Source organism: Pedobacter heparinus DSM 2366, from assembly GCF_000023825.1.
GTDB lineage: Bacteria > Bacteroidota > Bacteroidia > Sphingobacteriales > Sphingobacteriaceae > Pedobacter > Pedobacter heparinus.
Map to the genome: position 1 here is coordinate 4,094,680 of NC_013061.1, position 57,671 is coordinate 4,152,350.

General features: G+C 41.1%; 48 protein-coding genes (1 of these 48 running past the window's edge). 19 read left to right on the plus strand and 29 right to left on the minus strand.

Going from position 1 to position 57,671, the window contains the following annotated elements:
- The 11 genes from PHEP_RS17125 to hemA all read right to left on the minus strand — a co-directional run.
- A protein-coding gene (locus PHEP_RS17125; RefSeq protein WP_015809243.1) for an ABC transporter ATP-binding protein crosses the window boundary here: on the minus strand, nucleotides 1-531 show its 5' portion. Its footprint begins 462 nt before the window's first position; only the first 531 of its 993 coding nucleotides appear in the window; the start codon lies at nucleotides 529-531; the stop codon falls past the left edge of the window.
- Nucleotides 532-548: 17 nt separating this feature from the next.
- Nucleotides 549-1,238: an outer membrane beta-barrel protein gene (locus tag PHEP_RS17130; protein ID WP_015809244.1), complete on the minus strand. Its 690-nt coding sequence runs from the start codon at nucleotides 1,236-1,238 to the stop codon at nucleotides 549-551.
- Between the two features lie 65 nt (nucleotides 1,239-1,303).
- Complete coding sequence (hemJ, locus tag PHEP_RS17135; RefSeq protein WP_015809245.1) at nucleotides 1,304-1,852, minus strand: protoporphyrinogen oxidase HemJ; 549 nt, start codon at nucleotides 1,850-1,852, stop codon at nucleotides 1,304-1,306.
- A gap of 7 nt (nucleotides 1,853-1,859) precedes the next feature.
- Nucleotides 1,860-2,882 (minus strand): uroporphyrinogen decarboxylase, encoded by a 1,023-nt coding sequence (hemE, locus tag PHEP_RS17140; protein WP_015809246.1) that lies wholly within the window; start codon nucleotides 2,880-2,882, stop codon nucleotides 1,860-1,862.
- Nucleotides 2,883-2,907: 25 nt separating this feature from the next.
- Nucleotides 2,908-3,423 (minus strand): hypothetical protein, encoded by a 516-nt coding sequence (locus PHEP_RS17145; protein ID WP_015809247.1) that lies wholly within the window; start codon nucleotides 3,421-3,423, stop codon nucleotides 2,908-2,910.
- Nucleotides 3,423-4,127 carry a response regulator transcription factor gene (locus PHEP_RS17150; protein ID WP_015809248.1) on the minus strand — a complete coding sequence of 235 codons (705 nt, stop codon included), beginning with the start codon at nucleotides 4,125-4,127 and terminating at the stop codon, nucleotides 3,423-3,425. The genes PHEP_RS17145 and PHEP_RS17150 overlap by 1 nt, the downstream gene beginning before the upstream one ends.
- A gap of 2 nt (nucleotides 4,128-4,129) precedes the next feature.
- Nucleotides 4,130-4,996 (minus strand): sensor histidine kinase, encoded by an 867-nt coding sequence (locus PHEP_RS17155; protein WP_036674225.1) that lies wholly within the window; start codon nucleotides 4,994-4,996, stop codon nucleotides 4,130-4,132.
- A gap of 32 nt (nucleotides 4,997-5,028) precedes the next feature.
- Nucleotides 5,029-6,402 carry a glutamate-1-semialdehyde 2,1-aminomutase gene (gene hemL / locus PHEP_RS17160; RefSeq protein WP_015809250.1) on the minus strand — a complete coding sequence of 458 codons (1,374 nt, stop codon included), beginning with the start codon at nucleotides 6,400-6,402 and terminating at the stop codon, nucleotides 5,029-5,031.
- Nucleotides 6,403-6,422: 20 nt separating this feature from the next.
- On the minus strand, nucleotides 6,423-7,391 hold the full coding sequence (hemB, locus tag PHEP_RS17165; RefSeq protein ID WP_015809251.1) for a porphobilinogen synthase: 969 nt from the start codon (nucleotides 7,389-7,391) through the stop codon (nucleotides 6,423-6,425).
- A 7-nt stretch (nucleotides 7,392-7,398) separates the two neighbouring features.
- Nucleotides 7,399-8,979, minus strand: coding sequence for a hydroxymethylbilane synthase (gene hemC, locus PHEP_RS17170; RefSeq protein ID WP_015809252.1), 1,581 nt, complete (start codon nucleotides 8,977-8,979; stop codon nucleotides 7,399-7,401).
- A gap of 24 nt (nucleotides 8,980-9,003) precedes the next feature.
- Entirely contained in the window at nucleotides 9,004-10,233 is a 1,230-nt protein-coding gene (gene hemA, locus PHEP_RS17175; RefSeq protein ID WP_015809253.1) for a glutamyl-tRNA reductase, read from the minus strand.
- A gap of 171 nt (nucleotides 10,234-10,404) precedes the next feature.
- Here hemA and PHEP_RS17180 point away from each other — a divergent pair, with 171 nt between their 5' ends.
- Complete coding sequence (locus PHEP_RS17180) at nucleotides 10,405-11,226, plus strand: alpha/beta hydrolase family protein (RefSeq protein ID WP_015809254.1); 822 nt, start codon at nucleotides 10,405-10,407, stop codon at nucleotides 11,224-11,226.
- Here PHEP_RS17180 and PHEP_RS17185 read toward each other — a convergent pair.
- The 8 genes from PHEP_RS17185 to PHEP_RS17220 form a co-directional block, all read right to left on the minus strand.
- Nucleotides 11,216-12,478, minus strand: a complete 1,263-nt coding sequence (locus PHEP_RS17185) for an MFS transporter (protein ID WP_015809255.1) — start codon at nucleotides 12,476-12,478, stop codon at nucleotides 11,216-11,218. The two genes, PHEP_RS17180 and PHEP_RS17185, sit on opposite strands and share 11 nt — an antisense overlap.
- 46 nt (nucleotides 12,479-12,524) lie before the next feature.
- On the minus strand, nucleotides 12,525-12,749 hold the full coding sequence (locus PHEP_RS17190; protein ID WP_015809256.1) for a hypothetical protein: 225 nt from the start codon (nucleotides 12,747-12,749) through the stop codon (nucleotides 12,525-12,527).
- A 35-nt stretch (nucleotides 12,750-12,784) separates the two neighbouring features.
- Nucleotides 12,785-13,375: a TetR/AcrR family transcriptional regulator gene (locus tag PHEP_RS17195; RefSeq protein WP_015809257.1), complete on the minus strand. Its 591-nt coding sequence runs from the start codon at nucleotides 13,373-13,375 to the stop codon at nucleotides 12,785-12,787.
- A gap of 208 nt (nucleotides 13,376-13,583) precedes the next feature.
- Nucleotides 13,584-15,518 carry a (E)-4-hydroxy-3-methylbut-2-enyl-diphosphate synthase gene (ispG, locus tag PHEP_RS17200; protein ID WP_015809258.1) on the minus strand — a complete coding sequence of 645 codons (1,935 nt, stop codon included), beginning with the start codon at nucleotides 15,516-15,518 and terminating at the stop codon, nucleotides 13,584-13,586.
- Between the two features lie 61 nt (nucleotides 15,519-15,579).
- Complete coding sequence (locus PHEP_RS17205) at nucleotides 15,580-16,197, minus strand: RDD family protein (protein WP_015809259.1); 618 nt, start codon at nucleotides 16,195-16,197, stop codon at nucleotides 15,580-15,582.
- Nucleotides 16,198-17,133: a LiaF transmembrane domain-containing protein gene (locus tag PHEP_RS17210; protein ID WP_015809260.1), complete on the minus strand. Its 936-nt coding sequence runs from the start codon at nucleotides 17,131-17,133 to the stop codon at nucleotides 16,198-16,200.
- Nucleotides 17,134-17,135: 2 nt separating this feature from the next.
- Entirely contained in the window at nucleotides 17,136-17,870 is a 735-nt protein-coding gene (locus PHEP_RS21740) for a PspC domain-containing protein (RefSeq protein WP_015809261.1), read from the minus strand.
- Nucleotides 17,871-17,892: 22 nt separating this feature from the next.
- Nucleotides 17,893-18,582 carry an SDR family oxidoreductase gene (locus PHEP_RS17220; protein ID WP_015809262.1) on the minus strand — a complete coding sequence of 230 codons (690 nt, stop codon included), beginning with the start codon at nucleotides 18,580-18,582 and terminating at the stop codon, nucleotides 17,893-17,895.
- Between the two features lie 162 nt (nucleotides 18,583-18,744).
- Between PHEP_RS17220 and PHEP_RS17225 the strand changes: the two genes are divergently transcribed.
- The 4 genes from PHEP_RS17225 (at nucleotide 18,745) to PHEP_RS17240 (ending at nucleotide 22,287) form a co-directional block, all read left to right on the plus strand.
- The gene (locus PHEP_RS17225; protein ID WP_015809263.1) at nucleotides 18,745-19,479 is read left to right on the plus strand and encodes an MlaE family ABC transporter permease; all 735 of its coding nucleotides are present in this window, start codon (nucleotides 18,745-18,747) and stop codon (nucleotides 19,477-19,479) included.
- Nucleotides 19,476-20,228: an ABC transporter ATP-binding protein gene (locus PHEP_RS17230; protein ID WP_015809264.1), complete on the plus strand. Its 753-nt coding sequence runs from the start codon at nucleotides 19,476-19,478 to the stop codon at nucleotides 20,226-20,228. The genes PHEP_RS17225 and PHEP_RS17230 overlap by 4 nt, the downstream gene beginning before the upstream one ends.
- A 16-nt stretch (nucleotides 20,229-20,244) precedes the next feature.
- Complete coding sequence (locus PHEP_RS17235; RefSeq protein WP_015809265.1) at nucleotides 20,245-21,126, plus strand: RsmD family RNA methyltransferase; 882 nt, start codon at nucleotides 20,245-20,247, stop codon at nucleotides 21,124-21,126.
- 105 nt (nucleotides 21,127-21,231) lie between these two features.
- Nucleotides 21,232-22,287 carry a hypothetical protein gene (locus tag PHEP_RS17240; protein ID WP_015809266.1) on the plus strand — a complete coding sequence of 352 codons (1,056 nt, stop codon included), beginning with the start codon at nucleotides 21,232-21,234 and terminating at the stop codon, nucleotides 22,285-22,287.
- Nucleotides 22,288-22,335: 48 nt separating this feature from the next.
- On the opposite strand, the gene PHEP_RS17245 is transcribed toward PHEP_RS17240, so the two are convergent.
- The 3 genes from PHEP_RS17245 to PHEP_RS17255 all read right to left on the minus strand — a co-directional run bounded on the left by PHEP_RS17245 (nucleotide 22,336) and on the right by PHEP_RS17255 (nucleotide 24,997).
- Nucleotides 22,336-23,991, minus strand: a complete 1,656-nt coding sequence (locus tag PHEP_RS17245) for a hypothetical protein (protein WP_015809267.1) — start codon at nucleotides 23,989-23,991, stop codon at nucleotides 22,336-22,338.
- Between the two features lie 95 nt (nucleotides 23,992-24,086).
- Nucleotides 24,087-24,437, minus strand: a complete 351-nt coding sequence (locus PHEP_RS17250) for a VOC family protein (RefSeq protein ID WP_015809268.1) — start codon at nucleotides 24,435-24,437, stop codon at nucleotides 24,087-24,089.
- A gap of 74 nt (nucleotides 24,438-24,511) precedes the next feature.
- Nucleotides 24,512-24,997, minus strand: coding sequence for a DUF6702 family protein (locus PHEP_RS17255; protein WP_015809269.1), 486 nt, complete (start codon nucleotides 24,995-24,997; stop codon nucleotides 24,512-24,514).
- Between the two features lie 63 nt (nucleotides 24,998-25,060).
- On the opposite strand from PHEP_RS17255, the gene PHEP_RS17260 reads away from it, so the two are divergent.
- Nucleotides 25,061-25,648 (plus strand): HupE/UreJ family protein, encoded by a 588-nt coding sequence (locus PHEP_RS17260; protein ID WP_015809270.1) that lies wholly within the window; start codon nucleotides 25,061-25,063, stop codon nucleotides 25,646-25,648.
- A gap of 23 nt (nucleotides 25,649-25,671) precedes the next feature.
- The gene (locus PHEP_RS17265) at nucleotides 25,672-28,008 is read left to right on the plus strand and encodes a M1 family metallopeptidase (protein ID WP_015809271.1); all 2,337 of its coding nucleotides are present in this window, start codon (nucleotides 25,672-25,674) and stop codon (nucleotides 28,006-28,008) included.
- A gap of 2 nt (nucleotides 28,009-28,010) precedes the next feature.
- Here the strand turns inward: PHEP_RS17265 and PHEP_RS17270 are convergent, their stop codons facing one another.
- A complete protein-coding gene (locus tag PHEP_RS17270) occupies nucleotides 28,011-30,944 on the minus strand; it encodes a DNA gyrase/topoisomerase IV subunit A (protein ID WP_015809272.1) in 2,934 nt (977 codons plus the stop codon).
- A gap of 255 nt (nucleotides 30,945-31,199) precedes the next feature.
- Between PHEP_RS17270 and PHEP_RS17275 the strand changes: the two genes are divergently transcribed.
- From PHEP_RS17275 to PHEP_RS17285, 3 genes are read left to right on the plus strand one after another with little or no spacing between them, the layout of a single operon-like run.
- Nucleotides 31,200-36,338 carry a translocation/assembly module TamB domain-containing protein gene (locus PHEP_RS17275; protein WP_015809273.1) on the plus strand — a complete coding sequence of 1,713 codons (5,139 nt, stop codon included), beginning with the start codon at nucleotides 31,200-31,202 and terminating at the stop codon, nucleotides 36,336-36,338.
- Nucleotides 36,322-38,646, plus strand: coding sequence for a translocation and assembly module lipoprotein TamL (tamL, locus tag PHEP_RS17280; protein ID WP_015809274.1), 2,325 nt, complete (start codon nucleotides 36,322-36,324; stop codon nucleotides 38,644-38,646). Before PHEP_RS17275 ends, tamL begins: the two co-directional genes overlap by 17 nt.
- Nucleotides 38,647-38,653: 7 nt before the next feature.
- A complete protein-coding gene (locus PHEP_RS17285; RefSeq protein ID WP_015809275.1) occupies nucleotides 38,654-39,628 on the plus strand; it encodes a YihY/virulence factor BrkB family protein in 975 nt (324 codons plus the stop codon).
- Here PHEP_RS17285 and PHEP_RS21745 read toward each other — a convergent pair whose 3' ends face one another.
- A complete protein-coding gene (locus PHEP_RS21745) occupies nucleotides 39,629-41,641 on the minus strand; it encodes an ATP-binding protein (RefSeq protein ID WP_049772278.1) in 2,013 nt (670 codons plus the stop codon).
- A gap of 231 nt (nucleotides 41,642-41,872) precedes the next feature.
- On the minus strand, nucleotides 41,873-43,774 hold the full coding sequence (locus tag PHEP_RS17295; protein WP_015809277.1) for a DNA topoisomerase IV subunit B: 1,902 nt from the start codon (nucleotides 43,772-43,774) through the stop codon (nucleotides 41,873-41,875).
- Between the two features lie 239 nt (nucleotides 43,775-44,013).
- Here PHEP_RS17295 and PHEP_RS17300 point away from each other — a divergent pair, with 239 nt between their 5' ends.
- The 4 genes from PHEP_RS17300 to PHEP_RS17320 all read left to right on the plus strand — a co-directional run bounded on the left by PHEP_RS17300 (nucleotide 44,014) and on the right by PHEP_RS17320 (nucleotide 48,706).
- The gene (locus PHEP_RS17300; RefSeq protein WP_015809278.1) at nucleotides 44,014-45,327 is read left to right on the plus strand and encodes a DEAD/DEAH box helicase; all 1,314 of its coding nucleotides are present in this window, start codon (nucleotides 44,014-44,016) and stop codon (nucleotides 45,325-45,327) included.
- Between the two features lie 54 nt (nucleotides 45,328-45,381).
- Nucleotides 45,382-45,996: an HAD family hydrolase gene (locus PHEP_RS17305; protein WP_015809279.1), complete on the plus strand. Its 615-nt coding sequence runs from the start codon at nucleotides 45,382-45,384 to the stop codon at nucleotides 45,994-45,996.
- An 8-nt stretch (nucleotides 45,997-46,004) separates the two neighbouring features.
- Nucleotides 46,005-47,042, plus strand: coding sequence for a class I fructose-bisphosphate aldolase (locus tag PHEP_RS17310; RefSeq protein ID WP_238326493.1), 1,038 nt, complete (start codon nucleotides 46,005-46,007; stop codon nucleotides 47,040-47,042).
- A 458-nt stretch (nucleotides 47,043-47,500) separates the two neighbouring features.
- A complete protein-coding gene (locus PHEP_RS17320) occupies nucleotides 47,501-48,706 on the plus strand; it encodes an MFS transporter (RefSeq protein WP_015809281.1) in 1,206 nt (401 codons plus the stop codon).
- Nucleotides 48,707-48,759: 53 nt separating this feature from the next.
- Here the strand turns inward: PHEP_RS17320 and PHEP_RS17325 are convergent, their stop codons facing one another.
- Complete coding sequence (locus PHEP_RS17325; protein WP_036674233.1) at nucleotides 48,760-49,620, minus strand: OmpA/MotB family protein; 861 nt, start codon at nucleotides 49,618-49,620, stop codon at nucleotides 48,760-48,762.
- A gap of 163 nt (nucleotides 49,621-49,783) precedes the next feature.
- Between PHEP_RS17325 and PHEP_RS17330 the strand changes: the two genes are divergently transcribed.
- Both PHEP_RS17330 and PHEP_RS17335 read left to right on the plus strand, forming a co-directional pair.
- Nucleotides 49,784-50,281, plus strand: coding sequence for a BON domain-containing protein (locus tag PHEP_RS17330; protein ID WP_015809283.1), 498 nt, complete (start codon nucleotides 49,784-49,786; stop codon nucleotides 50,279-50,281).
- A 17-nt stretch (nucleotides 50,282-50,298) separates the two neighbouring features.
- Nucleotides 50,299-50,721 carry an SH3 domain-containing protein gene (locus tag PHEP_RS17335; RefSeq protein ID WP_015809284.1) on the plus strand — a complete coding sequence of 141 codons (423 nt, stop codon included), beginning with the start codon at nucleotides 50,299-50,301 and terminating at the stop codon, nucleotides 50,719-50,721.
- 65 nt (nucleotides 50,722-50,786) lie between these two features.
- On the opposite strand, the gene PHEP_RS17340 is transcribed toward PHEP_RS17335, so the two are convergent.
- The 3 genes from PHEP_RS17340 to PHEP_RS17350 all read right to left on the minus strand — a co-directional run bounded on the left by PHEP_RS17340 (nucleotide 50,787) and on the right by PHEP_RS17350 (nucleotide 52,696).
- Nucleotides 50,787-51,521, minus strand: a complete 735-nt coding sequence (locus tag PHEP_RS17340) for an acyl-CoA desaturase (protein ID WP_015809285.1) — start codon at nucleotides 51,519-51,521, stop codon at nucleotides 50,787-50,789.
- Between the two features lie 18 nt (nucleotides 51,522-51,539).
- Nucleotides 51,540-52,037: a cupin domain-containing protein gene (locus PHEP_RS17345; protein ID WP_015809286.1), complete on the minus strand. Its 498-nt coding sequence runs from the start codon at nucleotides 52,035-52,037 to the stop codon at nucleotides 51,540-51,542.
- A 68-nt stretch (nucleotides 52,038-52,105) separates the two neighbouring features.
- A complete protein-coding gene (locus PHEP_RS17350; RefSeq protein ID WP_143715769.1) occupies nucleotides 52,106-52,696 on the minus strand; it encodes a hypothetical protein in 591 nt (196 codons plus the stop codon).
- A gap of 261 nt (nucleotides 52,697-52,957) precedes the next feature.
- Between PHEP_RS17350 and PHEP_RS22375 the strand changes: the two genes are divergently transcribed.
- From PHEP_RS22375 to PHEP_RS17360, 3 genes are read left to right on the plus strand one after another with little or no spacing between them, the layout of a single operon-like run.
- A complete protein-coding gene (locus PHEP_RS22375) occupies nucleotides 52,958-53,236 on the plus strand; it encodes a carboxypeptidase-like regulatory domain-containing protein (protein WP_238326494.1) in 279 nt (92 codons plus the stop codon).
- On the plus strand, nucleotides 53,178-56,027 hold the full coding sequence (locus PHEP_RS17355; protein WP_238326512.1) for a SusC/RagA family TonB-linked outer membrane protein: 2,850 nt from the start codon (nucleotides 53,178-53,180) through the stop codon (nucleotides 56,025-56,027). Before PHEP_RS22375 ends, PHEP_RS17355 begins: the two co-directional genes overlap by 59 nt.
- A gap of 21 nt (nucleotides 56,028-56,048) precedes the next feature.
- Nucleotides 56,049-57,629: a SusD/RagB family nutrient-binding outer membrane lipoprotein gene (locus tag PHEP_RS17360; RefSeq protein ID WP_015809288.1), complete on the plus strand. Its 1,581-nt coding sequence runs from the start codon at nucleotides 56,049-56,051 to the stop codon at nucleotides 57,627-57,629.
- Nucleotides 57,630-57,671: the final 42 nt, after the last annotated feature.

The following is a 57,671-nucleotide window of genomic DNA, read 5'->3' on the forward strand; positions in this document are numbered from 1 at the left end:
CTGGTTTTTAAGCAAAGCATCAACCTGACTAAAAGGTTCATCCAGTAACAAAACTGAAGTATCGCTTACCATGGCTTTAGCAATGGCCACGCGCTGCTGCTCGCCGCCACTCAATTGGGTAATCTTTTTATCTTTCAGATGTTCAATGTGCAGATGCTGCAACATTTCCATAGTTTTGGCTTGTTTGGCCTGCACATCGGTATTGGACAGCATGGACGCTACATTGTCATAAACCTTAGCATATATATTCAATGAAAAATCCTGGGTAACCATTTTCATCTCCTTATGGCCCGGGATGAGTTGTTCATCAGGTCCCAGGATACGCTTTCCTTTGAAAGAAACTTCTCCTCCATCTACCTTTAGCAAACCATAGATGCACTTCAACAGTGTAGATTTTCCACTGCCGCTTTCACCCAGAATGGCTACAACATTTCCTTTTTTAACCTCAAAACTAATGTTACTGATACCGCCCGCTTGTTCGGTTTGATATTGTTTACTAAGATTTTTAACACTAATGATTTGCTCTTCCACGGGATAAAGATATTGTATTAATTTAACCCCAGTGTTATTCCGAATGACATATTCTTTAACCCTTTTTGTGGTGCACTATCAAACATATCGCTAAAATAATATTTAGTAAAAATTCCAAGTGCCCCATAACCTACGCGCAATGATCCGCCCAAACGCACTTTTTCGAAATTATAATCGTCCCTGAATTTCTGTTTACCGTTCTCTTTACTTATTTGTTTTACTTTTCCATTGAGCAGGAAGCCTATATCCGGTCCGACAACAAAATAGAACCTTTTACCACGGTCATTCTCATTGGTACGGAACTGGAAACCCATTGGTATATGGGCATAAAAACTGGAAAATCTGTTTTTAGAAAATTCGATACCCGTTTCCGGATCATATTCCAATGTAGGGGTGTTTCTTCTTATCGTAATGTCCCTTTTTAGTCGGATCATGTTCCAGTCTACCCCAGCAGCCAGATATATTTTAAAATTTGAATTGAACCGGTATCCGTAGTCCAGCACATCAAAAGAGAAGGTACTGGTTTTAAATGCCTTATAGTCCAGAAAATCATTTGCCGGTGACAGGCTAAAGCTTCCGTTGTCAATAAGCCTGCTGAAACCAAGATCAATACGTGTAAGTGTAATACCACCCACAAAACGGCCCTTCGGGTTGGCTAATGTTTTGACACTATCCTGTTGCGCAAATAAATTTAATGAGGTGGCCATAATAAGGCTGCTAATTAAAACTGCGGTTGAGCATAGACGTTTCATACTATAAAGATAGATTAATTTTAGGAATCGTGTTTTTTCCGGTAATGTTTATACCATTTTACTGCAGCCATGATAACCACAGCAAAAATGATCAGACCAATGAGGCCGTATATCCAGTCTACAGCATTTTTTAAGATCACTGTAAATACAATGGCGACCAGTAAAATGGTGGCCACTTCATTCCACAAACGCAGCTTAAAGGAACTCATTTTACAGGTACCCAGCTTTAGCTGTTTCATGATACGCTGACAAATAAAGTGGTAAATGAGCAGTAAAACTACAAAGCTAAGTTTTACATGCATCCAGGGCATTTGCAGCAATGCTGGTCTGATGCAAAGCATGGTGATACCGGCCAGCACTGTTAATACCATGGCCGGTGTAGTGATGATGTACCAGAGCTTGCGCTCCATTTTTTCATACTCTTTTTGGAGAATGGCTTTCTCCATTTCGGACCTGTCGTTGGCCTCGGTATGGTAAATGAACAAACGTACACTATAAAACAACCCCGCCATCCAGCTTACCATAAAGATGATATGAACAGAAAGGACGTAATAGTAGTATTTATCCATAGTAAACTTAGTATTTAAACTCCTTAATTACTTCTATTGCATATTTTACGTTGTCGAAAGGAATATCAGGCATAATACCATGACCTAAGTTAAAAATAAAACCGTTTTGTCCGCGCATGCGCTCAAATAGTCTGAGGATTTCTTTTTTAATGACAGGTTTATCCGCATATAAAATATGCGGATCAAGGTTACCCTGTACAGCGATACCTGCAGGCAAACTGTTTTTAATATTTAAAAGATCCGCGTTCCAGTCTACCGAAATCACATCTGGTTTAGCTTCAGCCATAATCGGGGCAAATACCGAACTGCCTTTGCAGAAAGAGATCACTGGGATGTCTTTTCTGTTCAGGTTGGCAATAATTTCCTGGATGTAGCGGTGCGAAAATTCCTGATAATCGTTCCATGACAGGGCCAATGCCCAACTGTCAAAGATCTGAATGGCATTTACACCTGCTGCAATTTGCAGGTTCAGGTAATCGGCAGTAACCTTAGCAATTTTAGCCAATAGTTTATGTGCTACTTCCGGCTGGTTGTGCATCAGCAATTTGGTCAGCTTAAAATCTTTGGAAGAACCACCTTCAACGAGGTAGCTCATTACTGTAAATGGTGCTCCGGCGAAACCAATTAAAGGAATACTACCATTTAAACGTTGCTGGATCACTTTGATCGCATCAGCCACATATTGCAGCCTGTCGAGCACATCTACTTCTAAAGCCTCCACATCTTTAAGTGTACGCACCGGGTTAGCAAATTTAGGGCCTATACCTTGCGTAAAGCTCAGGTCTCCACCCATAGCTTCACCTGTTACCAGGATGTCCGAAAACAAAATAGCGGCATCAATCCCAAGCAAATCAACCGGAAGCATCGTTACATCAGCAGCAATTTCCGGTGTTTTGCACATCTCCAGAAAAGAGTATTTGTTTTTAATTTCCCAATACTCCGGCATAAAACGGCCAGCCTGGCGCATCATCCACACTGGTGGGCGTTCTGTTTGCTTTGAAAATGCTGCATCTAAAAATAACGTGTTCATGTGTTCTGATTTGTCTTCTATTTTTTTATAAGCTGTATGCTTCTTTTTCTATTTTATTGATAATATCCTGCGATTTGGAAGTTATAGCCAATTCCCTGGCTTTGCTCAAATATGCGGTACAGCGTTCCTTGTCCTTTTTTCTTAAAGCCAGGTTGGCCAGATGGATCAGTACAAAAGCTTTGTCGTTTTTTCCACCCAGCGGAAAGCGGCTGGCAATCTGAAAATGATGTTCGGCCAGTTCATAATCTTCCTTTTTTAGAGCAATATTGGCCCGCATAAATTCATAATATCCACGTCTGTTTCTGGCAAGTCTGTCGGGGTTTGGTACCTCTGCCAGCAAAGCTTCGGCACGTACATAATTACCGTTCTTAAAATGTTTTGAGGCCAGTAAAATGGAACTGTGCTTAAAATGGCTCCATATTACAAAGGCAAACAAAAAGCCGGCCAGTGCAGCCAGCTGATATTGAACATAAAAAAGGCATACCAAAGCTGCGATGGCAAAAAGCGCCATCAGGGCATACCTGCCTTTTGAATTATACATTAGTGAATATCTGTGAACTTATAGCCTACACCTCTGATGGAGTGAAAATAAACAGGGTTTTTCTGATCGGGTTCAAAATACTTGCGGAACGTCAGAATAAAGTTATCTATAGTTCTTGTAGATGGATAAACATCATAGTTCCATACGGTCTCTAAAATCTGCTCGCGGGACACGGCCTCATTTTTACGCTCAATCAGCAGTTTTAAAAGCATGGTCTCTTTTTTGGTCAGAGGTACAATCACCCCATCATCCTGTTTCAGTTCAAATGAATTGAAATAAATGGTTTTGTCGCCAATTTTATAGGAATTGATTTCTTTTAAGTCATCCGCTTTCATACTGCGTTTTACCAGGATACCAACCCTCAGGATCAGTTCTTCCAGGTTAAAAGGTTTTACCAGGTAATCATCGGCACCTTTTTTCAGGCCCATTACCCTGTCTTCGCTGGTATTTTTAGCCGTTAAAAAAAGAATGGGTACTTCTGTATTTTCCAGCCTGATGGTTTCACATACCTGGAAACCGTCCATTTCAGGGAGCATTACATCCAGAATGATGAGATTAAAGCGTTCTTCTTTAAAAACTTTCAACGCAGTTTTACCATCTTTTACGGCATGTACTTTATAACCTTCAAGCTCAAGGTTCAATTTTATGGCATCCAATAAGTGATCTTCATCTTCAACCAGCAGTATTCTTAATTTCTGTTGCATAATCAACTAAATGTTATTTCAAAAATAGCACCTTGCGGTACGTTATCTCTAACGCTGATATCAGCGTCGTGGCTTTGTAATACTTCCTTAACAATAAACAGGCCTAAACCCGTTCCTTTTGATTTTCTGACATTCTCATCACCAACCCGGTAAAATTTATCGAAAATCAGCATCTTTTCACTGTCGGGAATACCAGGCCCTTTGTCAGCTACCCTTAAAAAAGGATGGCCGTCTTTTTCTGTCAGTTCAACCGCCACATCAGCGCAGGGACCCGAATACTTTACTGCATTTTCGACCAGGTTGGTCACTACCGACGAGAGTGCAAACTGATCGCCCATCACCTTTATTCCTGGTTTGATAACCGGTGTAATCAACTGTTCACATCCGCAGGAATGGACCTGCAGCCTGTCAGTGATTTTGGTAACCAACTCCGAGAAGTCAAATTCCTCTTTAGGGAAGGAATAAGAGCGGTTTTCTATCTTTGTAGCCAATAACATGTTTTCTACCAGGTCGTCCAAACGTTCAATATCTTTTAAAGAATTGCTCAGTAAGGACGTCTGCCGCGCCTTATCAAGGTCACGTTTGATGATGGTTTGAATTGATAATTTTATAGCAGCCAAAGGTGATTTTAACTCATGCGTTACAGAGAGCAAAAAATTTTGCTGCTGTTCACGCAGACGCTCTTCTTTTTTGATAGACTGGTGTAAAAAATAAGCCCCTATACATAGTAAAAATAAAAACACCGACCCTTCGCCCATCACCATTGCCATTCTGGCAGGTTCCAGCCGAACAACCAGCGTTCCCCAGGAGATCAATTGCACTAAAGCGTACAACAGCATGAAATAAAATATAACAATCGACTTCTTCAAGATTACCAGTGTTTTAGCTAATATACCATTATTTACTTGTTCCTGAAAACAACATCAAGGCTGTCAAATATTGCCCTTTTTGCCTTTTCCAGCTCTATCTTTGTGTGCGCAGCAGAAACGAAACCAACTTCATAGCCTGAGGGGCCCAGATAAATCCCCCTGTTCAGCAACTCTCTGTGCATCATTTTAAATTTTTCCATGCTGCTGTGTTCTATATCATCAGCACGTTGGATCTTATCTTTATCGGTAAAGGCAATCCAGAAAATAGAACCCACATGAAATACTTTTACTTTATAATTCCTTGCTGTGGCAAAACGTTGTAAACTTTCTGCGAATTCTGTAGCCTTATTGTTCAGTTCTTTGTAAAAACCCGATTTTAACAATTCAGTTAACTGGGCAATCCCTGCTGCCATGGCTATCGGGTTTCCGGAAAGGGTACCTGCCTGGTAAACTCCGCCGTCAGGAGAAATGTGTGCCATAATTTCGGCAGATGCACCATACATACCAACCGGTAGTCCGCCGCCGATGATCTTGCCATAAGTAACAATATCCGGTTTAAGTCCATAATGTGCTGCAGCACCTTCAAAACCCAATCTGAAACCCGTTATCACTTCATCAAATATCAATAAGGATTTATGCGCTTTACATAAATTCTGCAGGAATTCCAGGTAAGCCTGGTCCTGCATCAGTAAACCATTGTTGGCTGGTATACCTTCAATGATTACAGCGGCAACCTCATCTTTAAACTGTTCAAAAGCCTGTTTCAATGCTTCAACATCATTTAAAGGCAAAACTATTGTTTCCTGTGCAAATGCTTTCGGCACACCAGCTGATGAGGTTTCACCAAAAGTTACCAGTCCTGATCCCGCCTTTACCAATAAGGAATCACTATGGCCATGGTAACAACCATCAAACTTGATAATTTTGTCCCTGCCAGTAAAACCCCGGGCCAAACGGATAGCCGACATGACCGCTTCAGTACCAGAGCTTGTAAAACGGATTTTTTCTACAAATCTGTTATTTTTTATAATCAGTTCGGCCAGCTCATTTTCCAATGCCGTAGGTGCACCGAAGCTCATTCCGTTCTGCATCACTTCAGTAACTTTTTCTCTTACTTTAGGGTGATTGTGACCTAAGATCAATGGCCCCCAGCTACCGCAAAAATCTATAAACTGATTGCCGTCTGCATCCCAAACGAAGCAACCATCTCCTTTTTGAATAAAGAGGGGCGTACCGTGAACCGATTTAAAAGCCCTTACCGGAGAGTTTACCCCACCTGGGAAATAGTTTTTCGCCTTTTCATAGAGTTCTGCCGACTTTTCTCTGGAAATATCCGGTTTACTGCCTGTATTTACAGGCACTTCGCCTTCATTTCCGGAAAACATTTTTTTTAAAGATTCTAACATTATTTATGCTTTATAACTCGCTATATCCAATTCTTTTCAACCATATCCCTAATGTGATAGGTGGTGATGATACTTGCACCTGCACGTGCAAAGCCATACATAGTTTCCATCACTACTTTTTGCTCATCTATCCAGCCTTTTTGCGCAGCAGCTTTAACCATCGAATATTCTCCGGATACATTGTAACAGGCAATCGGCAGATCAGTATGTTGTTTCAGGTTCTGGATCACATCCATATACGCCAGTGCCGGTTTCACCATCAACACATCAGCACCCTCGCTTTCATCCAGCAAAGCTTCCCTAAGTGCTTCATGACCATTCCTGAAATCCATCTGGTAAGCTTTCCTGTCGCCCTTGCCCGGAGCACAATCGGCTGCCTCTCTGAAAGGTCCGTAATAAGCTGAGGCAAATTTGGTAGCGTGAGACATAATGGCAGTATTTACGTAACCCGCTCCATCCAGTACAGTTCTCATTGCAGCTACCCGCCCATCCATCATATCCGATGGAGCCAGCATATCGGCACCAGCCTGGGCATGGGTTAGCCCCATTCTGGCTATAACCTCCACTGTTTCGTCATTCTGCACATACTCATCCCTTAAAATGCCGCAATGTCCGTGGGTAGTATAAGAACAAACACAAACATCCGTTACCACGTAAAGGTCATCACCAAAGTTCTTTTTTAACATACGGACAGCAGAAGGTACCAAAGAATGGTCGTGATAAGCTGCCGCCGCATTTTCACTTTTCTCATCACCCACACCAAACAGCATAATTTTGTTTACACCCAGCTTTAGTCCTTTCTCCACATCTCTTACCAATGTATCTTCAGAAAAATGACTGATGCCGGGCATCGCATCCAGCGGACGGACCACATCTTTACCAGGTACAATAAAGTATGGATAGATGAACTGGTCTTTGGTTAACCGGGTTTCAGCTACCATTTCTCTCACAACCGGATTTTTTCTTAATCTACGTGGACGTTGTAACATAAGTATATTATTTTATATCTATCCCGAAAACAGCTTCAGCTAAACCGATTTCATCCGGAGAATAAGGTAAAATACAATCTACCCCCATCTCCTCAAACTTTTTGGCTGTAGAATTTCCGATTGCAATTACCCGCTGTCCTGGTTCCAATAAATTGTCAACAAAATACGCGTCTACATTAGATGGGCTGGTAAATATCAGCACATCCGCATAAGTCTGGTCTATATCTTCTTCAATAACGGTCTCATAAATCGGCAGGTCAATCACCTTGGTATCCGGTTTTAAGGCTTTCTGGATACTTAATAAAGAATCCTGTGCCCTGGGAAATAATACCGTCTTACCCGATACCTCTTCTGCAAATAATTCTGCTACTTCGTCTATATCCCCGCCTTCACCTACATAGTCGGCCAAATGACCAGTTCTTCTTAGCGAATCTTCAGAGCCACGTCCTGCCACTCCAAACTTAACATGCTTAGGCAACATGGGTTTCAGGTTAAAGAAATAATCAACACTGTTCCTGCTGCTGAAAAAGATCCAGTCTATGTGTTTCAAATAAAATGGATCCAGTACCGTTACGATCGGGAAAGTACGGATCAGCGATCTGTCCTCTATTGCTATATGGTGTTTTTCAAGTGCTTTTCTAAAATAATTATGCTCTCCTACTTCGCGGGAAATAAAAACTTTAGCCGGAAATTTCCTGTCAGCACTAAATTTGGCAACAATTTTTTCAGCCAGCCCGTCCAGTTTTTCTACCCTGTAAAACAAGCGGTCAGGAAAGTCTTCATCCGTTTCGGCCTTTGATGTCCAGACTTCATATTGTCCGTCTTCTTTTTTGCAATAACAGCCTAAAGGCATATGACAGCCTCCTTCAAACAGGTTCAGCACTTTACGTTCAATGGCTATTTCTTCGGCAGTTTCGGAATGGTTTATTTGCTGCAGAATATCAAAAAGCTCATTTTCATTTTCCCTGATCTGAATGGCAAGCGCGCCCTGTGCAGGAGCTGGAACCAGTTCAGTAGTATCTACTACCTCAACATGGAATTCAGAAAGGTCAATATTCAAACGGTTTACCCCGGCTCTTGCCAGTAGAATGGCATCGTAATCCTCGTCCCTTAACTTTTGTATGCGGGTAGGTACGTTGCCCCTTAAATCTTCAATATTTAAATCAGGCCGAAGCGCCAGTAACTGGGCTTTGCGCCTGTTGGATGAAGTTCCAACCATAGCCCCCTTTTTCAGCGACAGCTTATGATTGATGCTGACACAATCTTTAAGGATCAGCAACAGCTCAGATGGGTCTTCCCTTTCAGTTACCGCAGCAATGGTTAAGCCTGCAGGATGTACCGTCGGTAAATCTTTATGGGAATGTACAGCAATATCGATGGTACCACCCAGAAGTTCTTCTTCCAGTTCTTTCGTAAAAAACCCCTTACCTTCAAGCTTGTCGAGCCTCAGATTTAAAATTTTGTCGCCCTGGGTTTTGATGATCTTCAGTTCAGCTTCAACACCGATAGCTGCTAATTTATCTTTAATGAAATTGGCTTGCCATAAAGCCAGGTCGCTACCTCTTGTACCTATAATAAGTCTTTTCACGTTGATGCTAATTTTTTGGCAAATTTAGCTATTCTTTACCAATATCTCCTTTGCCATAACCATTGGAACGCTGATGTATTTTTTTTCCATGTAATTCATCACTTTTTCCAATAATAACCTCGAATTTTCATCAAGCTTATCAATCTCATCAGCAAAAACACCATTGATAGCGGTATGCTTGATTTCCTTAATTTTCTGCGGAACGCAGCTCATCGCGATTTCAATTTTGCGTTGGCGCAATACCAGTTCAAAATCTTTGATGTTTTGTTCGATGATGTGTTCGGCATTCACCAGTTCATCATAGCGTTCCTGAATATTTTTTCGGGCAATCTCTTTCAGAGATTCAACCTCTATGTAGTGTATTGGGAAGTTTTTAACCACTTCAGCAGCGGTATCATTAGGAATGGCCAGGTCAACAATTACCTTTTTACCTGTATCACCATTCAGTAATTTTGTATAAATTTCCTCAGTAATGATCGGTTCGGTGGCACCTGTACAAGTGATGATGACATCAAATCCCTGTTTATAATCTTCAAGTGCTGTAAGTGGATAAGCTTTGCCATTTAGCTCTTTAGCCAGGGCTTCAGCATTTTTGAGGGTCCTGTTGAAAACAGAAAAGTTAGAATATTTGTGTTTTTTAAGGTATTGTGCCAGGAGTTTGTTGGTTTCACCTGCGCCAACAATAAGCAGGCGGGCCTCACTGGAACACATTTTAAGGTCCCGCAGCTTGCGGTAAGCAAGCGAAACGATAGAGACGGGATTCTTAGAAATATTGGTATGGGTATATACTTCTTTGGCTGTTTTGACCACCCGGTTCATGATCATTCGCATATAATCACCGGTAAATCCGGCTACACGACAAGCTTCATAAGCTTTGCGGATCTGTGCCAGGATCTCTTTCTCTCCGACAACCAGGCTTTCAAGGGAGCAGGAGGTCCGCAACAGGTGATTGAATGCATCAACCTGTTCATAAACTGATACGTTTTCAATAAACTGCTCCATATATTGTGCGGGCAGCCCCATGTCCAGTACCGTTAAAAACCGCAGTATGAAATCTTTATCTAAAATACTTGGAGAAGTAAATACGAATTCGACCCGGTTACACGTTCCTACATAGAATATTTCTTTAACACCTAACTCGGATTGAATGTTTCTCAACCTGTCGTCTAATGTCTGCTCACATATCACTAATTTACCTAAGGATTTTAAGTCAATCTGTTTATGCGTAAAAGCAATGATCTTTAAATATTCCAAAATTTATTATCCTGTTATTTTTAGCGAAACAAAAGTAATAAGACAAGGCTGTTCCACTGTCATTATGCTGTAATTAAGAGCTATTTAGAAAGATTTTAAATAAATAAGATAACTTAAACATCCGCATTTTAATTTTGTTATATGAGCTAAACACCATACATGTAGATAGATATGATCATAAAAGAGCTTTTTTCAATAAGTGGCGCAGCCCAAAAAACCATTTACGGCGATTGTACTTATGACGATAAAAACACAAATCAGGACACTATAATTTTTATCCATGGCTTTAAAGGCTTTAAAGACTGGGGGGCGCATAACCTCGTTGCTTCTTTTTTTGCCTCAAAAGGCTACAGATATGTCAAATTTAACCTGTCGCACAGTGGCGTTACCGCACAAAATCAATACGATGTAACGGACATGGAAACTTTTGCTGCCAATACGATCAGCAAAGAACTGACCGATGTTAATGCAGTAATTGATTATGTTGCGGCTACCTGGCCAACTGCTGCCATCAGTCTGATAGGGCACAGCAGGGGTGGTGGACTGGCCATTATACAGGCTGCAAAAGATACCCGCATCCATAAACTCATTACCTGGTCGGCCATTTCCGATTTCTCCAGTCTCTGGAAAAAAGAACAGGAAAAGGAATGGGCAGCAACCGGACAAATTTTTGTAGAGAATGCCAGGACAAAAGAAAAAATGCCATTAAACAACACCCTGCTTGATGATTTTAATCAAAACAAAGAAAAGGTCGACATCATAAGAGCAGCAAAAAAAATACATATCCCCTGGCTTATTCTTCATGGTGATGAAGATGTAAACGTGAAATTTAGTGTTGCCCAACAACTGGCACAAAAGCAGCTTAAGGCAAAAATACAAAAAATTCAAGGCGCAAACCATGTTTATGGGGCTTCCCATCCTTATGCTGCCAATCAGCTACCAATGCATTTGCAGGAAGTTGCAGAAAAGACCCTGGCCTTTATCAGTGCTTAGCTGGGATTTTCAATACAGCGTCTTTCTTTTTCACCATTACACTTACACGGTAAACCAAAAATATGCATAAAAGTATAAGTGCCGATACCACTATACCTAAAGTATCATAATGCTCCAGTGGACTACTCTTTGTTCTCTGTGTAACGATCAAACCAGCACATAACGCAGCAATACCACCGGCCATTTGTTGTATAGAAGCATTGACACTCATAAAAGCCCCCCTGTCATTTAGGTCAGGGATGCTCATCGTAAGTGTAGTTGCAGGAATCATCCTGCTCATCACCCCCATAAATAAGACCATATTGATCACGATAACCTGCCATAATGGAACCGGACTAAGGTTAGTGTATACCAGAATCATTACCACTGCAAGCAATGACCCACCAGTAAACACCATAAACTTGTCTACTTTATCACTTAATTTTCCAATTAATGGCATTACAACAACAGCAGCCAGGCCGGTAAACATAAATACCAATGGCAGTTGCGCTTCAGTAATGTTGATGTTATTGATCAGATAAGCACTTCCAAATGGCATTAACATAAAACCACCAACACCCATAAATGCAGTTGCAATAAATCCTGTCTGATAGGAACGGTTAGAAACCGCATGCCACAAATGCAGGAAGGCGCTTTTGTCTGATTGTATGGCCAGATGCTTGTCAATTGGTTTTATCTTGATCAGAATTGCAATTGCGATCATTATTGCCAATATCACAATCATCAGAAATGAAGAATGCCAGCCCCATATATTGGCAAAATACAAACCAATGGGTATACCCAGTACCTGGCTTGCAGCGAAACCCATCTGCACAACCCCCATCACTCTGCCACGTTGGTGAACGGCAAAAATATCTGTAATGATTGTCATAGAGATGGCGCCGATTACACCACCAAATAAACCGGTTACAATCCTTGCACCAAGTAGCATCTCGTAATTGGTGGCAAGTGCACAACACAAGGTTCCTATAATAAAACCGCTGTAAAAAAACAGCAGCAACTTTTTACGGTCAAATTTATCGGCAAAACCGGCAGCCATAATTCCTGAAGCACCTGCACTAAAAGCATAGGAAGAGACGACCAATCCAAAACCTTTAGGGCTTATGGATAACGATTTCATTAAAAAGTCGCCAAGTGGCGCAAGTACCATAAAGTCCAGTACAATTGTAAACTGCAGTAAAGCCAGCAAGGCAATAACCAGCAGTTGGTAAGAACTAAAAGGCTCGGCTATATTTTTTTGAGGTTGTTGCATTGTTGATCAGTGTTAAACCAGTTTTTGTTTAAAATTAAGAGATGTGTTAAATAAGTTCTTCGCAATGGTAGCCATTTTGTGCAACCAGTTTAATCACTTCTTCGCGCTTAAGGGTAGGTGATACGATGCGCAGTACGCAGTCTATATCCTGCAAATCGACCGTCCATTGATCAATCTGGTATTCTTCCATGATCTTACCGATATAGCGTTTATCTCCTTCTGTACGTATATCCGTTTTAAAAAGCAAAATATGTTCAATATTGATGTCCATAATTGTAGTTTTAGTTCTCCGGCCTTTGCGGCCATTTATTTTTTTAAAGCTTTAATTACCAGCTCAAATGTTTTCCAAAGAATTTCATCTGTCAGCACAAATGGTTTTCCGCCTAAACTCTGCCCCTCATTATGGAACCTGATCAGGTTATACAAAGGCGCAAAAGCTATACTCCAATAAGTTTCAAAAGGCATTTGGTCAATTTCTCCCCTTTCAATGGAATTGTGCATAAACTTACCAAGAGGTTCTTTAAAGTTCTTCCCAAAAACTTCTAAAACCTTTAACTGGTAGGTAGAAGTACGCAGCTGTTCTATCATCTGTGCGGACCATGGGTTTTCAAACAAACATTTCGCCCTGTTTTTCCACTGCTGTTTTAATCCTTCTTCAAATGAACTCTCAGGGTCAAAGTTTTCGAGCATAATCGCACTCATCCGTTCTACTTCCTCTATACCTACCTTTAAGATCAGGTCGTCCTTGTCCTGATAATAAATGTATAAGGTTGCCACAGATATTTTGCAAGCCTTAGCAAGCTTATTCATTGTAAAACCCTCAAAACCAACCTCAACTAATAGCTCTATTGCTTTTTGTTTAACCAGTTCTACTTTATTTATATCCCTTGCACGCATAGTATTTTAATTGCGGCACAAATGTAAATGAATATTCATTCATTTATAAAATTTATTTTCACCTATTTGCAGATTTGGCTTTTTGTAGTTGCCTGCAATTCCTTGTTTTACATCACCGATTGCTATGATCACAGACAGCGAAGGCAACCGGATCGGACTTCAGGATGAAGAATAATTATGGTTTTGCAAGGAAATTAAACGATTATTTTTACACTTTTTGAACCCAATTTCCATCCTCCTTGATCAAATCGATCAAATCATCCAGTGCCCGGGCAGCATTTACATTCTTTTTCACCACTTCCTTACCGCGGTATAATGTTATTTTATCGGGTCCGGTCCCTACATAACCATAATCTGCATCTGCCATTTCACCAGGACCATTTACGATACAGCCCATAATGCCAATCTTGATACCCTTTAAATGGTCAGTACGGGAACGGATCAACTGCGTGGTTTCCTGTAAATCGAACAACGTCCTTCCGCAGCTTGGACATGAAATGTATTCTGTTTTAGAGATACGGGTACGTGTGGCCTGCAAAATTCCGAAACTGGTAGCATTAATTAAAGACAAACCCAGCAAAGCATCAGCATCAATCCACACCCCGTCCCCCATTCCGTCCGTTAACAATGCACCCATGTCCGTTGCAGCATATAACATCAGGTCATCGGTATTAACAGCAGTATAACTGCGTTTAATGATAACCGGTATCTGCAGCCCTTTTTCTATCAGCGCATTGAAAAATGCCCGTTGAGCAGCCACTCCATTTAATGATGAAGTTTCCAATACGAGTACTACTTTATCTTTTAAAGCAGAAAGATCGGTCTGCAGCGCATTTTCAGCAGTAATTTTAACCAGGTTTAATTGCTCATCATGAAGCTCCACTGACAGATATTCATCATAGGAAAGCAAAGGATGGCAGTTGTTTTTGTCCTTTAGGGAAAGCCAGGTACTGTAGTTATATACCTGCTTTAAGTTTCCGGGAAAAGAAAATGAGGGCAGTTGATCGCCCAGGTAAACTATATCACAGGCCTGATCGGCCATATTGTACTTATCCAGTCCGGCACTGTATTGATAACCCACAGCAGCCAGAAAGTAAGGATCCTTTAAATTTTCATGGCTAACATCCAGCATTACCGCCGGGTGAAAATGTCCCCCAATGTGCTGTACCGGAACTGTAACTCTTCTCTGGTATTCGAAAGGAGAGTAAGGAAGCTGCCCGGGAACAATGGTTTTTGTTTCACTGAACAGCATTTTTCCATACAGATCAAGGGCACGCTTTTCATATCTCATTGCCAGTGCTTTGGCAACAGGTGCCTCAAATTCAGGATCTTCAGTTAAAGAGACCCTGATCGTATCACCAAGACCATCTTCAAGTAAGGTACCAATGCCCACCGCCGATTTGATCCGTCCGTCTTCACCGTCACCGGCCTCCGTAACTCCCAGGTGCAAAGGATAATTCATACCTTCTTTTACCATAGTTTCTACCAACAGCCTGTAGGCCTGTACCATTACCTGGGTATTACTGGCTTTCATAGAAATGACCAGGTTGTAGTAGTTCAGGTCTTCGCACATACGGATGAACTCCATGGCCGATTCTACCATGCCACGGGGAGTATCTCCATAATGGCTCATGATGCGGTCGGAAAGTGAGCCATGGTTGGTGCCAATGCGCATGGCTGTACCATATTCTTTACAGATCTTTACTAAAGGTGTAAATTTCTTATAGATGCGATCCAGTTCAGCCTGATAAGCCTGATGGGTATATTCAATATTTTCAAAGCGTTTTTTATCGGCATAATTACCTGGGTTTACCCTTACCTTTTCTACTATCCGTGCTGCTGCTTCTGCTGCATTCGGGGTAAAATGTATATCAGCTACGAGGGGCACGTTATATCCCCTTAACCTCAGTTCCTTTTTAATATTGGCCAGGTTTTCTGCCTCTTTCATACTTGGGGCAGTAATCCGTACATATTCGCAACCGGAATTCACCATTCTGATGGTCTGCTCCACTGTGCCTATGGTATCCATGGTATCTGTAGTAGTCATAGACTGAATACGGATGGGGTTTAAACCACCCATTGGGACATCTCCTATGGCAACTTCACGTGTTAAAAACCTTGAATATAATACTGTATCTTCCATGACTATCAAAATCTGCTGCAAAGATAAAGATTAAATCATAACTGTACGCTAAGGATACCGCTTATATGAGCCTGTCCTTTATCACCAGAGTATCCGATACGATATCGTGAAAACACTGTAGTTTTTTATTCAGGAAACTATAAAGGTATCCAAAAAAGAAAGGGGCTGTTGACAATAATTTAGCCAGGTTGCGGGCATAAGCTCTGTTTAAGCTGATGCGATTACCATTTAAATCTGTCACCCTGATATTCATCAGGCGTTTTCCAAGTCCGGCCTGTTTTTCAGAAGCCTCGGTAATGCTGCCATAAAAGAATTTAGCAACCAGAATTAAAGGGCTTCCCGACAGGGCTATCATGATGCGCTGGGTTTTTTCTTCCACAAAAATAAAACTGACCAGGATCAGCAGCACGTATGCCGTGAATATAAAAAAATAATCAATTACACAGGCCAGCAGCCGCTGATCGAAAGCAGCAAAATACTGCGGTGCGGTTTGTTGATAGGTAAACCCAAGAAGCGCACGCAGTTCCGGGAACTCGTGCGCTTCTTTATAATCGTCCATACCCGGCTTTCTGATAAAAGTTCCGGTCTCAATGTGCAATATTTTTAACTGATCTAGCCTATACGGCCCCTCAGGCTTTCCATTGATGACTACAGTATATTCACTATCGTTGGGATCCACTTAATATCTTTTCACCTCAAAGCTACTCAATCCACCGTCAAGATTAATAAATATTTTATTAGTCGAAGCGCTATAATTCGAGGTTTCAAAAGTACCGTCAGCTTTTTTGGTAAAGCCGGTAAACGCCCTGGAAGAAAGTCCTGTCTTCGCTTTTATCCTGCAACCGGATGCCATAGGGATGTTTATTTTCACATCGGCAATCCCAGTTTTCACTTTCACATCGGTAATGGGTAAAGTATTTCCGAGTTTCACATCCAGCGCAGCGGCACCACCATCAAAACTAAATTCCCGTACTTTATAAGATGAGAGGTCGAAATCAACCTCTCCGGCTCCCATATTTACATGAATTTCCCAAACCGGCAGGGTATTTAACATTAAATCTACATTGTTACCTCCATCACCTACATTCCAGCTGCTGTTGCCCTTCATCTTAAAGGATAAAGTACGCACACTATCTGCAAATTCATTTTTTAAAGAGAACGCCCCACCTCTTCTCTGAACAGTAGCACTAATCAGACTATCTGTATGGCCTTTTAGATCGAAAGAGGTCCCGCCACCTGATATGTTCAGAACGGTTCTGGCAGGTACAGAATCGGTGTAGGGCTGACTGAAGGTCTGCTCCACAACATCTTCCATATCGCCATCACCACCGTCTATACGCTGTTCTGTCGATACACGTTTTTTATGGGCAGGTACTTCCTGACCCTTAAAAAAAAGCAGGACTAGGGTAATCAGCAAAACAATGATAGATACAATACTCCCGATCTGTGATTTATTTCTGTTAAAAAGGATGTTTACACCAGCGATGATAAGAAATATAGGCCAGAAACGCCACACACTCCACCAGTAAAAGTTAATTATCCCGAAATTTTCCAAAAGAAGCACTCCACCAATAAAAAGCAGAATGATACCCCACATTATTCTGTCCAGCTTCATAACTATATTTCCTTTTTTGTAAAATCAATACTACTTCCGGTGTTGCCTTCGGATGCATCTGGGTCTTCAGGTTGTACTGGATTTACATTTGCACCGGGCGCATCCGCTGTGTTTCCTGAATTTTCCTGGGGCTGCATATTTTGCTCTTTCCAGTTTTCCCAGGCATTTTTATTTTTGGCCCTGATGATAAAACTTGCACCTATCGCTACAAATACCAGGGGCCAGAGCTTAGTAAGCTGAAAATGAAAAGGGATCAAGTCAAACTCATCCATAAAAAAGTATACACCTATAACCAGCAAAAACAAACCTGCAACGGTACGTCCGGTTTCATTGTTATTTTTCTTGTAAGGTTTAAAATCACCAGATTTTTTCCATGACTCAAAACTTTCATTACCTACACCTGTATCATTTATACCTGAAGAAGTCCGGTTCTGAAAGGGCCCGGTATTTTCTGTTGTTTTCTTTTGCGGCTCAAACGGATTTGATGCCTGAAATGGGTTTTGCTGCCCCTTAAAAAACTCATTAAATTTTGAGAAGCGAGCTGCCGGATCATTATTTACCGGCACAACGATCCACATGATCACATAAACCAAAATTCCCGTACCCACTAAGAAGATAGTCGAAAGCACAAACAGTAATCTGATAATGGTCACATCCACCTCCATATACTCGGCAACACCAGATGATACGCCTGCAATTACCTTGTCGTGTTCATTTCTAAATAATCTCTTTTCCATGATAATTTCCCTCCTGTTGTTTTTAAAACTGTACCGGCTTCAAAACGATCTCATCAACATTTACACCTTTACTTAAGTTTAAAACAGTGTATAAGCTACTGGCAATGTCTTCTGGTAGTACAAAACGTTCAGCCGGGATTTTTGTTCCCTCCCAGGATGAAGTTAATGTAGAACCGGGTAATATCGCTGTCACTTTAACGTTGTGTTTTGATAATTCCTCTCTCAATACATCATTAAGACTAAGCAAGGCCGATTTAGTTACAGAATAACTGCCCCCATTTTCTACAACAGCTTTTGAGGCAATAGAGCAGATGTTAAAGATATGCCCTGAAGCTCGTTCCCGCATCATTTTACCAAAGTATTTGGACAAATAATAAGCAGCATTCAGGTTTAAATTTAACTGTATTTCCAGCCTGTCATCGGCTTCATCCAGCAAAAGCCCAGGTAAATATGTCCCTGCATTGTTTACTAAAACATCCACAGTACCAAATTGTTCGCGCACAGCATCGCAAAAGGCATATACATCAGCTTTAACACTGCAATCTGCTTTAACGGTGAGGATGCGCGCCCCTGTATGTTTCAGCTCTTCAGCAAATTTTTCCAGCTCCTGGCTGTTTCTTGAACATACGGCAAGGTTATATCCATGTTCTGCCAGTTTAAGCGCAATGGCTTTTCCAATACCCCTGGTGGCTCCGGTTATGATTGCATTCATTGTTATACTTGTTTGATCAGCCACAATATTACAAAAAACTGACATAGCCTAAAACTTAGCAACAAAAGATTTGTTAGAAAAATATCGGCTTGTGAAGGTTTCAACTTTTTATTGTTTCTTTGTATGAACATTGCGTAAATACTGTAGTTAATATTTCATTGAATGAATTTTACCAATTTTGGCAGATACCTCCTTTTACTGAAGGCCGTATTTAGAAGACCTGAAAAATTTAAAATATACCTGAAAGCCATTTTTAAACAAATGGATTTTATCGGCGTTGGCTCTTTAGGCCTGATTGCCATTATATCTACTTTTATTGGCGCGGTAATGACGTTACAAATTGCTTTCCAGCTGGTTAGCGATTTCATACCTAAAACGATTATTGGCTCTGTAAACCGCGACTCCAGTATACTTGAGCTTAGCCCTACCATCAGTGCCATTGTGCTTGCCGGTAAAATCGGGTCAGCCATTTCTTCCGAGATCGGGACCATGCGGGTAAGTGAACAGATCGATGCCTTAGAGATTATGGGCATCAATTCTCCAGGTTACCTCATCCTCCCTAAAATTATTGCAGGCATTACTATGGTACCTTTACTGGTTATCATGTCTATGTTTTTAAGCATCACCGGTGGTTATATTGGTGGTACCTTATCCGGCGCGGTATCCCCTGCCGAATATATCCAGGGTATCACCACAGATTTCAATCCTTATACCATTACCGTTGCCCTGGTTAAGGCATTTGTTTTTGGTTTTATCATTACCTCTGTACCCGCTTATGAAGGTTTTTATGTAAAAGGGGGCGCTTTGGAAGTTGCACAGGCCAGTACAAGGGCAGTAGTAGTCAGCTGTATCTCTATCCTGGCCTGTGATTACATTGTAACCCAGTTATTGCTATGATCGAAATTAAAGATATCCATAAATCGTTTGGTGATAACGAAGTACTCAAGGGTATATCAGGCAAGTTTGAAGCTGGAGTAACCAACTTGATCATTGGCGGATCAGGATCTGGTAAAACCACCCTGCTAAAGTGTATGATAGGCCTGCACCAGCCCGAAGAAGGTAGTGTAGAATATGATAGCCGCGAATTTACCACTATGAACTTTGAAGAAAAGATCGAGATCAGGAAAGAGATTGGCATGCTTTTCCAGGGTTCTGCCCTGTTCGATTCCATGACAGTTGAAGAGAACATCATGTTCCCTTTAAATATGTTTACCGAACAAAGCCGTAAGGAAAAACTGGAAAGGGTAAACTTTTGCCTGGAAAGGGTAAACCTGGAAGGTAAGAACAAACTTTTTCCTGCAGAGCTTTCGGGAGGGATGAAAAAGCGTGTGGGTATTGCCCGTGCCATTGCGATGAACCCAAAATATTTATTTGTTGATGAGCCCAATTCCGGCCTTGATCCTAAAACATCTATCGTAATTGATGAACTGATCAAGGAGCTAACCGAAGAGTACAATACCACAACAATTGTAGTTACCCATGATATGAACTCGGTAATGGGAATCGGCGATTACATCCTCTTTCTTCATGAGGGTAAAAAATTCTGGGAAGGTTCCAATAAAGAAATTGCCCATACTGATGTTCAGGAACTAAACGACTTTGTTTTTGCCAGCCGCTTTATGAAGGCTGCCAAAGGAAAATTTTAATACATACCCCATTTTTATGATAAGCCTGCTAACCCCCACACACTGGAAAGATTATGAGTTAATTGATTGTGGTGATTTTGAAAAATTAGAACGCTTTGGCAATTTGGTCTTGTCCAGGCCAGAGCCCCAGGCCGTATGGAAAAAGACATTGTCTGATCAGGAATGGAAAAAACAAACTCACATCCGCTTTAAGGGTCGGTCGGCCACTTCAGGAGAGTGGATCAAAAATTCGGTAAAGTTGCCTGACAGGTGGAATGTAGAATATGCCAATAATGACGTAACCATAAACCTGCGTTTGGGCCTTACCTCGTTTAAACACGTCGGCGTATTCCCCGAACAGGCAGTAAACTGGGACTATATCTCATCCTCTATTAAAAAATTTAAAACTCCGGTACCTAAGGTATTGAACCTTTTTGCCTATACCGGTGCGGCCTCTTTAATTGCCAAAGCTGCCGGTGCGGATACCACACATGTAGACTCGATAAAACAGGTTGTAAACTGGGCAAACGAAAATCAGGAACTTTCTAAGCTGAAAGATGTGAGGTGGGTAGTTGAAGATGCCCTGAAATTTGTAAAAAGAGAGCTTAAACGTGGCAAAAAATATAATGGAATCATTTTAGATCCTCCAGCATTTGGCCACGGCCCAAATGGCGAAAAATGGAAACTGGAAGACCATATCCAGGAAATGATGCTGGAAGTGGTACAACTGCTGGATGAGCAGGAACACTTTTTAATCCTGAACACCTATTCGCTTGGCTTTTCATCTGTGATTGTTGAAAATTTAATTAAAACCTCCTTTCCTCAGGTTAAAAACCTCGAAACCGGCGAACTGTATTTACAGGCCACATCCGGCATTAAACTACCGCTTGGGGTTTTCGGTAAATTCAATAGTTTCTGATTATTACGGTAATTAAACATTAAATAAATTTATGGAATACCTTTACAGCTGTTTTTTTATTCCTTTTAAAGATGGTATACTTGCATAATTTTAATCTTACATTCTATGAAATTAAATCATCTGGCAGGCATTATCCTAATTAGTGCAACAACAATAGGGCTATTTACCAGCTGTGCGTCCGACGCAAAAAAAGCGACGGGAAAAACAAAGATCACGGCTTCTGGTGATACTGTAGCGGTTGAAGAGGCAGTTGAAGAAACGAATACCCGTGTGCCGGTTGATACAGCTAAGTATAATACATTGTTAAAAAAACTGGCAAATGGTGATACTACTGGCAAATGGCCTGTAAAAAACCAGCCTTACCCCCTTGCAGGTGCTATACTTCCTTTTAAACGTATTGTGGTGTATTACGGAAACCTCCATTCTAAAAAAATGGGAGCACTGGGCGAATACGCTCCTAAAGAAATGTGGAAAAGGCTGAATGTTGAAATTAAGCACTGGGAAAAAGTAGATCCCAGTACCCCTGTACAGGCAGGCCTGCATTATATTGCTGCTGTGGCCAGTGGTACAGCAGGAAAAGATGGCAAATACATTAACCGTATGGCCAACTCACAAATCGATTCTGTATTGGCAATAGCCAAAATGCGTCCGAATACCATTGTATTTTTAGATTTGCAGGTTGCACTGAGCAGTATTAAAGCAGAGCTTCCTCATATCGAAAAATATTTACAACTACCTTATGTTCATTTAGGGATAGATCCGGAGTTTTCTATGAAAGATGGTTCACTTCCGGGAAAAAAGATCGGTACGTATGATGCAGCAGATATCAATTATGTTTCTCAATACCTTGCGGATATAGTGAAAAAATACAATCTGCCACCTAAAGTATTTACTGTGCACCGTTTTACCAAGAAAATGGTAACCAATTATCAGAACATCAAACTACGTCCGGAAGTGCAAATTGTAATGCACATGGATGGATGGGGCGAACCGGAACTTAAAAAGGGCACATACCGTCACTTTATCTATTCGGAACCGGTACAGTTTACCGGATTTAAACTGTTTTATAAAAACGACCTGAAAAAAGCACCCAATAGGCTAATGACACCGGAAGACCTGATGAAATTAAAGCCTGTGCCAATTTATATTCAATATCAGTAGGCAAAAAGGTGCATTACTTTTAGAACAATTACATTCATAATTGTATTTCTAATTAGTTTTGACCCTAACATCCCTGAACATGAAAGGATTATCGCTGATCCTCAATACTTTTTTACTGGTAGTTGTGATGTTCCTGAGAATGACCTCTTTAGTTTTAACATAGGGAAACTTTTCCTGGTAGGCAGTGTCTGTCATTTGCGGATTGAAATTGGCGAAAATGGCCGGCCCCTGGTAATTGTCTGGATAACTGGAATCGTCTATTTGAAGATTTTCAATTGTGATCCGTTCCGGCATATAGCACGTATAGCCAAAATCATGCTGACCTGAATAGGATCCGCTGATCAAAGAGGCACTAAAGGGTTTGCCGCCCGCCGGTACAAAAGTACAGTTACGGACCACAAGTTCTCCCTGCCATGTACTGCCATAGTCGGGACGCAGGTTAACAAGGCTTCGGCCGCGAATGGTCGAATTTTCGATTGTCAGAAGTCCACTACCTATGGCATTTACCCCCATATGTCCCAGGGTTGAGTTGCGGATGGTGGCATTGGCAACTCCCTGATGGGCATCAAACCGGGAGAGTGTACAATGATCGTAAACAAGGTTTTTGCAGAAATTTGATCCTAAAATGCCCCAGTACTTGTTGTCGTCGATGTCATTGGTTTGGCTGCAATTCAGAAAAGATACATTAACTGCACGGTTGACGGAAAGATCATATGTACCCATTGAGACAGGTTTGCCGGCGGCACCAATGGTGTTATAGGTTTTGTGTCCGGTTAGGATGGTGTTTTTTACCGTTACATAAGCACAGTTACCAATGTTGATAAAGCCTCCATAAGGCGCACCGTGGTCGCCTTCGCCTTCGATGTAGTGTTTCAACCCTTCAACAAGTACATGAGATCTTCTGATCGCAATGCCGCGGTTATAATAGGTAGACTTGGATTCGGCTTTATTGGCAATTGTAGTGAAACTGCCTCCGGTGATCTTCAGCAAATTTTCATCGATGGGCAGAGCGGTGATATCTGTAACCTGTTCAAAATCCCAGATGATTGGTGCGTTCATATCTACCTTACCGTCTTTGTCAACAATAAAGAGGTCGGTTTGCGAAGAGCCATTATTCTGGTTTAGCCCAAACCTGATGTATTGTTTTACATTGGAATTGGTGACCGAGATTAAACAGCGACCTGGTAAGGGGGGCAGATCGATTTTTTGCTGGTTTCGCTTAATTGAGGATATGGTTGCAAGTTTGAAGGGTTTCAGGTCTGAACTTACTGTAAAAATAGCCGCAGTACGGTTTTTCACTTCGGTATCATCAATAATGAAGGCCGCAGTGCCGAAATCAGTACCAGTTTGGATGACCACAGTGCGCTCCTTCCCTCCAATATAGTAGGTGGCTCCAGCGTCTGCTTTAACCGGAAGGCCCTGCAGGTTGGCAAATGCATGAGTTGCGGCAATAACATCAATGTCATCCGTTATTCCATCACCTTTGGCACCTAAATCACTGTAGCGAACCAGGCCGGCAGCTTTGAACTTAGCTACATCTTTTGGCGATATATTGACAGTCAGTTCCCGTTTTTCGTTGGTATATACCTGGGTTGTCTGCCCCTGCGATGTGATCACTACATTATTCTCAGGCGAGTTTCTTTCTTGTGCCTGCGTAAACAATATATGGTTTAAGAGAAACATGAGGAGCATATGCTTTTTCATAAGATTTGTCTAATGATGATTATTTAATTGAAAATGTTGTTACGTCGGACAGAATGAGTATGGAATTGACGAGTTAAATACGGAAAGAACGGCTTTTAGACGTGGCATAGAATATTAATGAGCTTGCCGAAAGGATCACGGGTATAAAATCTTTTTACTCCCCAGGGCTCAACTATGGGGCCGTATTCAATAACAAATCCCGCTTCCCTTGTGCGGTTTAAAGTTTCTTCGAAATCATCCACTTCAATTGAAAGGTCTGGGGTCAATGTTCCTGAACCACCTTCGGAAGCAAAACTGACCTGAACAGTCATTTTTTGATTTTCAATTCCGTAGGTTGCAATCCAGCCGTGATCCATTAAGCATTCAAGCCCTAGTATATTTTTATAAAAGGCTTCGGCTTTGGCAATGTTTTCTGTATGAAGATTTGCTACAATTCGTTTGACCATAAACTAAGATAGGGATACTTTATTATAAAGATTACGTTTCTTAAATTATCAGTAGATTATATTTACTTCTTTAGTCACAAAGTCCCAAATACAAATACAACCTCGCTTTTCGGATTATCAAGTTTGGTGCTTTTACGTATACCATTTTCTATTGCATGGATCATATTGCTTTGCGAATTATGCTGTTCAAACAGGATATCATTTTTTATACCCAATTCTTTAATTGTAGACACTTTGTCGGTTTCAAAATAACACCAGGCTGCATCTTCTTCGATTTCGTAACCCTGATATTTTAAGGTGAGTACCTTACGGTCTGCATTGAGTTTAAAATGCTCCTTTATATAAGAAGCAATCAGTGCATCCACTTGTTTCCTGTCGGACGGTTTCAGGATATTCACTTTTGTATTGTATTTTTTTTCCAGGGCTTTCTCAAAATCATCAAAAAAAATACGGATGCTAACCTGTAACGTTCCGGTACTTTTATTATGTGCAACTTCTGTTACACTCACATAAAAGGGATGAAATATATTTAACCAAAAAAATAATATACACTGCAGCATTTTGTTTTTCTTAATTCAAATGAGGATATTGCTATAGATTTAGCTAAGTTACAAATTTATTCAATGCAGGACTTCCCACTTTATTTTCAATTAGGCTGGCGACACATTTTAGACTGGCAGGGATATGATCACATTTTATTTGTGATGGTGCTGTGCGGGACCTATATGCTAACCGACTGGAAAAAAGTACTAATCCTGATAACAGCTTTTACCATTGGCCATAGCATAACCCTGGCCTTAAGTGTATTCAAAATCATAACTGTAAATACGCCTTTAATCGAATTTTTAATTCCCGTTACCATAATGGTTACCGCTGCAGCCAACATACTGGGCAAAAGGCAAAAACCCAAAGGTCAGAAATTCAAGTATACCATGACCCTTTTCTTTGGCCTGATTCATGGCTTAGGCTTCTCTAATTACTTGAAAAGCTTGTTGGGTAAAAGCAGCAGCATTACCGCCGAACTATTTGCTTTTAATATCGGACTGGAATTTGGCCAGATACTGATCGTTATTGCAACATTGATCTTATCATTTATCCTGATCTGGATGGTAAAAATAAAACGATGGGATTGGAATTTCTTTCTTTCATCTGCTATATTTGGAATATCATTTGTAATGGCGGCAGAACGTTTCCCGGCATTATTAGGATAATAACTTAAACTTCACCCCCACCAATGAATAAGATACTGCTGTTTTTTATTGTGCTTTTATGTAGCGCCAAAGCTTTCGGTCAGCATATACTTCATAACCCCGGTTCTAATCACGGGAACAAATTTGAACAGCTTGGCACCATCCTTTCCGGCCCTAACTCCTACCGTTCGGCTTCCGGTGCACCTGGCCCAGCATACTGGCAACAGCGTGCTGATTATGAAATTAATGCAGAACTGGATGAAAAGAACCTGCGTTTAAGCGGCTCAGAAACCATTACTTATTACAACAACTCTCCCGACCCACTAAGTTATTTATGGGTACAGCTGGATGAAAATGAGCATAAGGCCAGCAGCGATAATAAGCTGACAGAACAGAGCAGGATGACAGATCAGATGGGTTATAAGGCCTTATCAGATATCATTAACCCTGAAAATGACCTGGGCGTTAAAATACTAAAGGTTACAGATGAAAAGGGGACTGCCCTGCCTTATGTCATCAACAATACCATGATGCGTATAGACCTGCCCTATGTATTACAGTCCAAACAAAAATATAAACTTAAAATAACCTGGAATTACAAAATCATCAACCGCGTAATAGATGGAGGAAGAGGTGGTTATGAATATTTTGCTGAGGACGACAACTATCTGTTTACCATTGCCCAGTGGTTTCCACGCATGGCTGTTTATTCTGATTTCCAGGGCTGGCAAAATAAACAGTTTGAAGGTAGGGGCGAATTTGCACTTGTATTTGGCAATTATAAGGTAAACATGACTGTACCGGCCGATCATGTGGTAGGTGCTACAGGCGAATGTCAGAATTATGCCCAGGTGCTGAGTGCTGCCAGTTTAAAACGATGGAATGCCGCACAATCTACAAAAGTACCTATTGAAATTGTAAACCTGGCCGAAGCAAAATCAGCCATCACCAAAAAATCGACTGCTAAAAAAACCTGGACCTACTTTGCTGAAAATGTAAGGGATTTTGCACTGGTATCGTCAAGGCGATTGGTTTGGGATGCCATGGCAACCAGTATAGAAGGTAAAAAGATAATGGCTATGTCTTACTATTGCCCGGAAGCTTATTCACTTTACAGCAGGTATTCGACCAAAGTGGTAGCACATACTTTAAAGATCTATTCCCAGCACACTATCCCCTATCCTTATCCCGTAGCCATTTCTGTAGAGGCTGCCAACGGAATGGAATACCCGATGATCTGTTTTAATTTCGGACGTACAGAAAAAGACGGCACTTACACGGAGGCCATTAAATATGGTATGATCGGTGTAATTATACATGAAGTTGGGCATAACTTTTTCCCGATGATAGTGAATTCGGACGAGCGACAATGGACCTGGATGGACGAAGGTTTAAATACTTTTTGCCAGTACATGGCCCAGCAGGCATGGGACATTAACTACCCTTCGCAGCGCGGCCCTGCACATAAAATAGTGGATTACATGAAATTGCCTAAAGACCAGCTGGAGCCCATTATGACCAACTCTGAAAACATCGTTAATTTTGGACCAAATGCCTACGCAAAACCAGCTACGGCACTGAATATTTTAAGGGAAACCGTTATGGGCCGTGAGCTTTTCGATTATGCTTTTAAAGAATATGCAAAACGATGGGCCTTTAAACATCCTACCCCTGCAGATCTGTTCAGGACGATGGAAGACGCATCGGCGGTGGACCTTGATTGGTTTTGGAGAGGCTGGTTTTTTAGTACTGACCCGGTAGACATTTCACTGGATGATGTACGCTACTACCGTATGAACAGTATGAATGCGGCTATTGAAAATGTAGAACTTAAAAAGGCTTATGACAAGGACCTTTACAATATCAGCAGGGAACGCAACCGCAAAGAAGGCATAAAATTCGCTATAGAACAAGATACAAGCCTACAGGATTTTTACAATAAATTTAACCGCTTTGAGGTGAGTAAGTCTGCCGATCAAGAATTTCAGCAATACTTCAGCAACCTTTCCGCAGCAGAAAAAAAACTTTACGAAAGCAAGAAGAACTTTTATGAACTGGATTTCTCGAATATAGGGGGACTGGTGATGCCCATCATTATTGAATGGACCTTTAAGGATGGCAGCAAGGAGGTGGACCGCATTCCTGCCTATATCTGGAGAAAAAATGAAAATAAAGTAACCAAAGTTTTTGCGAAAGATAAAGAAGTAATTGCTGTACAACTGGATCCATACCGCGAAACTGCCGATATAGATGAAAGCAATAACTCATGGCCAAGAAAAAATCAGCCAACCAGATTTGAACTGTTTAAACAACAGCAGGCACCCCGTGGGTCATCTACTGAACAGACCAACCCAATGCAGCAATCCAGACAAAGGCAATAGGACTAAAAGAACCCTAGCTGTCCTTTATCATCAATTTTGATATCATCCGGATTGGTGATCTCAAAATCTATTTTTTTTGCGGGTTTCTCTTCCTGTTCCGGCTCAGGTTTGGCTATGGGCTCTTTTTTCGGTTTTGTTTCATCAGCAGACTTTTCTTTGGCAGGACCCGTTTCTTTTTTTGGCTTAGGTGCTTCGGCAGGTTTGGTGGCCCCGCTGTCCCATTGTTTTTTAGGTTTTTCGGCCGCAGCAGGCTTTTCAGTAGCGGGAATTTCAGGTTCAGGTAACGGAGCTTCCTCCTCATCTGCATCTTTACTCAATGCAGGATCAACCAGTTCTTCCCCATTTTCTATATTCGTTGCAGCGGCTTCATCCTCTTGAAACTCATCCTCAGCCTCATTTGCCACAGAAACAACTTTAACTTCTTCAGCAGGTTCAATTTCCGTGTGATTTGAAATGGTTATATTTTTAACTTCATGGGCAGTAAGCCTGTTTCCATTGGCTTTAATTCCTTTTACATCAATAAATTCGGCAAGAACAATTTCAAGTGTTTCCGGAACCTGGGTTTTTCCTTTCAATACATCAACTGTTAAAACCGCTGCCGGATTGCTGCTGAGGTAAAGGAACTTCGATCCGTTCTCCTCACTAATCAGACTTACTTTTTTGCCTACAGCAATCGCCTCAAAAAGGAACCTTTTGATAAAATAGTTTTTGGCTTTACCCTCATATTGCACAACTGCAAAAGGTTTTTCAGGGTCAAACTTCTGAATTAAGATCAGATCGGCATCAAAGTGGTTGCTCAGCTCAAAAGTACTCAGTTCATACCAGCCGTCTTTATGTACCTGCAATATTTTATCCTCGCCATCAAATTCACCAAGATATTTGCCCCTTCCGTCCACATTTAACCTTCTTAGCAAATCATCATACCAGATTTTTAGTCCCGAAAGTGTAGATACGCCTTTGCTTTTCAGCAGTATTTTTTTAACCGGATATTTAGAAACAATATTTCCCTGTGAACCGCGTCCTTTTATCGCAATTTCAGCAAAATCGAGATCGAACTGCAGCTTTTTTAACTTGCTATGTGGTTTAAGCTGTACAGTCACAATTTCGGCTTCTCCATTAGGATTAGCTGTAAAATACAGCACTTTTGAGCCCTTACTCCCTTTTGTCAGATCGTATTCCTTATCACGGGTAACCCCTACAACTGCAAAACGCTTAATATAAGAAACCCCGCTCGCCCCATCTTTATAGATCATGTTGTAAATGGTCCGTTCATCCCCCTTTTTAAATACCTGGGCATGCAGGATACCCTTACCTACAAAAGTTTTATCGGCAACTTTCGTAATGATGCATTTACCGTCTTCTCTAAAAACAATGAGCTCATCAATATCTGAACAATCGGCAACAAATTCATCCTTCCGCAATCCGGTCCCTATAAAACCATCTTCACGGTTCATGTAAAGTTTAACATTGGCCAAGGCTACTTTAGATGCCTCAACCCGATCAAACAAACGGATCTCAGTTTTACGCTCCCTGCCCTTACCATACTTGTCCTTTAATTTCTGAAACCAGGCAATGGCATATTCCGTTAAATGCCGTAAATGGTTTTTAACCACTTTGATCTCGTCAGAAAGGGCTTTCATCTGTTCATCCGCTTTTTTAACATCAAAGCGGGTAATGCTGCTCATTGGTTTATCAATCAGCTTTTTAAAATCCTCAGGAAGTATTTCTCTGTAAAGACCTGGTTTAAAAGGCTCAAACAACCTGTTCAAAACCTCTACCACCATTTCAAAATTGACTGAATTTTCATATTCAGCATTTTTATACATCCCTTCCTGAATAAATATCTTTAGCAATGAGCTGAAAAATATCTTTTCCTGTAATTCATGCAGTTTAATTTCCAGTTCCTTTTTCAACAGGGCCTTGGTGTGCATCGAATTCTCTATCAGGATATCATTAACACTTAAAAACTGAGGCTTTTCATCCTTAATGATGCAGGTATTTGGTGATATTGAAACCTCACATGAAGTAAAGGCGTATAAGGCATCAATGGTCACATCAGGAGAAATACCTGGTGCCAGCTGGATCACGATCTCGACATGGGCAGCGGTATTGTCCTCAATCTTTTTGATCTTGATCTTGCCCTTGTCGTTGGCCGATAAGATACTGTCAATTACCGATCCGGTAGTCGTGCTGTAAGGTATTTCGGTAATAACCAGTGTTTTTTTATCCTTTTCGGTGATTTTGGCCCTCACCCTGATACGGCCGCCACGCATCCCCTCGTTGTAAGCAGAAAAATCGGCCATACCACCTGTAAAAAAATCGGGCAAAATGTTAGGCCGATGCCCTTGCAATGCTTCAATAGAAGCATCCAGCAATTCGATAAAGTTATGTGGCATTACTTTGGTTGCTAAACCAACGGCAATACCTTCAGCTCCCTGGGCAAGCAACAGGGGGAATTTAACAGGCAAGGTAACCGGTTCGTTGTTACGCCCGTCATAACTCAACTGCCAGATGGTTGTATCACCATTAAACACAACTTCATTGGCAAATTTAGATAAACGGGCCTCAATATAACGCGGCGCAGCAGCATTATCACCGGTAATCGGGTCTCCCCAGTTACCCTGGCAATCAATCAGCAGGTCTTTTTGTCCAATCTGCACCATGGCATCACCTATGGAAGCATCCCCATGCGGATGGTATTTCATTGTATTTCCAATCACGTTGGCTGCCTTATTGAAGCGTCCATCATCCATCTCTTTCAAAGAATGCATGATACGTCGCTGCACCGGCTTCAAGCCATCATTGATGTGTGGCACAGCGCGGTCAAGAATTACATAAGAAGCATAGTCGAGGAACCAGTTTTCATAAAGTCCGTTGATTGGAATTACGGTATGTTTATTTTCTTCGTTTATGTTGTTTTCTATTTCTTCGCTCATCAAAAAAGGATTGTATGCTGTAAATATAAGGGTTGAAAACGAAATTTAAGAACTGAGTTTTTAACAGTTGGCAGCAGCAGAACTATCCATACACGTCATTAAGTATTTACTTGTTTTCAAAAAACAGGCCTCTATTAACATTGTTTTAAACAATTTAATTATTTAGATTGTAGATATATAGAATCCCCAAAATTTTGCTTCTGGTGGCATGATTTTGGTTATTAATAAGGTTCAGAGCACTCAATTTAAATTAGTTTGAATAAATATATACGCAAAAGCCTAAAAATTCTGCTTTGGATCATCGCAAGTATCGTCCTGCTGGTTATCCTTATTGCCTTTTCTTTAAATATTCCTTTTGTTCAAAATTTTGTAAAAGATGAAGCAATTGGCTATCTGAAAAAGAAAACGAAAACTGAAATCACCCTGGAAAGTATAAAAATTGGTCTTCCAAAGGACATTATATTGAACAAGTTATATATTGAAGATAAAAAAGGTGACACTTTACTTTATGCACAAAAAATGGCAGTAGACATTAGCCTGTTCCAGCTATTAAATAATAAAGTTGAAGTGAACAACATCACTTTGCAGAAAATAAGGTCAAATGTAACCCGCATTAACCCCGACACTTCTTTTAATTTTTCCTTTTTAGTAGACGCATTTATGTCGGACCAGACCAAAACCGAAGAAGAAGTAAAAAAGGACAGTACCTCCACTCTTAAATTTTCGGTGAGCAAGATTAATCTGGAAGACATTGGTATTGTTTACCATGATGATGTTGCGGGCAACGACATGCGGTTAAACCTGGGAGAATTTAAAGCCAATATTAAAAATTTTGACCTCGACAACCAGCACTATGTGATCAAAACATTGTCCTTAAAAAACACCTCTGTTAAATACCTGCAGCAAAAACCGCTTACCCAATTGCAGGCACACCTGGAGAACAGTATTGATACTGCCAAAACAGCTTCGGGAAAATTACCTTTGGTAGAAATACAGGACTTTGCCTTTAACAACATTAAAATCGGTTTTGATGACAGGCTGTCGAAAACAAGCGCAGATGTAGATTTAAACAGCCTTACACTTAGCAAATTATTTGTTGACCTGACCAATAGTAAATACAACATTGAAGAGGCCACATTAAGCAACAGCAGGGTAAATTTCAGTTCCGGTGAATCGGACATGAAGGCGAATGCAGACCTGAAAGAATTATCGTTCAATAAACTGATTGCAGATGTGCAGCATAGCAAATACGAATTGGGTGATGTAGCATTAAACAGATCGGATGTTGCTTTTTCATTTAAACCGGCTAAGCCCGTCGCTGCCACTAAAAACAATACACAAACAGCTGAAACAACCAAAACCCCGGGAATTACGCTGCGGGTAAACAGCCTGAGCCTGGCGCAGAACAAGGTGAAATTTGACAATTACGCCGAAAAACCCGCTAAAGGGATGGACTTTAACCATCTGTTGATTACTCAGCTTGGCTTGCAAGCTAAAAATCTGGCTTATAGCGATGCAGGCATAAAGCTGAATGTAAAAGCTGGAGTTATGAAAGAAAAGAGTGGTTTTGAGCTTAACACATTGCAGGGCGACATAGCCTATTCTGAAAAGCAGACCAAAGTTAACAATCTTACGATTAAAACCCCGAATACCAGTATTGAAAGCAATGCACAACTGGATTATACGGCTATCGAAGACCTGACCAAACATCCTGAAAGGGTAAAAATTTATGCACAGGTAAAGAATACCACGATAAGTTTAAAGGATGCAGCCTATTTTAGTGAGGCCGTTCCGACAAGCTACCGAAACGAGAAAATAAAAGTAAATGCCCTTGCCCGTGGCTATATGAATAACCTGGTGATCCCGAAACTTCAGGTAGATGGCTTGAAAAGCACCCATATTGATGTAAGTGGCACCGCAAAAGGATTACCTGATATAGAAAAAGTAGTGCTTGACCTAAACGTTAAGAGATTTTCACTCAGCAAAAGTGACCTGCTTGTAGTAATCCCAAAGAAATCATTGCCTGCAAACATTACACTGCCCAATACCATTAATGCCAGGGGCAAATTTAAAGGATCCATGACCAATTTCAATACGGGTTTTAACATCAGTACCGATATGGGTTCGGCCAACCTGATTGCCAGTATGAAAGGGCCCAAAGGCCGGGAAAATTATACCGCTAACATCAACCTGAACAATTTCAATGTGGGCAGATTGTTAAAAATGGAACCACAGCTTGGCCGCATTACTGTAAAAGCTAATATTAAGGGAAAAGGGCTGGATGCTAAAAAAGCCAATGCCACCCTAAACGGGCAGGTAATAAATGTCTATTACAACAAATACAATTACCGCAACTTACTGCTGAGCGGTTCCTATAAGCAACAGCAACTGGACTTAAAGAGCAGCATGGCCGATACCAATGCCAATTTTGCCCTTACGGCCCATGTCGATATTTCGGGCAAATATCCTTATATAAAAGCTAATGCTAACCTGAAACAGGTTGACCTGCAAAAGCTGAACTTTAGTCCGACTGAGTTCAAACTGGCCGGAACAATTAAAGCTGATGTAAAAACCGCTGATCCGGATTACCTGAATGGCGACATCATCGTAAATGGCCTGCAGGTAGTTAAAGAGGGGCAACGTTTTAATGTCGACACCATCATTGTTCATTCTGAAGCATCGGCCGACCATAACCTGCTTACTCTAAAATCAGAATTCCTGAGGGCTAAAATAGATGGTAAATACCAGCTTAGCAATCTAGCTGCCGCCATGATCAATCAGATCAACAAATATTATCAGTTTGGGACCGTAACAAAAATACCGGAACAGCGTTTCAGGTTTTACGTAAATTTTTATAACCCCAAAATCTTAAAGAACTTTGTACCGGAACTCAGTACCTTTGCTCCCTCACGCATGTGGGGCCTGCTGGACACCCAAAAAGACAGTCTGGTCATGAATGCTGTATTTCCTCAGCTTGTGTATGGAAGTTACCGGGTCGACAGTACAAGGCTGAATGTTAACAATACAGACCAGAAGCTAAATTATAAGCTAACTATCAAAAGCCTGCAAAGCCCATCCTTATCCTTCTTCAACAATGAGATCAGTGGGGCAGCAGATGACAATAACCTTGATCTTAATATATTTTTGAGGGATAGCAAACGCAGGGATAAATACATGCTTGGTGGTACATTTAAATCTTTCAATAAAAATTACAGGTTTAGCTTTGACCCGCAAAAGCTGTTATTAAACTATGAAAAATGGATTGTAGCACCCGAAAACTATTTGCAATTTGGTACATCTGGTATACTGGCCAACCAGTTTAACCTGAGCCAGGGCAAACAACTGCTGAGTATCAACAGTGAAACCAATACCCCTAATGCCCCACTTAAGGTAGAATTTAAAGATTTCCAGATAGAAACCCTTACCCGTTTTGCGGAGGCCGACAGTGCGATGGCCGGTGGTCTAATTAACGGCATTGTAAATGTGAAAGACCTGGCCGGCAGCCCTAAATTTGAAGCCAACCTGACCGTAGACCAGCTCCGGTACCAGAAAGACATGCTGGGTACTTTGCGCATTGCGGTAAACAACAATACAGAAAACGCTTATGAAACCAATATTGCTTTATCTGGTGTACATGAATTAAGAGCCAGTGGCTTTTATTATACTGCACCTGAAAGCGCTTTGGACATGACATTAAATATCGATAAAATAGATTTAAAAGCAGTAGAAAGCCTTTCTATGGGCCAGATCAGGAAAGGAACAGGAACAGTAAGCGGACAACTTTCTGTTAAAGGTAGCCTGGATGCCCCAAAAGTACTGGGCGACCTGAAATTTAACCAGGCAGGCTTCAATATTGCGTATGTAAACTCTTTCTTCAGGATGCCAAACGAAAGTATCAGTTTTACGAATACAGGCATAAATTTCAATAAGTTTACTATCCTGGACTCCCTAAACCAGAAAGCAGTGATTACCGGAGGCATATTGACTAACAATTACCGCGACTTTAAGTTCAATATGGACATCAGGACCAATAATTTCAGGGCACTGAACTCTACTGCTGAAGATAATGAGCTCATCTACGGGACTGTATATTTAACCAGTAACATTAAGGTACGTGGCGACATGAACCAGCCGGATGTGAACATGACCATCAGGGTTGAGGACAAAACCAAATTTTTCTTTGCCATGCCGGCTGATGATCCAACAATTATTGATCAGGAAGGTATTGTGCAGTTTGTTGACTTTAATGCACCACCTTTTAACGGCACGAAAGCCCTTTCAGTTTCAGATTCGGTGAGTAAAGCCCCAATTAAAGGGATTAATTTGAGTGCCACAATTACAATAGACCCGGGTGCAGAATTGAATGTCGTAGTTGACCCCGCAAATGGTGATAACCTGAAAATTAAGGGGGAAGCAAACCTGACTGCGACAATGGACCCGAGTGGAAAAACCAGTTTAACCGGCAGATATGATGTATCCAATGGAAGTTATAACCTGTCAGTTGGCCCGGTAAAAAGAGAATTTAAACTACAGCAGGGCAGTAATATAGTATGGACAGGTGAGCCAACCTCTGCCAATGTAGACCTAACGGCGATGATTGAAGTAAATACCCCACCGATTGACCTGATCGGAGCACAAGCAGCTTCATCATCAACGACAGCTAAAAACAAACTCCCTTTCCAGGTGTATTTAATGATGACCGGAGAGCTGATGAAACCGATCATCAAATTCAAAATAGATTTGCCCGAAAACAACCGTGGTGCAGAAGGAGGACTTGTTTATGGCAAGCTGCAATCGATCAATAGCGACGAAGGCCAGGTAAACAAACAGGTATTTGCCCTGTTGGTCTTACAACGCTTCATTGCCGATAACCCCTTTGAAAGTCTGGCCGGAAATGGAAATGGTCTGGTTACTAATTTTGCCAGATCTAGTGTGAGCAATTTGCTGACAGAACAGTTGAACAAAATGGCTTCGGATCTCATTAAAGGTGTAGATATTAATTTTGGCATAAATTCATCAGAGGATTATTCGAGCGGTCAGCTGCAAAACAAATCGCAGCTCGAAGTTGGTTTATCTAAAAAACTGCTAAGCGATCGCTTAATTGTAACTGTAGGAAGTTCATTTGGGATTGAAGGACAGACAGCCGGACAGAATTCGACCAATATTGCCGGGAACGTCAATATCGAATACCTGCTTTCCAAAGATGGAAAATATCGTTTAAGAGCCTACAGACGCAATCAGAATGAAGGCGTTATTGAGGGCCAGATTATAGAGACCGGTATAGGTTTTGCATTGGTAGTAGATTACAATAAGTTCCGGGAAGTTTTCCAGAATTTTTCTAAGAAAAAAAGATTAAGACAAGAACAAAAGCCTAAAGATGACAATACGAATTAGATTCAGCTTATTTATACTTGCATGTTTAACTTTGGCCGCCTGCAGTACAACCCGGAGTTTAAAGCCCGGCCAGATTTTATATACAGGTGCCGAGATACGGATCAATCCGGATTCTTCGGTAAAAATTGCTGATCAGAAATCCGTTAAAGAAAACTTACTGGATAAAACCAGGCCAAAGCCAAACAGCGCTTTCCTGGGGATAAAATATGGATTAATGATATACAACCTTGCCGGTGAACCGAAAAAACCTACGGGGGGCATTCGCAACTGGCTTAGAAAAAAAGGCCAGGCACCAGTACTTTTAAGTGAGGTAAAACTACCTTATAACAACGCGGTACTAACCAGTTACCTGATCAGTCAGGGTTACCTGCAATCCAATGTGGCAGGAGATACAGTTATAAAAGGAAAAAAGGGAAAAGCCATATATACAGCCAATACAGGTATCAGGTACAAAATCAATAGTGTTACTTTTCCGAAGGATAGTGGTGGTCTTACCAGGATTGTAAACGAGCACAAAGACAAAACCCTGTTAAAAGCAGGTAACTTTTACGATCTGGACATATTTAAGAACGAACGGGAACGCATTGATAACGACCTGAAAGAACAAGGTTATTTTTATTTTAGCCCGGATTACCTGATTTTACAAGTAGACAGTACCATTGGTAAAAATCTGGTCGACATACGGGTTAAAGTAAAAGATATTGCACCCGATGCAGGTTTAAAGCCCTATACCATTAAAAACATCAATATCTTCCCCAACTATAGTTTAAGAAGAGACAGTGCGTTAAGAAAGTCTGCTCCTGAAATTTATAATGATTTCAGGATTTACGATCCCAGACATACTTTTAAACCTCTCCTGTTTAACCGTCTGGTCTTCTTTAAAAAAGACGAATTGTACAACAGAAAAGACCATAACCAGTCGCTGAACCGAATGGTAAACATTGGTGCTTTCCAGGCCGTAAAAGCAGAATTTGTGCCTATAGACAGCTTCAGAAACGACCAGCTTGATCTGAACATCTACCTTACACCACTAAAGAAAAACTCACTTACCTTCTCGGTTACAGGAACCAGCAAATCTAACAATTTTGTAGGTTCAGAAGTAAAACTTACACAAACCACCAGAAATTTATTCAGGGGGGCAGAACAACTGGATGTTAGTGCCAGTGGTGGTTTTGAAAGCCAGTTTGGCAGTGGTGCTTCACAAGGATTAAACTCCTATTCCTTTACTGCAGAAGGCAAGCTGACCTTTCCAAGATTTATTACACCCTTCAAAGAGATAAACAGTACCAATGCCTATATTCCTAAAACAGTGGCACTGCTCTCATACCAGCTGCTACACAGGGGCTCATTATATAACATCAATTCTTTTAAAGGTCAATATGGCTATAAATGGAACGAGAATAAGTATAAAGAACATGCTTTTAATCCCATCTCTGTTAATTATGTAACTTCTGGCCTGTTAACGTCAGATTCTGCAAAAAAGGATAGTATTTTGAATGTGACACCTGGTCTGATCAACGTTCTGGAAAAACAATTCATCATTGGAAGCACCTATAGCTTTACCTATACCAATCAGTTTGAGGATTACAGAAGGAACACCATGTACCTGAATGCTACACTGGAGACTGGCGGAAATGTCTGGGGTATGTTTGCCGGAAAAAACAAAGAAGGGAATAAAGCCATAGCTGGGATTGCACTGAACCGGTTTGTGCGCATTGAGGCAGACTTCAGAGATTATTTTAAAGTTACCAAAACAGTAACCTGGGCCAACCGGATAGACCTTGGTTACGGTTATGCTTATGGAAATCAAACCACCCTGCCCTTTGTACGCCAGTTTTTTGCCGGCGGGACCAACGATATCAGGGCCTGGGCTGCCCGGTCAATCGGACCAGGAACTTATTATTATAAAAACGATCCGGCGGTGGTCAACTCCAATTACATCGATCAAAGCGGAGACATCAAGGCGCTCATCAGCTCAGAGCTTCGCTTTAAAATGGTGAGCAGATTATATGGGGCGGCCTTTGTTGATGCAGGTAACATCTGGTTGCGGAAAAAGAATCCGGAAGACAAAAGACAGGGTACAGAATTCCAATTAAAAAATGCCCTGAATGAATTTGCTGTAGGTACTGGCGCCGGACTTCGTGTGGATGCTTCCATTTTTGTGATTCGCCTGGATGTGGCCTTCCCCATTCGCAAACCATACAACGAAGAAGGAAAACGCTGGGTACTTAATGAAGTTGATTTCGGCAGTGGTGCCTGGCGCAAAGATAACCTCGTGTACAATATTGGTATAGGGTATCCTTTTTAATATTACTATGAAATTTATAAAAAAAATAATCCATTTCTTTAAAGCCGTAGCACACTTATTCATTGCCGCAGGTAAAGGATTCATTGATGACCGGGTGATGAAGCTGAGCGCAGCTTTGGCCTACTACACCATATTCTCATTAACACCTCTGATCATTATCATCATCTCGGCTACAAGCCTGTTTCTGGGTGACAATATGGATCCTAACACCAAATTATTTGGCGAGATCAGCGAACTGGTTGGTGCCGATGCAGCAAATCAGCTGCGCAGCTTTGTAAACAATGCCAACTATTCCGGAAAAAGTACCTTTGGCCTGATCATAGGAATCACTACACTTGTTATTGGTGCTTCTGCTATATTTGTTGAAATCCAGGACAGCATCAATCTGATCTGGAAAGTAAAAGCCGTACCAAAAGAAGGCTGGAAAAAACTACTGATCAACAGGTTACTTTCTTTCTCATTAATCGCATCACTGGGTTTCTTACTATTGGTTTCACTGGTCGTTAATAGCATAGTAGTTGGACTAGGCCATAAAATAGCCTCCTACATACAAATAGAGCAGGTATCGGAACTTATGATGCTGGTGGTAACCAATGTGCTTACCCTTCTTGTGGTGACCACTATTTTTGCTATCATTTTTAAGGTCTTGCCTGATGTAATCATCAAATGGAAACCAGCCATCATTGGTGCGCTGTTTACAGCTATACTGTTCAGCTTAGGGAAATACCTGATTGGAATTTACATTGAAGTGGGCAACCCCGGATCCGCATTCGGGGCGGCGGGTTCTATCATTGTGATTTTATTGTGGATCTATTACACTGCGATCATCCTTTATTTTGGTGCCGAATTTACCCAGGCTTATGCAGAAAAATATGGCAAAGGCATTATGCCAAGCAAATATGCCGTACATACTAAAATAGTGGTTGTTGAGAAAAAAGTAGATGTATTGCCGGCGCAGCATCCTGAAGACACTAAAATATAACTATACGTACCGGGTAATTTTATCAATCAGTTCCTGTTCCAGAAAAGGTTTCAGTACCAGATCATTCATACCTGCCTTTAAATACACATCCCTGTCTTCCTGTAAAACATGGGCTGTTATCCCCAGAATAGGTATTGTTGATTTTGCAAAATCTCCATTATACCTGATTTCATGTGTAAGTTCCACCCCTCCCATTACCGGCATCTGAATATCTGTCAGGATCAGGTCGTAGTTGTTCTTCTTATACAATTCCAGCGCTTCCTTACCATCATATGCACAGTCGTATTGCATTTCCCATTTCTTTAATACAGTTTGAGCAAGCAAAACATTCATTTTATTATCATCCACCAGTAAAATACGTTTTCCTGTCAGTTTATGCTGGGTAACCGGCTCTTCTTCTTTTACCTTTTTCTCCTCATTTAATTTAGTGATCTCGTAAGGGATTTCGAAGCTGAACACAGAACCTTTTCCCATTACACTGTTCACACTAATTTTTCCGCCCTGCAATTCTACAATCTTCTTGCAAATGGCCAGGCCCAAACCTGTTCCCTGTTGTCTGGACTTGGTAGAAGAGTATACCTGGGCAAATTCATCAAATATAAACTCCTGGTCTTCAGGCGCTATGCCAATCCCCGTATCTTCAACCTGGACTTTTAACAATGCGTGTTTCTTTCCATGAACGGCAAGGTTAACTTTTAAAGTTACCTTACCACTGGCAGTAAATTTGATTGCATTTGTTAACAAATTCATTATCAGTTGTTTCAAACGCAGGCGGTCGCCTGCTAAACAAATACCTTTCTCGAGCGAAACCTTATTTTCCAACAACAGGTTTTTATTGATGGCCAATACGTTCATACTGTTAAAAACCTCCATAATCTCATCTTCAGGAAGGAACGGAACATTTTCCAGGTTTATTTTTCCTACTTCATATTTAGAGAAATCAAGGATTTCATTAACCAGCGACAAAAGCATTTCTGATGAATTGCGGATGGCATCTACCTGGTCTTTTTGTTCCGGACTGAGTATACCCTGACTCAACTGTTCAGAAAAACCCACCACCGAATTTAGCGGCGTACGTATTTCATGGCTCATATTAGCCAGAAAACGGCTTTTAGAATGGGAATCCTGGGCAGCCCTTTTGCCCAGACCAATCAGTACTCTTTCATTTTTATACAGTTTAATAATATTGTAAAGGATAATGACGAACAGGCTGATCAGCAGCAATACATTAATGATCGTAATGCTATCCAGGGTTTTAATATCTGCCAATAGCTCATCACCCAACAGCGCTCTCCCTTCAACAATGTACCTGATTTCGTCATTCTTAAAAGTCTGTAAAATAGAAATGATTTCGATTACCAGTTTATTATTGAGCAATAAAATTGCCTTCTCATCACTTCGCAGCTTGTTTGCATTGGCATACAACCGTTTGTAATAAGCTTCTATCTTTTTAAGCTGCTGCTTATTAAAGCTCCTTACGTCCTGATTTAAAACTACATTTTTTTCTGTTTTAATAATAGTAAGTGAGGTATCCTTGCTTTTACCCGAAAAAGCATCGGCAAGCCGGCCAAAAAATTTTTTTCCGGATACAGGCTGATGTTTAATGGTATCAAAACTGGTTACCGTTTTAACCTCCCGCTTTGCTTTGGGCAAATCAATCTTATCAGCTACCTCCCTTTCCACCAAACCAAGCTTCGAAAAGCCGATCACCAAACTGTCGGTAAGTTTTCTAAGCTTTAAATAGCTCTCTGTCTTTTGTTTTTTCTGTTTTACCAGCCTTTTAATATCAGGTGTCAGCACATTGTCTTCCACATTGATATTCAGCTCGCTCAAATAAGTCGATACTTTCTGTATCTGTAAAGAGAATTTCTTGATGTAGTCCCTGTCGGCCGTCACCGCATACAAACGTGAATTGTTTTCCGCCTGGTAAAGGATATAAATACAGCTGTCTATTTTTGAATAGTCCTCATGCAATTTTATCAGCTCAGTGACATTGCGCTTCAGGGCATTCATTTTTTCATACCTGAGGTACAAAAAAAATGCAAAAAGGAAGAGTACAAGTATTAAAAATACAACTAAATAATACCGTATAGGTGATCTTTTCGTGGCGTTGAGCGGCATAAAACTTTTAATTGACTACAGTGAAAAACTGAAGAGCTTATTAAATTATTCTATCAAGAGGGATTCGATCAGAATACAAGTATAAATCAAAAATTTTATAAATCGCCTATAACTGCCTAAATATTAAGCCACATCCAGGTTATTTTCTGCCTCATCATCAACTACTGGTTCTGCTTTTATCTCATCTTCGCTCACTTCATCTTTTTCTATCCGCAGGTTTCTGATGATATGCTGCTGTCTGTCGGGTGTGTTTTTACCCATGTAATATTCCAACAGGTTTTTAATGGTCTGATCCTTAAGAATTACCGGATCAAGCCTGATGTCCTTACCGATAAACAATCCAAACTCATCAGGAGAAATTTCTCCCAAACCTTTAAACCTTGTGATCTCAGGTTTGTTGCCCAACTTTTCAATGGCCTTTTTACGCTCATCATCGCTATAGCAATAAATCGTTTCTTTTTTATTCCGTACCCTGAATAAGGGGGTTTGAAGAATATATACATGCCCGGCACGGACCAGGTCGGGGAAGAACTGCAGGAAGAATGTCATCATCAACAACCTGATGTGCATTCCATCCACATCCGCATCAGTCGCAATTACAATGTTATTGTAGTGCAGGCCATCCAGTCCATCTTCAATATTTAAAGCATGTTGCAAAAGGTTAAACTCTTCATTTTCGTACACTACCTTTTTAGTCAGTTCATAACAGTTCAGGGGTTTTCCTTTTAAACTGAAAACGGCCTGGCAGTCAACGTCCCTCGATTTGGTAATGGATCCCGATGCGGAGTCACCCTCGGTAATAAATAAAGTAGTCTCGTACCTTTTATCATGTGTACTGTTAAAATGAATTTTACAATCCCTCAGTTTCTTGTTATGTAACGATGCTTTTTTGGCCCGGTCGTTGGCTAGTTTCTTAATTCCGGCAATATCTTTACGCTCACGTTCCGATTGCAAAATCCTTTTTAACAGGGCATCCGCAACATCGGAATGTTTGTGTAAATAATCATCCAATTCCTTTTTCACAAAATCATTGATGAATGTCCTTACAGATGGCCCATCTGGCCCCATATTTTGAGAACCCAGCTTTGTTTTGGTCTGAGATTCAAAAACGGGTTCCTGTACACGCACTGATATCGCTGCAATGATAGAAGACCTGATATCGGAAGCATCATATTCCTTTTTATAAAACTCCCGGATCGTTTTTACCACAGCCTCCCTGAAGGCGGCCTGATGTGTACCACCCTGGGTGGTATGCTGGCCATTCACAAAAGAATGATAGTCTTCACCATATTGCTGTCCATGTGTCATAGCAATCTCAATATCACTCCCTACCAGGTGAATGATCGGATAACGCACACTTTCTACATCTGCATGTTTATGCAGCAGGTCATACAGTCCTCTTTCTGAAAAATATTTTTGTCCGTTAAAGTTGATGGTCAGGCCCGCATTCAGGAATACATAATTCCAGATCATGCTTTCTACAAAATCAGGGATATAATGGTAGTTTCTGAAAATGGTTTCATCAGGGTAAAAAGTAATAGCGGTGCCATTACGCTGGGTGGTATCTATGATGGCATTATCGAGTACAATTTCACCCTTGGAGAACTCAACTTTCTTTGTTTTATTGTCGCGGTAAGACTGTACAACAAAATTGGTAGATAAGGCATTTACGGCTTTAGTACCCACCCCATTCAGCCCTACAGATTTTTGGAAAGCCTTGCTGTCATATTTACCACCGGTATTAATTTTAGATACGCAATCAATTACCTTCCCCAATGGAATGCCACGGCCATAATCCCTTACATTTACTTTCTGGTCGGAAACCGTGATCTCAATGGTACGGCCAGAGCCCATCACAAACTCGTCAATAGAGTTGTCTACAATCTCTTTAAGTAACACATAGATCCCATCATCCTGGGCCGAGCCATCGCCCAGCTTTCCAATATACATACCGGGGCGTAACCTGATGTGTTCTTTCCAGTCAAGAGAGCGTATACTATCTTCATTATAATTCGGTTCTGCCATGATGCGAAATGTGTAGAATTACAAATTTAACGTAATATGCGGGTCAAGCAACTACAATTTTCAACAAATACACATTTTTTCATTGGTGATATATTTCTTTTTAATGGTTTATGAAGCCATATGACCATGATAATTTCCGATAAAAGTGGCCCATAAGCAAAAGCCCGAATTAATGTGTACCTTTGTAGCGGAACAATATTCTTTTGTTGCCATATCATATACATTAAAATACAAATACATTGTTATTCAAAGAATTAAACCTGATTGAGCCCATTTTAAACGCGCTGCAAACAGAAGGTTATACACAACCTACCCCCATACAAGAACAAGCCATTCCATCTATACTACAAAACAGAGATTTATTAGGCTGTGCACAAACAGGAACAGGAAAAACTGCTGCTTTTGCCATCCCTATGCTGCAACTGTTAAGTAAACCACACACCAACACCAAGATCCATAAGGTTATTAAAGCCCTGGTACTAACACCAACCCGCGAGCTGGCTATACAAATTGAAGAAAGTTTTAAAGCTTATGGCAAAAACCTTCCGATCAGGCATCTCGTGATATTTGGCGGGGTAGGACAAAAAGCACAAACCGATGCCCTGCACAGAGGTGTAGACATCCTGGTTGCTACCCCTGGCCGTTTATTGGACCTAATGAACCAAGGCTTTATCAACTTACGTGATATTGAAATTTTTGTGTTGGATGAAGCCGACAGGATGCTCGATATGGGTTTTATACACGACGTAAAGAAAGTGATTGCCAAACTACCGGCTAAAAGGCAAACCTTATTCTTCTCGGCCACCATGCCAAAGGAAATACAGGGTCTGGCCGATACCATTCTTACCAACCCGGTTAAAGTAGAAGTTACCCCCGTGTCTTCCACTGCAGAAAAAATCCGGCAGGAGATCTTTTATGTAGAGAAAGGTGACAAAAAGGGCCTGCTGATGCACATTTTACAGGACAAAACCATTGAAACAGCCTTGGTATTTGCCCGTACAAAACATGGTGCAGATCGTATTGTGAAAGACCTGATCAAAGTAGGAGTAAAAGCAGAAGCCATACATGGCAACAAATCGCAGAATGCACGACAACGGGCATTGACAAATTTCAAAGCTAAAACAACACGTATTCTTGTGGCTACAGACATTGCTGCGCGTGGTATTGATGTGGATGAACTTAGCCATGTGATCAATTACGAATTGCCAAACATTCCCGAAACTTATGTACACCGTATCGGACGCACCGGCCGTGCAGGCTTAAGTGGCACTGCCCTATCGTTCTGTGATGCAGAAGAGAAAGAATTTTTAGATGATATAGAAAAACTGATAGGCCTCAAACTTCCGGTAACAGAAGACCATCCTTTTGCTATGAGCTGGCAAAGCCTGCTTTCGGGTGCCGCTGCAGCAAAAACAAAGGGCAAAACCAAACCTTCAAGAGGCCAGCGATCTGAAAGAACTTCCCGACCGGAAAAGAAAGAACATGAACCCAATTTAAGTGGTGCAAAAAAAACACCTGGTGGAAGTGGGAACCGCCGTTGGTGGAAGAAATAAATAAAAAGCCATCAAACTAAGCACCCATATAATTGTTATAATCAAAATAATTATATGGGAACCACTAAAATAAAGGTGCTCTTTTTTGATGTTGGCGGTGTATTGCTCAATAATGGCTGGGGCCACCAGTCCCGACAAGAAGCGGCCAGGCTATTTGATCTCAATTATGAAGAAATGGACGTGCTGCACGATTTCATTTTCAATATTTATGAGATCGGTAAAATCACGCTCGATGATTATCTGGATACAGTGGTCTTTAATCACCCCAGGAGCTTCAGTAAAGAAGACTTCAAGTCATTCATGTTTGCACAATCTGAAGAATTACCTGGCTTCCTGCAATGGCTTAAAGACTGGAAGCGAAGCTGTGGCTTCCGGATCATCTCTATCAATAATGAGGGTAGGGAACTCAACAATCACCGCATTCAAAAGTTTGGCCTGCACGATTGTTTTGACGCTTTTGTATCTTCATGTGAAGTGGGGATGCGGAAACCTGACCCCGGGATTTTTAAATTGGCTATGGGTATAGCACAGGTAAATCCTGATGAGTGTATCTATTTCGACGACAGGATCATGTTGGCCCAGGCTGCCCAAAAACTGGGAATCAGGGCCATCCATCACCAGGATTTTTTAAGTACAAAGAAGATATTGGAAGCAGTTAAATCTCAGTAATGAGGGTGATGATGAATTTACAAGAACTTAAGCATACAGCACAAAGGCTTATGGCCAATGATAAAGGTTTATTGGCTATGGACGAGAGTTTAGGTACCTGCAATAAGCGGTTTAAGGCTCTGGGAATTCCAGAAACAGAGGAATATCGCCGGCAATACCGGGAGTTGATTGTAACTACCCCCCATTTGGAAGAAAGCATTAGCGGCGCTATTCTATTTGAGGAAACGCTTTATCAAAAGACAGAAACTGGCACTCCATTTCTGGAGATTCTGGACCATAAAGGAATTATTACCGGAATAAAAGTAGATCAGGGCGCTGTTGCCTTACCTGGCTTTCCTGCTGAGCAGGTTACCGAAGGCCTTGACGGTATGCAAAACCGTTTGGCCACCTACTATAAACTAGGTCTGCGTTTTGCTAAATTCCGTGCAGTCATTAACATTGGTCGTGATACGCCAACCAATACAGCGATCAGAATAAATGCGGTAACCCTGGCAAGGTATGCCGCGCTTTGTCAGGAAGCCGGAATTGTACCTGTTGTAGAGCCTGAAGTACTGATGGATGGAGACCATACACTCCATCAATGTGCCGAAGTTACACGTACTGTCTTAAAAGAAGTTTTTAACGAACTGTACGAACAAAGGGTGCAGCTGGAAGGAATGATCTTAAAACCCAATATGGTTTTACCAGGACTCAGTTGCCAGGATCAAAGTCATATTGAAGACATTGCTGCTGAAACAATTTCTTGTTTTTTACAGGTAGTTCCGGCCGCAGTTGCTGGTATTGCATTCCTGTCGGGCGGGCAGTCGGCAACTCTCGCTTCAGCCCGTTTAAATATGATGCACCAAAAGTTCGGCACGGTAATACCTTGGCCTTTAACCTTTTCTTTTTCAAGGGCGATTCAACAACCTGCTTTAGAAAAATGGAGCGGTAAAGCAGAAAATGTAGCAGCGGCCCAGCAAATGCTGGCACATCGTGCGGCCTGTAATAGTGCGGCACGAAGAGCTGAATATAGTCCGTCTATGGAAACCAATAAACGGGAGCCATAATGAAACAATCATTATATTTGATCTTGATGGCACTTTAGCCTAAAGTAAAGCTGCGCTGGAACCGGAAATGGCTAAACTTTTAGGCTCACTGCTCCGTGTAGCCAGGGTTGGCAATTATATCTGGTGGTGCCTGGACACAATTTGAAAAGCAGGTATTGTCACAGTTAGCTGCAGACGCAAACTTAAGCAACCTGTCAATTTTACCCACCTGTGGCACTAAATATTACCAATACAATTCAGATTGGCAACAACTGTATGCCGAAAATTTCACAACCGGGGAAAAAAACAAAATCATTACTAACCTTAATGCTGCTGTAAAAAGCGCCGGGTTTGCTACCAACAAAATCTGGTCTGGGAAACGGAAAGGGTTATTGAAGCCATAGTAGCTTGTTTAGATATAACCCCACCTTTGTTCTTTTACTATCTTTGAGGCTCCAAAATACTTATTATTTGAATGTATGTCGCTGCCCAAACAAATTGCTGGCCATTATAAAGAATCATTTTCAGGTTTAAGCAGGGAAACCTGGATCCTAAGCATAGTGATGCTTATTAACCGTAGCGGTTATATGGCCGTTCCATTTATGGGTCTGTATGTGACGCAGTCGCTGCACCGCCTGCCTTCAGATGCAGGATTGATCATTACGCTTTTTGGTATTGGCTCTATATTGGGCTCGGCCGTTGGCGGCAAGCTTACAGACGTCATTGGGTTCAGACCTGTACAAATTATTGCGGCCATAGTAAGTGGTATTTTCTTTTTATTTTTTGCCAGTGTTACCCATTTTCAAACACTATGTGTACTGGCTTTGGTCATCAGCTTTTTTTCAGAGGCCTTTCGGCCTGCTAATTTTGCTGCTATCGCAGCTTATGCAAAAAAAGGGCTCGAAACTCGTTCCTATTCCTTAAACCGTCTGGCAACCAATATAGGCTGGGCTTTTGGGGTTAGTATGGGTGGTATGATTGCTTCTTATAACTACAGACTCCTATTTTATATAGATGGGGCAGTTAGTATTTTTGCCGGCCTGTGTATCCTCTTTTTCTTGCCCAGAATCCGAAACTACAGCAAAACCATAAAAGAAAAAGTAAAAGGTGTTGTGGTCAGAAAACCATGGCAGGATACTGTTTTCGTTAAATTCATTCTTCTTACCACCGTTTTTATTTTAGGTTTCTTCCTGGTTTTCCGTGTTGTTCCTGTATTTTTTAAAGAAATCTGGAAAATCGATGAATTTATGATCGGATTAATCCTTGGTCTTAATGGTGTAATCATTGCGCTATTTGAAATGGTAATGATCCATAAAATTGAGCATAAAAAATCGCCCATGTTCTTTATCGTTATTGGTGTTTTACTTATCGCTGCTTCGTTCCTGCTGCTGATGCTGCCTTTTGGCAATCCGGTATTTCTGGGTGCATTATGCCTTATTTTATTTACACTGGGCGAAATGTTTACACTCCCATTTGTAAATACATTTGTAATGAGCAGAGCAAATGAGTTTAACAGGGGGTTATATGCTGCAGGCTACATGTTAAGCTGGTCTGTAGCCCAGGTAGTTGGTCCTACCGCAGGTTTTTACATTGCAGAGCAGTATGGTTACAACACTTTGTGGATTGGATTGTCTACCTTGATGTTGCTGACTGCTTATTTTTATAAACGCCTTAAAACAGTCTAACTGTCCAACAGGTATAAAATAAAAGGCTCACCTGATTGCGAGCCTTTTATTTGTTATTCTTTAGCTGTATCCGGAGCTTTTCCTATCAAATCCATAAACTGGTCAAGTTTTGGCGTAATGATAATCTGGGTACGCCTGTTCTTTGCCTTACCAGCCTCTGTATCATTGGCTGCCAGCGGATTGTATTCCCCCCTTCCACCTGCGGTTAACCGTTTCGGATCAACTCCATAAGTATTTTGCAGCGCCTGCACAACAGAAGATGCCCTTAACGCACTTAAATCCCAGTTGTTACGGATATTTACCATAGAGATGGGTACATTATCTGTATTACCCTCTATCAGCACATCGTAATCTCGGTAATCTTTAATAATCTTGGCAATTTTACTTAAGGTTTCCCCTGCTTTAGGTAAAATCTCGTAACTACCCGATTTGTAAAGCATATTGTCGGAAAGTGAGATATATACCACACCCTTGAGCACCTGAACGTCTACATCCCTCAACTCCTCCCGGCTTAAAGAACGGGTAAGGTTATTGGTCAGCACCATATTCAGCGAGTCGCTTTTGTTCTTGGTATTTACCAAGTGCTGGATATATTTATTGGAAGAATTGATCTCATCCACCAATTTTGAAATGTTTACATTCCCCTGGTTTGATGAGGTTAAGCACTTATTTAACGCCGCCTGCAGAGCTGCTGCATTTTTCTGTTCGGCAGCAATCTGTTCTTCAAGGCTCTTAACCCGCGATGAAGATCCGGAAAGATCCTGCTGACTGCCCTGGTATTTTTGGTTTAGCTCCCGGCTTCGCTGCTGCAGCTCATCATATTTTGATTGCAGCTCGCTGTATTTTTTATTACTTACACAGCCCTGAAATAAAATGGCCAGGGCCAATGCAGTTGTTAACATTGAAAATTTCATATTTTATTTATTTAATAAACAATAATGAAAGCAGCTTAACATCAGCAAATTCCAGGCCACTATCTATAAAACATTTCCCTCTCTTTCCTAAACATTTTTTAACCTTAACTGTTATCCCTTTTTGATATCCTGTTATAGATTATCTAATAATAAATACATATCTATGAAAAACTTAATGAACAAATTAATGATGGCCGTAATGGTAATCGCCATTGCGGGTACAGCCTTTACCAGCTGCAAAAGCAAACCAAAAGATGCAGATGTTAAGGCCGCTATTGAAACTGCAATACAGGCAAAACCAGATGCTTCAGGTACTACAGTGGCCGTTGATAATGGCGTGGCTACGCTTAGCGGAGAAGTGACAAATGAGGCCGCAAAAGAAGATCTTGGCAAGACTGCGGCCACCATTATGGGCGTAAAATCAGTGGTAAACAATCTTACTGTAAGACCTGCAGCTCCTGTAGCGATTGCCATGGACGATCCACTTACTGCAGCTGTTAAAGATGCGACCAAAGATTTCCCAACTGTTAACGCAACGGTATCAGCAGGTGTAATTACCCTAAAAGGAGAAATCCAGAAAGCCAGTCTCCAGAAACTTATGATGGCACTGCAGGCCTTAAAACCTAAAAAAGTAGACAATACCCAACTGGTTATCAAATAATTGAGGAGGAACAAAAAATGGCTTTACAAGATAAATATAAAGAACTGATAGACACCGCCACAACTGCCGGTGTCAGCAACTTAAATGTACGTGAACAGGATGGGGTACTCTATATTGATGGAGCAACCAGCGGTACTGTAAAACAACAGCTATGGGATACTTATGAACGCCTGGATCCAAATTATGCATCTGGCGACCTGGTTATGAACATCAACAGCGTTGCCGGGGTAACAGAAGGTAGCAAATTAAAGGTAACCACCAACAGCTCTAATTTAAACATCCGCAAAGGACCAAGTACAAACGATGATATTGTTGGGAAGGCAGCCAGAAATGAAGTTGTAACACTTGTAAGTAAGGCTAACGACCAATGGTGGCAAATTAAAACCGACCAGGGCGAAGAAGGCTATTCCTATACACAGTATTTAACTCCGTTGGGATAGCAAGTCCGGAATTAATATAAAAAAGCAGTGCTTTCAAAAATTGCACTGCTTTTTTATGTTAAAATCTAATGGTCTGTTTTTCTGATTTTTATGATCCGCATCCAGTGCATCAGTTTCATAACAGGATAAGTAGGGTCAAATTCAAACCAGCGTGAAGCAAAATTAGGGCTGTTTGGTTTTTTATGGTGATTGTTCTGAAACAACTCTCCAAGCATCAAAAAGTCAAATGGCAGTGAATTTTTACTATGATCATCATTGTCATGATTGGAATAACCATATTTATGTCCGCACCAGTTTACAATAGCACCATGTATCGGGCCCATTAAAAAATGGATAGGAAGCAGTAAAAACATCCACCATGAAGTAGCAAAAACAACATAGAACCATATATAAAAACTGATAAAAATGATCCTTGTAATCCAGGAATCACCTATCTTATCAATCAATGGCCAGGATGGATATTTATCCCTGAACTGTTCTTCAGGCTCCACATTGTACTTCGAATAATTGAGGTAAATGTTCTTGGTCTGAATCATCATTCCCCAAACATCTTTTACAAAATGAGGGGAGTGAGGGTCTTTTTCTGTATCACTGAACGCGTGATGCATCCGGTGTAGAATGGCATAAGCACGTGGATTCAAAAAAGAAGAGCCCTGTGATAAAAAAGTGATGATATAAAAAAACTTCTCCCAAAAAGTATTCATTTTAAACATCTTATGCGAAGCATACCGATGCAGAAAAAAGGTTTGGGAAAAGAGGGAAAGAAACCAGTGTAAGAGAAAAAATAATAAAATTATCATATAGGATATTAACGAATATTACCTGCCAAAATCATCCTGAACCCTTACAATATCATTTTCGTCCGAGGGGTTTTCAGGGTCAGTATGCTGCCATATTTCCGAAACGATACCCCAATCGTCCAACCCAATTAAACGATGACGTTCTCCTTGTTTTAATTTAATGGTTTGTCCTGGTGCAAGTTGCTGCACGGGGCCCTGCTCATCTGTATCGCTGGTACTTACCCCTACAGTTCCGTTCACCACCCTCCAGATTTCTGCACGACGGTGATGGTACTGCCACGAAAGCCTGGTATTTGGGGCAACAATTAATATTTTAGGGCTCAGTTTACCTGAAATTTTTAAATCGTCAACATTTAGCTTGTCAAAATATACATTGGCAAACTGTTGTGCCTGTTCTTCATCGATTACAAAAAAACCACCCCAGGGACGGGTCTCATCGCGGTTAACCACATTAAAACCCTCAATTTTTAAACGCTGTGCTACACTGTCGAATATTTCTTTTTTCTGATCTGACATTTTTTGGTATTTATAATCCTCAAACTTAGATAAAATGCTTAAGCATTCATGAATACAATTGAAAAAAATTAAGATAAACGGTCAATATCCAGCAGGTCGGCATTCAGATCTGCAATCAGGTCATATAGTAAAGCCACATTCTTATCATTTGCAATCACCTTATGGTCCAGCAAATCCGAATATTTGTCCAGAAACTCATCATCATAAAATTCATCAGGAAGTTCAATTTCTTTAAGCCTTAACTGACTTGCAGTATGGTATAGCAACCTGGCTATCGTAAAATAAACTGCATTTAAATTAATCAATACATCATTATAATCCTTGTTTTCCCAGTCAATAATATAAATGTAATAATTATCAGAGGCCAGTTGATTGTATTCTTCATTCTCCATCACCTCAAACTCATCCAGGTTATTGATCATGAAAAAAGTTTTAGAGCAGTTGATCACCTTATCTATCGAATTCAGCAGCAGCTGCACAACCTCATCGTCTACAGCCTCCAGCAATTCAAAATCTTCAGCTGCAATAGAATCCGGTTCAATCAAGCCTTTCAAATCAGATAAATCCTTTTCATAAGCCAGTAAAAAACCATACTTGCAATATTCACTCACAATGAAACTCAATACATGAGGTACCAAACCTTTTATCGTGTCTTCCAAATTCTTCTTTCTGTTAATAATTGGATTGAAGTTAAATACATCCTGTGACATTTTCAAAACAATACCACAAGAAACAGTAAAATCTTACTTTCTGCCCAATGGCAGTCTATAATCAGCCAGATGTTTTTTCACGCCACAGAAGTTCCGAGACTTGCTAAAATATAATTTAAGTGCCCAAAACTTAAATCAAAAAAACCAAAACCTAAACTTTAAACGCATGGCGATGAATAGGTTTGTTTCTCTAACCAAACTATTTAAGTTATGAAAAGAAAACTATTCTTACTATTTGGACTTTGCTGTATTTCTGCAATTGCGCTGGCCCAGGTTAAAGGCACCGTTGCAGATGAGATGCAGCTGCCATTACCGGGTGTTACAGTAACCGTAAAAAACACCAAAACCGTTACGACAACTGATCCAAACGGTAAATTTTCTATTAACGCACCCTCCACCGCAACACTGGTATTTTCTTATATTCGGTTATATACAACAAGAAAAACAAGTGAATGGCAGCACTTTACATGTTGTATTGATCAGCGATAGCAAAGCATTGAATGAAGTAGTAGTTACTGCATTAGGTATTACTAAAGAAAAGAAAACCCTGGTATATTCTACCCAAACGGTAAGTACCGAGGAACTCACCAAAGCGAGGGAATTGAACGTAGTGAACTCCCTTTCAGGAAAGGTAGCAGGGCTTGATGTGGTCCGCTCCTCATCAGGTTTAGGTGGCTCGTCAAGAATAACTTTACGTGGCGACCGTTCTATCAGTGGCAATAACCAGGCGCTGATGGTGGTAGATGGTGTACCTATTGACAATTCCGGTGCCCAGGCAACCCGGGTTAATGACGGCAGAGATGCAGGAGATGGCGCATCAAGCATCAATCCAGATGATATCGAATCCATCAACGTTTTAAAAGGTGCTTCAGCTACGGCCTTATACGGAAGCAGGGCTTCTAACGGGGCAATTATCATTACCACAAAAAAAGGCAAACAACGTAAAGGCGTAGGCATCAGCTATACAGGTGGCCTGCAAATAGAAAAACCTGTTTTTTTACAGAAATTCCAAACCGAATACGGTCAGGGTGCTTCAGGAATTTTCAGTGCGTCGGGCGAACAAAGCTGGGGACCAAAACTTGACGGGAGAATGGTACCAACCTGGAGTAAAGACCCCGCCGATGCCGGAAAAACTAATGCCTATGTTGCTCACCCAAATAATTATAGAGATTTTTATACCAATGGAACCAACCTGGTAAACAGCATTGCTTTAAATGCTGGCACAGAGCAGGCACAGGTTTATTTCTCTTATACCAATACCGATGCAACAGGTATTGTAGACAACAACAAATTGAAGCGGCATAATTTTAACTTAAGGGCCAGCGGAAAACTTGGGGAACGGTTTACTGCGGATATCAAAGCGACCTACCTGAACCAGGATATCGCAAACCGCCCAGCCGTTGGTGGCAGTAGCGACAACCCCAACTTTAGCATTTACCGCGTACCAATTAATATAGCCCCGGAAGATCTGTTGAATTATGATTATGTTACTGGTTCAGGCTTTTTGCGCCAAAACTACTGGAACCCGGGTGCTACAGCTGCCGCCAATCCATATTGGGCAAAAAACCGCAACCTTGCTGATGAGGAAAGGAACAGATTAACCGGCTTTGCGGCATTAACCTATAAAATTTTACCATCGTTAAGCGTGATGCTGCGTTCTGGTATAGACAGATATACAGATAATGGAGAATTTAAATGGTATAACGACACCTATATTATTGCACCATCAGGCAATTACCAGTTGAGCACAAGAGATGTAAGAGAGATCAACCACGATTTTCTATTCTCTTACAACAAGACCCTCTCGCCTGATTTTACTTTAAGTGCCAATTTTGGTGGCAATATCCAAAAAAACAACATTGTCACTACAGGGATCAGAAACAATAGTCTGATCATTGAAAATTTATTTACAGTAGGCAATACCAATGGTTCAACCCCAACCAGAAGTATTTATCAGAAAGAAAAACAGGCACTTTATGCAACAGCCGATCTGAGCTATAAAAATTATTTAACCTTAACTGCTACAGGCAGAAACGATTGGTCATCAACTCTGCCAAAAGAAAACAACAGTTACTTTTTCCCATCGGTAGGTCTTAGTGCCCTTATTTCTGAAATGTTCAAACTGCCTGACCTTATCAGCTTTGTGAAATTACGGGGCTCTTTTGCCCAAACAGGTAACGATGCTGACCCTTATAACCTGAGCCAAACCTACACTTCATTTCAGGGTGGTAACAGTGTTACCATTGGCCGGGATGCCAACAAACCAATACCTGGACTAAAACCCGAATTAACTACGGCCCAGGAATTTGGTTTAGAAACCAAATTTTTAAACAACCGTTTGGGACTGGATTTCACCTGGTACAACAGCAACTCTAAAAATCAATTGCTGGCCATAACACTACCAGCAGGTTCTGGCTGGGCCGGCCAATACATCAATGCCGGTAACATTAAAAACGATGGTATAGAGCTTACCTTAAATGGTACGCCAGTAAAATCCAAAGATTTTAAATGGGACATAGCTGTTAACTACGCTAAAAACAACAATAAAGTATTAGAGATATCTCCTACCCTGAATGAGTTTTTACTGACCACCGGGGGCGATTTCATGAACACAGTTAAAATAGTAAAAGGCAAACCTTTTGGCGAATTGTATAGCCGTGGCTATGTGCGCAATGCAAATGGGCAAATTATTGTAGATGCAAATGGTCTTCCTGTAATTAGCGGCGCCCAGGACGTATATGTAGGTAATACCCGCCCCGATTGGATGGGTAGCGTGATCAACAGGTTTTCGTACAAAAACTTTTTCACCAGCTTTGTCATCAGTGCCCGTATGGGTGGTGTGGTATCCTCATTTACCAATGCCAATATCTATGCAGATGGTGTAGCCGCAAAAACCGCTGAAAACCGCGATGGCTTTATATTTGATGGTGTATTTGCGGATGGCAGCAAAAATAACAAACAGATTACTGCAGAGCAGTACTGGAAAAAAGTGGGAGGAAGAAACACACCTGCCGGCGAGGTTTTCACCTACGATGCATCTAACATCCGTTTAAGAGAGTTTGTATTGGGCTATAACCTGAGTGGCAAACTTTTAAATGGCAAACCTTTCCAGTCGGCAAGTATTTCGGTAACAGGGCGTAACCTGTTCTTTTTGCTGAACCGTGCCGATGGTTTTGATCCTGAGCAGGTAATTGGAAGTGGAAATGCCACTGTAGGTATCGAAGCTTTTTCTCCGCCAACCACACGCTCATTCGGTGTATCGCTAAATCTTACTTTTTAACCGTCTTTTAAACTATATAAAATGAAAACATTCAACATCAAACATATATTATGTTTTTTAATGATTACAGGAACTTTAAGCTCCTGCACCAAAAATTTCGAGGAGTTAAATACAGATGGCACCAAAATTTCAACCATTGACAATGCAACACTCGAGTACATATTTTCTGCAGCGCAATATCGCGGCACATTTGGCCCCAATACAACTAATGCCGGCGCTACCCCTTTCCAGCGGTTTGCAAACCGTTATTCAGATGCACAAGCTCAATATTTCTCCAACACCTCACAATCTGCCGAATCGGACAGAAATGTGATGGTAGGTAACTGGCTTAATGATGGATGGACGCATTTTTATAGCAATGCCAATGCCCAGCTCAGTGTGGTAATGGAACAAACCAAGGATGGAGGCGCACTTCAGGACCCTATAAAATACGCGATTGCCAAAGTATGGAAAGTGTTTATGTTTATGCCTGTAACAGATAACTGGGGTGCCATCCCTTACACTCAGGCAGGTAACGGCAGCACCGAAGTATTGTACGATAGCCAGGAAGACATTTATAAAGATTTCTTTAAATTGCTGAAAGAAGCCAATGCTACCTTATCGGCCTATAGCGGTACTACCAGATATTTCGAAAAAGGTGATCTGATTTATGGTGGTGACGTAAAGAAATGGACTAAATTCTGTAATTCACTTTGGCTGAGGGCCGCTATGCGGGTATCTAAAAAGGCACCTGATCTGGCCCGTCAACAGGCAGAAGCTGCTATTGCCGCTGCTGGCGGGATGATCACTACTAACGCAGATAATGCGCTGATGAAGACGAGCTTAACCACTCCACATCTTACGGCTTCCATTTCAAATTTTAGCGAGTTCCGTATGAGTGCTGCTATGGAAAGTGTATTAAAAGGCTATAACGACCCCCGTTTGCAAAAGTTTTTTGACCCAACCAGCACAGGGGCTTACAAAGGTATCAGAAATGGATTGTCGCAAGTGCAAATTGGTATTGCACAAAACAACGTTGCCAACAATAGCAATATCAATTCTTCATTTGGTTTCGCTAACCGTGGTGTAACGCCATATACAATTTTTACCGCATCAGAAACCTTATTTTTATTAGCCGAGGCTAAGCTGAACAACTGGACTGCAGGAACAGGTACAGCACAAAGCTATTATCAGCAAGGCATTGATGCTTCCATGGCACAATGGGGCGTAACAGATCCTACGATCATTAATACTTACAAATCCGGCACAAGCACACCAGCAGCCCTGGGAGACATTTACAATACACCTGCAATGGCGGGCAGTCCGGTTGCTTTTGGCAGCACTGAAGCAGTACAACGGGAACAGATTGGTACTCAAAAATGGCTGGCACTTTATCCATATGGACTAGAGGCCTGGGCAGAAGTAAGAAGAACAGGTTTCCCCAGATTATATCCCCGCTTAAACTCTGACAATACAGATGCACCGGCTAATGACCCAGGCAGTGTTAAAAGACTCACCTATCCTCCTATCGAAGCCTCTGCCAATGCCGGTGGCTTGGCATCGGGACTTAGTAAGCTAGGTGGCCCAGATAAAGTGACGACCAGGTTATGGTGGAATCCTTAACATTCAGACCAGTACATCTATAATAAAAAGAGCCTGATCATA

Excerpts from the sequence above, each read along its gene's own strand:
- PHEP_RS17130 (WP_015809244.1), bottom strand. The coding sequence starts at position 1,238 with ATGGCCACCTCATTAAATTTATTTGCGCAACAGGATAGTGTCAAAACA.
- hemJ (WP_015809245.1), bottom strand. The coding sequence starts at position 1,852 with ATGGATAAATACTACTATTACGTCCTTTCTGTTCATATCATCTTTATG.
- hemE (WP_015809246.1), bottom strand. The coding sequence starts at position 2,882 with ATGAACACGTTATTTTTAGATGCAGCATTTTCAAAGCAAACAGAACGC.
- PHEP_RS17145 (WP_015809247.1), bottom strand. The coding sequence starts at position 3,423 with ATGTATAATTCAAAAGGCAGGTATGCCCTGATGGCGCTTTTTGCCATC.
- PHEP_RS17150 (WP_015809248.1), bottom strand. The coding sequence starts at position 4,127 with ATGCAACAGAAATTAAGAATACTGCTGGTTGAAGATGAAGATCACTTA.
- hemL (WP_015809250.1), bottom strand. The coding sequence starts at position 6,402 with ATGTTAGAATCTTTAAAAAAAATGTTTTCCGGAAATGAAGGCGAAGTG.
- hemB (WP_015809251.1), bottom strand. The coding sequence starts at position 7,391 with ATGTTACAACGTCCACGTAGATTAAGAAAAAATCCGGTTGTGAGAGAA.
- PHEP_RS17180 (WP_015809254.1), top strand. The coding sequence starts at position 10,405 with ATGATCATAAAAGAGCTTTTTTCAATAAGTGGCGCAGCCCAAAAAACC.
- PHEP_RS17185 (WP_015809255.1), bottom strand. The coding sequence starts at position 12,478 with ATGCAACAACCTCAAAAAAATATAGCCGAGCCTTTTAGTTCTTACCAA.
- PHEP_RS17190 (WP_015809256.1), bottom strand. The coding sequence starts at position 12,749 with ATGGACATCAATATTGAACATATTTTGCTTTTTAAAACGGATATACGT.
- PHEP_RS17195 (WP_015809257.1), bottom strand. The coding sequence starts at position 13,375 with ATGCGTGCAAGGGATATAAATAAAGTAGAACTGGTTAAACAAAAAGCA.
- ispG (WP_015809258.1), bottom strand. The coding sequence starts at position 15,518 with ATGGAAGATACAGTATTATATTCAAGGTTTTTAACACGTGAAGTTGCC.
- PHEP_RS17210 (WP_015809260.1), bottom strand. The coding sequence starts at position 17,133 with ATGAAGCTGGACAGAATAATGTGGGGTATCATTCTGCTTTTTATTGGT.
- PHEP_RS21740 (WP_015809261.1), bottom strand. The coding sequence starts at position 17,870 with ATGGAAAAGAGATTATTTAGAAATGAACACGACAAGGTAATTGCAGGC.
- PHEP_RS17220 (WP_015809262.1), bottom strand. The coding sequence starts at position 18,582 with ATGAATGCAATCATAACCGGAGCCACCAGGGGTATTGGAAAAGCCATT.
- PHEP_RS17225 (WP_015809263.1), top strand. The coding sequence starts at position 18,745 with ATGAATTTTACCAATTTTGGCAGATACCTCCTTTTACTGAAGGCCGTA.
- PHEP_RS17230 (WP_015809264.1), top strand. The coding sequence starts at position 19,476 with ATGATCGAAATTAAAGATATCCATAAATCGTTTGGTGATAACGAAGTA.
- PHEP_RS17235 (WP_015809265.1), top strand. The coding sequence starts at position 20,245 with ATGATAAGCCTGCTAACCCCCACACACTGGAAAGATTATGAGTTAATT.
- PHEP_RS17240 (WP_015809266.1), top strand. The coding sequence starts at position 21,232 with ATGAAATTAAATCATCTGGCAGGCATTATCCTAATTAGTGCAACAACA.
- PHEP_RS17245 (WP_015809267.1), bottom strand. The coding sequence starts at position 23,991 with ATGAAAAAGCATATGCTCCTCATGTTTCTCTTAAACCATATATTGTTT.
- PHEP_RS17250 (WP_015809268.1), bottom strand. The coding sequence starts at position 24,437 with ATGGTCAAACGAATTGTAGCAAATCTTCATACAGAAAACATTGCCAAA.
- PHEP_RS17255 (WP_015809269.1), bottom strand. The coding sequence starts at position 24,997 with ATGCTGCAGTGTATATTATTTTTTTGGTTAAATATATTTCATCCCTTT.
- PHEP_RS17260 (WP_015809270.1), top strand. The coding sequence starts at position 25,061 with ATGCAGGACTTCCCACTTTATTTTCAATTAGGCTGGCGACACATTTTA.
- PHEP_RS17265 (WP_015809271.1), top strand. The coding sequence starts at position 25,672 with ATGAATAAGATACTGCTGTTTTTTATTGTGCTTTTATGTAGCGCCAAA.
- PHEP_RS17270 (WP_015809272.1), bottom strand. The coding sequence starts at position 30,944 with ATGAGCGAAGAAATAGAAAACAACATAAACGAAGAAAATAAACATACC.
- tamL (WP_015809274.1), top strand. The coding sequence starts at position 36,322 with ATGACAATACGAATTAGATTCAGCTTATTTATACTTGCATGTTTAACT.
- PHEP_RS17285 (WP_015809275.1), top strand. The coding sequence starts at position 38,654 with ATGAAATTTATAAAAAAAATAATCCATTTCTTTAAAGCCGTAGCACAC.
- PHEP_RS21745 (WP_049772278.1), bottom strand. The coding sequence starts at position 41,641 with ATGAATGCCCTGAAGCGCAATGTCACTGAGCTGATAAAATTGCATGAG.
- PHEP_RS17295 (WP_015809277.1), bottom strand. The coding sequence starts at position 43,774 with ATGGCAGAACCGAATTATAATGAAGATAGTATACGCTCTCTTGACTGG.
- PHEP_RS17305 (WP_015809279.1), top strand. The coding sequence starts at position 45,382 with ATGGGAACCACTAAAATAAAGGTGCTCTTTTTTGATGTTGGCGGTGTA.
- PHEP_RS17310 (WP_238326493.1), top strand. The coding sequence starts at position 46,005 with ATGATGAATTTACAAGAACTTAAGCATACAGCACAAAGGCTTATGGCC.
- PHEP_RS17320 (WP_015809281.1), top strand. The coding sequence starts at position 47,501 with ATGTCGCTGCCCAAACAAATTGCTGGCCATTATAAAGAATCATTTTCA.
- PHEP_RS17325 (WP_036674233.1), bottom strand. The coding sequence starts at position 49,620 with ATGAAATTTTCAATGTTAACAACTGCATTGGCCCTGGCCATTTTATTT.
- PHEP_RS17330 (WP_015809283.1), top strand. The coding sequence starts at position 49,784 with ATGAAAAACTTAATGAACAAATTAATGATGGCCGTAATGGTAATCGCC.
- PHEP_RS17335 (WP_015809284.1), top strand. The coding sequence starts at position 50,299 with ATGGCTTTACAAGATAAATATAAAGAACTGATAGACACCGCCACAACT.
- PHEP_RS17340 (WP_015809285.1), bottom strand. The coding sequence starts at position 51,521 with ATGATAATTTTATTATTTTTTCTCTTACACTGGTTTCTTTCCCTCTTT.
- PHEP_RS17345 (WP_015809286.1), bottom strand. The coding sequence starts at position 52,037 with ATGTCAGATCAGAAAAAAGAAATATTCGACAGTGTAGCACAGCGTTTA.
- PHEP_RS22375 (WP_238326494.1), top strand. The coding sequence starts at position 52,958 with ATGAAAAGAAAACTATTCTTACTATTTGGACTTTGCTGTATTTCTGCA.
- PHEP_RS17360 (WP_015809288.1), top strand. The coding sequence starts at position 56,049 with ATGAAAACATTCAACATCAAACATATATTATGTTTTTTAATGATTACA.